51 protein-coding genes and 1 tRNA gene (2 of these 52 only partly in view) are annotated in these 57671 nt (G+C 65.5%); 23 read left to right on the top strand and 29 right to left on the bottom strand.

The annotated features are described in order from the left end of the window. The 18 genes from hslU to gatC all read right to left on the bottom strand — a co-directional run. Window positions 1-780: the 5' portion of an ATP-dependent protease ATPase subunit HslU gene (gene hslU / locus ACN9M1_RS16840; protein ID WP_426396176.1), read on the bottom strand. 552 nt of this gene lie to the left of the window's left edge; only the first 780 of its 1332 coding nucleotides appear in the window; its start codon is at window positions 778-780; its stop codon lies off the left edge, out of view. Between the two features lie 39 nt (window positions 781-819). After that, a complete protein-coding gene (hslV, locus tag ACN9M1_RS16835) occupies window positions 820-1356 on the bottom strand; it encodes an ATP-dependent protease subunit HslV (RefSeq protein ID WP_426396175.1) in 537 nt (178 codons plus the stop codon). A 135-nt stretch (window positions 1357-1491) separates the two neighbouring features. Beyond that, window positions 1492-3081, bottom strand: coding sequence for an ABC transporter substrate-binding protein (locus tag ACN9M1_RS16830; RefSeq protein WP_426396173.1), 1590 nt, complete (start codon window positions 3079-3081; stop codon window positions 1492-1494). Between the two features lie 100 nt (window positions 3082-3181). Next, entirely contained in the window at window positions 3182-4498 is a 1317-nt protein-coding gene (gene zigA / locus ACN9M1_RS16825; protein WP_426396171.1) for a zinc metallochaperone GTPase ZigA, read from the bottom strand. An 86-nt stretch (window positions 4499-4584) separates the two neighbouring features. Continuing rightward, window positions 4585-5004, bottom strand: a complete 420-nt coding sequence (gene dksA / locus ACN9M1_RS16820; protein WP_426398888.1) for an RNA polymerase-binding protein DksA — start codon at window positions 5002-5004, stop codon at window positions 4585-4587. A gap of 421 nt (window positions 5005-5425) precedes the next feature. Then, entirely contained in the window at window positions 5426-6502 is a 1077-nt protein-coding gene (locus ACN9M1_RS16815; protein WP_426396169.1) for a CobW family GTP-binding protein, read from the bottom strand. A 17-nt stretch (window positions 6503-6519) separates the two neighbouring features. After that, window positions 6520-7023, bottom strand: coding sequence for a Fur family transcriptional regulator (locus ACN9M1_RS16810; protein ID WP_426396167.1), 504 nt, complete (start codon window positions 7021-7023; stop codon window positions 6520-6522). 86 nt (window positions 7024-7109) lie between these two features. Further along, window positions 7110-8357, bottom strand: coding sequence for a lactonase family protein (locus ACN9M1_RS16805; RefSeq protein ID WP_426396165.1), 1248 nt, complete (start codon window positions 8355-8357; stop codon window positions 7110-7112). 14 nt (window positions 8358-8371) lie between these two features. Next, window positions 8372-9898 (bottom strand): FAD-dependent oxidoreductase, encoded by a 1527-nt coding sequence (locus tag ACN9M1_RS16800; RefSeq protein ID WP_426396163.1) that lies wholly within the window; start codon window positions 9896-9898, stop codon window positions 8372-8374. A gap of 131 nt (window positions 9899-10029) precedes the next feature. Further along, window positions 10030-10548, bottom strand: a complete 519-nt coding sequence (locus ACN9M1_RS16795) for a metal-dependent hydrolase (protein ID WP_426396161.1) — start codon at window positions 10546-10548, stop codon at window positions 10030-10032. A gap of 79 nt (window positions 10549-10627) precedes the next feature. Next, entirely contained in the window at window positions 10628-11821 is a 1194-nt protein-coding gene (locus tag ACN9M1_RS16790; RefSeq protein WP_426396159.1) for a class I SAM-dependent rRNA methyltransferase, read from the bottom strand. A 39-nt stretch (window positions 11822-11860) separates the two neighbouring features. Next, on the bottom strand, window positions 11861-12850 hold the full coding sequence (gene xerC, locus ACN9M1_RS16785) for a tyrosine recombinase XerC (protein WP_426396157.1): 990 nt from the start codon (window positions 12848-12850) through the stop codon (window positions 11861-11863). A gap of 11 nt (window positions 12851-12861) precedes the next feature. Then, window positions 12862-13560, bottom strand: a complete 699-nt coding sequence (locus tag ACN9M1_RS16780; protein WP_426398887.1) for a DUF484 family protein — start codon at window positions 13558-13560, stop codon at window positions 12862-12864. A 14-nt stretch (window positions 13561-13574) separates the two neighbouring features. Continuing rightward, window positions 13575-15059 carry an Asp-tRNA(Asn)/Glu-tRNA(Gln) amidotransferase subunit GatB gene (gene gatB, locus ACN9M1_RS16775; protein ID WP_426396156.1) on the bottom strand — a complete coding sequence of 495 codons (1485 nt, stop codon included), beginning with the start codon at window positions 15057-15059 and terminating at the stop codon, window positions 13575-13577. 77 nt (window positions 15060-15136) lie between these two features. Further along, a complete protein-coding gene (locus ACN9M1_RS16770) occupies window positions 15137-16102 on the bottom strand; it encodes a dienelactone hydrolase family protein (protein ID WP_426396154.1) in 966 nt (321 codons plus the stop codon). Next, window positions 16102-16587 (bottom strand): hypothetical protein, encoded by a 486-nt coding sequence (locus tag ACN9M1_RS16765; protein WP_426396153.1) that lies wholly within the window; start codon window positions 16585-16587, stop codon window positions 16102-16104. Before ACN9M1_RS16765 ends, ACN9M1_RS16770 begins: the two co-directional genes overlap by 1 nt. A gap of 52 nt (window positions 16588-16639) precedes the next feature. Beyond that, on the bottom strand, window positions 16640-18139 hold the full coding sequence (gatA, locus tag ACN9M1_RS16760) for an Asp-tRNA(Asn)/Glu-tRNA(Gln) amidotransferase subunit GatA (protein ID WP_426396151.1): 1500 nt from the start codon (window positions 18137-18139) through the stop codon (window positions 16640-16642). 107 nt (window positions 18140-18246) lie between these two features. Beyond that, window positions 18247-18546 (bottom strand): Asp-tRNA(Asn)/Glu-tRNA(Gln) amidotransferase subunit GatC, encoded by a 300-nt coding sequence (gene gatC / locus ACN9M1_RS16755; protein ID WP_426396149.1) that lies wholly within the window; start codon window positions 18544-18546, stop codon window positions 18247-18249. Between the two features lie 508 nt (window positions 18547-19054). Between gatC and ACN9M1_RS16750 the strand changes: the two genes are divergently transcribed. The 5 genes from ACN9M1_RS16750 to rodA all read left to right on the top strand — a co-directional run bounded on the left by ACN9M1_RS16750 (window position 19055) and on the right by rodA (window position 25532). Further along, window positions 19055-20098 (top strand): rod shape-determining protein, encoded by a 1044-nt coding sequence (locus tag ACN9M1_RS16750; RefSeq protein WP_045785428.1) that lies wholly within the window; start codon window positions 19055-19057, stop codon window positions 20096-20098. 222 nt (window positions 20099-20320) lie between these two features. After that, window positions 20321-21370 (top strand): rod shape-determining protein MreC, encoded by a 1050-nt coding sequence (gene mreC / locus ACN9M1_RS16745; protein ID WP_426396147.1) that lies wholly within the window; start codon window positions 20321-20323, stop codon window positions 21368-21370. 15 nt (window positions 21371-21385) lie between these two features. Beyond that, window positions 21386-21898, top strand: a complete 513-nt coding sequence (gene mreD / locus ACN9M1_RS16740; RefSeq protein ID WP_426396145.1) for a rod shape-determining protein MreD — start codon at window positions 21386-21388, stop codon at window positions 21896-21898. A gap of 36 nt (window positions 21899-21934) precedes the next feature. Further along, complete coding sequence (gene mrdA, locus ACN9M1_RS16735) at window positions 21935-24358, top strand: penicillin-binding protein 2 (protein WP_426396143.1); 2424 nt, start codon at window positions 21935-21937, stop codon at window positions 24356-24358. 22 nt (window positions 24359-24380) lie between these two features. Beyond that, window positions 24381-25532: a rod shape-determining protein RodA gene (gene rodA, locus ACN9M1_RS16730; protein WP_426396141.1), complete on the top strand. Its 1152-nt coding sequence runs from the start codon at window positions 24381-24383 to the stop codon at window positions 25530-25532. A gap of 46 nt (window positions 25533-25578) precedes the next feature. On the opposite strand, the gene ACN9M1_RS16725 is transcribed toward rodA, so the two are convergent. After that, window positions 25579-27267, bottom strand: coding sequence for an AMP-binding protein (locus ACN9M1_RS16725; RefSeq protein WP_426396139.1), 1689 nt, complete (start codon window positions 27265-27267; stop codon window positions 25579-25581). 452 nt (window positions 27268-27719) lie between these two features. On the opposite strand from ACN9M1_RS16725, the gene ACN9M1_RS16720 reads away from it, so the two are divergent. Further along, a complete protein-coding gene (locus tag ACN9M1_RS16720) occupies window positions 27720-28658 on the top strand; it encodes a LysR family transcriptional regulator (RefSeq protein ID WP_426396137.1) in 939 nt (312 codons plus the stop codon). Window positions 28659-28741: 83 nt separating this feature from the next. On the opposite strand, the gene ACN9M1_RS16715 is transcribed toward ACN9M1_RS16720, so the two are convergent. From ACN9M1_RS16715 to ACN9M1_RS16700, 4 genes are all read right to left on the bottom strand, one after another. Continuing rightward, complete coding sequence (locus ACN9M1_RS16715; protein ID WP_426396135.1) at window positions 28742-31384, bottom strand: DNA topoisomerase III; 2643 nt, start codon at window positions 31382-31384, stop codon at window positions 28742-28744. Window positions 31385-31637: 253 nt separating this feature from the next. Next, the gene (locus ACN9M1_RS16710) at window positions 31638-32018 is read right to left on the bottom strand and encodes a thioredoxin family protein (RefSeq protein ID WP_426398886.1); all 381 of its coding nucleotides are present in this window, start codon (window positions 32016-32018) and stop codon (window positions 31638-31640) included. A gap of 52 nt (window positions 32019-32070) precedes the next feature. Beyond that, window positions 32071-33279 (bottom strand): DNA-processing protein DprA, encoded by a 1209-nt coding sequence (gene dprA, locus ACN9M1_RS16705; RefSeq protein WP_426396133.1) that lies wholly within the window; start codon window positions 33277-33279, stop codon window positions 32071-32073. Window positions 33280-33310: 31 nt separating this feature from the next. Further along, window positions 33311-34495, bottom strand: coding sequence for a LysM peptidoglycan-binding domain-containing protein (locus tag ACN9M1_RS16700; RefSeq protein ID WP_426398885.1), 1185 nt, complete (start codon window positions 34493-34495; stop codon window positions 33311-33313). 252 nt (window positions 34496-34747) lie between these two features. Between ACN9M1_RS16700 and def the strand changes: the two genes are divergently transcribed. The 15 genes from def (at window position 34748) to ACN9M1_RS16625 (ending at window position 50423) form a co-directional block, all read left to right on the top strand. Further along, complete coding sequence (def, locus tag ACN9M1_RS16695; RefSeq protein WP_426396132.1) at window positions 34748-35263, top strand: peptide deformylase; 516 nt, start codon at window positions 34748-34750, stop codon at window positions 35261-35263. A gap of 10 nt (window positions 35264-35273) precedes the next feature. Further along, the gene (locus ACN9M1_RS16690) at window positions 35274-37295 is read left to right on the top strand and encodes an ArnT family glycosyltransferase (protein WP_426396131.1); all 2022 of its coding nucleotides are present in this window, start codon (window positions 35274-35276) and stop codon (window positions 37293-37295) included. 48 nt (window positions 37296-37343) lie between these two features. Further along, the gene (gene fmt, locus ACN9M1_RS16685) at window positions 37344-38327 is read left to right on the top strand and encodes a methionyl-tRNA formyltransferase (protein WP_426396129.1); all 984 of its coding nucleotides are present in this window, start codon (window positions 37344-37346) and stop codon (window positions 38325-38327) included. 37 nt (window positions 38328-38364) lie between these two features. Continuing rightward, window positions 38365-39021, top strand: a complete 657-nt coding sequence (locus ACN9M1_RS16680) for a LysE family translocator (protein ID WP_426396127.1) — start codon at window positions 38365-38367, stop codon at window positions 39019-39021. Window positions 39022-39141: 120 nt separating this feature from the next. Continuing rightward, the gene (htpX, locus tag ACN9M1_RS16675; RefSeq protein ID WP_426396125.1) at window positions 39142-40002 is read left to right on the top strand and encodes a zinc metalloprotease HtpX; all 861 of its coding nucleotides are present in this window, start codon (window positions 39142-39144) and stop codon (window positions 40000-40002) included. Between the two features lie 99 nt (window positions 40003-40101). After that, window positions 40102-41457 (top strand): 16S rRNA (cytosine(967)-C(5))-methyltransferase RsmB, encoded by a 1356-nt coding sequence (gene rsmB / locus ACN9M1_RS16670; RefSeq protein ID WP_426396123.1) that lies wholly within the window; start codon window positions 40102-40104, stop codon window positions 41455-41457. Between the two features lie 13 nt (window positions 41458-41470). Beyond that, on the top strand, window positions 41471-42229 hold the full coding sequence (locus ACN9M1_RS16665; protein WP_426396121.1) for a DUF4390 domain-containing protein: 759 nt from the start codon (window positions 41471-41473) through the stop codon (window positions 42227-42229). Then, complete coding sequence (locus ACN9M1_RS16660; protein ID WP_426396119.1) at window positions 42226-44670, top strand: sensor histidine kinase; 2445 nt, start codon at window positions 42226-42228, stop codon at window positions 44668-44670. Before ACN9M1_RS16665 ends, ACN9M1_RS16660 begins: the two co-directional genes overlap by 4 nt. Before the next feature lie 36 nt (window positions 44671-44706). Further along, window positions 44707-45420, top strand: coding sequence for a response regulator (locus ACN9M1_RS16655; protein WP_426396117.1), 714 nt, complete (start codon window positions 44707-44709; stop codon window positions 45418-45420). Between the two features lie 66 nt (window positions 45421-45486). Then, a tRNA-Phe gene (locus tag ACN9M1_RS16650) sits at window positions 45487-45562 on the top strand. A 285-nt stretch (window positions 45563-45847) separates the two neighbouring features. Further along, window positions 45848-46153 carry a hypothetical protein gene (locus ACN9M1_RS16645; RefSeq protein ID WP_426396116.1) on the top strand — a complete coding sequence of 102 codons (306 nt, stop codon included), beginning with the start codon at window positions 45848-45850 and terminating at the stop codon, window positions 46151-46153. Window positions 46154-46332: 179 nt separating this feature from the next. Beyond that, window positions 46333-47241 (top strand): MurR/RpiR family transcriptional regulator, encoded by a 909-nt coding sequence (locus ACN9M1_RS16640; protein WP_426396114.1) that lies wholly within the window; start codon window positions 46333-46335, stop codon window positions 47239-47241. 16 nt (window positions 47242-47257) lie between these two features. After that, a complete protein-coding gene (locus ACN9M1_RS16635; protein WP_426396112.1) occupies window positions 47258-48613 on the top strand; it encodes an aspartate aminotransferase family protein in 1356 nt (451 codons plus the stop codon). Then, window positions 48607-49443: a 3-keto-5-aminohexanoate cleavage protein gene (locus ACN9M1_RS16630; RefSeq protein ID WP_426396110.1), complete on the top strand. Its 837-nt coding sequence runs from the start codon at window positions 48607-48609 to the stop codon at window positions 49441-49443. Before ACN9M1_RS16635 ends, ACN9M1_RS16630 begins: the two co-directional genes overlap by 7 nt. Window positions 49444-49526: 83 nt before the next feature. Beyond that, window positions 49527-50423 carry a glutamate/aspartate ABC transporter substrate-binding protein gene (locus tag ACN9M1_RS16625; protein WP_426396108.1) on the top strand — a complete coding sequence of 299 codons (897 nt, stop codon included), beginning with the start codon at window positions 49527-49529 and terminating at the stop codon, window positions 50421-50423. A gap of 15 nt (window positions 50424-50438) precedes the next feature. On the opposite strand, the gene ACN9M1_RS16620 is transcribed toward ACN9M1_RS16625, so the two are convergent. The 4 genes from ACN9M1_RS16620 to ACN9M1_RS16605 all read right to left on the bottom strand — a co-directional run bounded on the left by ACN9M1_RS16620 (window position 50439) and on the right by ACN9M1_RS16605 (window position 55766). Beyond that, window positions 50439-51725, bottom strand: coding sequence for a multifunctional CCA addition/repair protein (locus ACN9M1_RS16620; protein WP_426396107.1), 1287 nt, complete (start codon window positions 51723-51725; stop codon window positions 50439-50441). Then, a complete protein-coding gene (locus ACN9M1_RS16615) occupies window positions 51722-52411 on the bottom strand; it encodes a glutathione S-transferase family protein (RefSeq protein ID WP_426396105.1) in 690 nt (229 codons plus the stop codon). Before ACN9M1_RS16615 ends, ACN9M1_RS16620 begins: the two co-directional genes overlap by 4 nt. A 220-nt stretch (window positions 52412-52631) precedes the next feature. Beyond that, window positions 52632-53639 carry a complex I NDUFA9 subunit family protein gene (locus ACN9M1_RS16610; protein ID WP_426396103.1) on the bottom strand — a complete coding sequence of 336 codons (1008 nt, stop codon included), beginning with the start codon at window positions 53637-53639 and terminating at the stop codon, window positions 52632-52634. A 174-nt stretch (window positions 53640-53813) separates the two neighbouring features. Next, the gene (locus tag ACN9M1_RS16605) at window positions 53814-55766 is read right to left on the bottom strand and encodes a transglycosylase SLT domain-containing protein (RefSeq protein ID WP_426396101.1); all 1953 of its coding nucleotides are present in this window, start codon (window positions 55764-55766) and stop codon (window positions 53814-53816) included. Window positions 55767-55807: 41 nt separating this feature from the next. On the opposite strand from ACN9M1_RS16605, the gene ACN9M1_RS16600 reads away from it, so the two are divergent. After that, entirely contained in the window at window positions 55808-56413 is a 606-nt protein-coding gene (locus tag ACN9M1_RS16600) for a 5-formyltetrahydrofolate cyclo-ligase (RefSeq protein WP_426396099.1), read from the top strand. Window positions 56414-56431: 18 nt separating this feature from the next. Beyond that, window positions 56432-57046, top strand: a complete 615-nt coding sequence (locus ACN9M1_RS16595) for a pyridoxamine 5'-phosphate oxidase family protein (protein WP_426396097.1) — start codon at window positions 56432-56434, stop codon at window positions 57044-57046. Window positions 57047-57050: 4 nt separating this feature from the next. On the opposite strand, the gene ACN9M1_RS16590 is transcribed toward ACN9M1_RS16595, so the two are convergent. Further along, window positions 57051-57485 (bottom strand): TfoX/Sxy family protein, encoded by a 435-nt coding sequence (locus tag ACN9M1_RS16590; RefSeq protein WP_426396095.1) that lies wholly within the window; start codon window positions 57483-57485, stop codon window positions 57051-57053. Next, window positions 57486-57671: the end of a methylenetetrahydrofolate reductase [NAD(P)H] gene (metF, locus tag ACN9M1_RS16585; protein ID WP_426396093.1), read on the bottom strand. Its footprint extends 645 nt past the window's final position; only the last 186 of its 831 coding nucleotides appear in the window; the start codon falls outside the window, past its right edge; its stop codon occupies window positions 57486-57488.

Genomic DNA, 57671 nt, shown 5'->3' with positions numbered 1-57671 from the left:
CTTGTCGATCTCGTCCAGGAACACGATGCCGTTCTGCTCAACGTTGGCCACCGCCTTCTGCTTGAGCTCGTCTTCGTTCACGAGCTTGGCGGCCTCTTCGTCGATCAGCAGCTTGAAGGCTTCGGCCACCTTCATCTTGCGGCGGTTCTTCTTGCCCTGGCCCAGGCCCTGGAACATCGAGCGGATCTGCTCGGTCATGTCTTCCATGCCGGGCGGGCCCATGATGTCCATGCTCGGCACACCGGCCGACACTTCCAGCTCGATTTCCTTGTCGTCAAGCTGGCCTTCGCGCAGCTTCTTGCGGAAGGTCTGGCGCGCGGTGGAGTCTTTCTCTTCCGGCTGCGCAAAACCGATGTCGCGCGGCGGCGGGATCAGCACGTCGAGGATGCGATCTTCCGCGGCGTCTTCCGCCTTGGCACGCACCTTCTTCATCTCGGATTCGCGCGTCTGCTTGACGGCCATCTCGGCCAGGTCGCGCACGATGGTGTCGACGTCGCGGCCAACGTAGCCGACTTCAGTGAACTTGGTCGCCTCGATCTTGATGAACGGCGCGTCGGCCAGCTTGGCCAGGCGGCGGGCGATCTCGGTCTTGCCCACGCCGGTCGGGCCGATCATGAGGATGTTCTTGGGCGTGATTTCCTGGCGCAGCGGGTCACCCACCTGCTGGCGGCGCCAGCGGTTGCGCAGCGCCACGGCCACAGCCTTCTTGGCCTTGTGCTGGCCGATGATGTGCTTGTCGAGTTCGGAGACGATCTCCGACGGCGTCATGGTTTCAGACATGGGAATCCTGTCGGTGCGAGTTTGCGAGAGACGGCGCGGTTATTCGAGCGTCTCGATCACGAAATTGGTGTTGGTGTAGATGCACAACTCGCCGGCGATGCGCAGCGACTTTTCCACCACCTCGCGCGGAGCGAGATCGGTGTTCTCCATCAGCGCCTTGGCGGCCGATTGCGCATACGAACCGCCCGAGCCGATCGCGGCAATGCCGCCTTCCGGATCGAGCACATCGCCGTTGCCGGTGATGATGAGGGTGGCTTCGCGGTCGGCAACGATCAGCATGGCTTCCAGGTGGCGCAGTGCGCGGTCGGTGCGCCAATCCTTGGCGAGGTCGACGGCGGAGCGCAGCAGGTTGCCCTGGTGCTTTTGCAGCTTGGCCTCGAAGCGGTCGAGCAGGGAGAAGGCGTCGGCGGTGGCGCCGGCAAAGCCGACCAGCACCTTGCCGTCGTAAATGGCGCGCACCTTGCGGGCGGTGCCCTTCATCACGATGTTGCCCAGCGTGACTTGACCGTCGCCACCGAGCGCGACCTGGTTGCCGCGCCGCACGCTGACGATGGTGGTGCCGTGATACTGTTCCATGCGCTTGTTCCTAGGGTCCGACCGACCCAACGTGGGCCGGCCAAAGAACTTCATACTTGGCGCCAGCCCCCAGGATTTCAAGCGCGATTTCGGCCGGGCGCACTCTTTTTGTGCGTCGGAAATCGCTTGACGGTGTCAGTGCGTGACGTCGAAAGCGTACGTACGCTCGTCCAGACGCGGCGTCACCGTGTACCCCTTGCGCGCCGCCCACACGTTGATGTTGAAGTACAGCGGGATCACCCCGTTGTCGCGCATGCCGATCTCCGTGGCTTCCTGCAGGAGTTTCTCGCGCTTGGCGTCGTCGATGGTCTGCAGCGCTTCGGTCAGCTTGGCGTCCAGCGCCGGGTTGGAATAGCGCCCACGGTTGGATGCACCCCAGCCACGTGCCGGATCATAGGTCGCCAGCAACGCCTTCAGGCTGGAACTGGCTTCACCGGTATCCGCGCCCCAACCTGCCAGCATGAACGAAAACTCCAGCTTGTTGGCACGCGTAAAGAACGTCGCCGACGGCATGGCCTCCACCTTGGTCGCAATGCCCACGCGCGACAGCATGGACGCGACCACCTGCGCAACGCGATCGTCGTTCACATAGCGGTTGTTGGTCGCGTGCAGGGTGATGGCGAAACCGTCGGGATAGCCGGCCTGGGCCAGCAGCTTCTTGGCGGCGGCCGCGTCCGCCACTGGCGCCTTGAGGCCCGGCACGTGGCCGAACAGCGCGTTGTTGACGAGCTGGCCGGTCGGCTCGGCGGCGCCTTCCATGACGCGGTCCACGATGGCCTGGCGTGAAATCGCCAGCGAGATCGCCTGCCGCACGCGCGGGTCCTTCAGCGGGTTCTTCGCCAGCGGCTTACCCGCCTTGTCGGTCACGAACGGCGACACATCGCGGTTCGAATCCAGGTGCAGATACATCAATCGGAACACCGGCATCTTGAATACCGACACCGCCGGGTCACTCGACAGCTTCTTGATGTCGGAGGTCGGCACGTTCTCAATGACCTGCACATCGCCGGCCAGCAATGCCGCCACGCGCGACGGGTCGGCCGTCAGGATGCGCAGCGTCACGCGATCCCACTGCGGCTTCTTGCCCCAGTAGCCATCGAAACGCGCCAGCTCCACCCGGTCGCCCTTGGCGAAAGAGACGAACTTGTACGGCCCCGTGCCGACCAGCGCGCGGCCGTTGTTGAAATCCTCAGGGCCGGCTTTTTCCGCCACTTTTTTCGACACCATGTCGATGGTCGACAGATCGTTCGGCAGCAGCGGATACGGGCCGTTGGTGGTGATGCGCACGGTCAGCTTGTCGACCGCCGTCACCTCCTTGAAGCCGCGCGTGTAGATCGTGAACGGCGATGGACTGTTCTTGATGGTGGCCGGCCGCGCCAGCGAATACACGACATCGGCCGAGGTGAACTCGCTGCCGTCATGGAAATGCACGCCGGGGCGCAGCTTGATCTCCCACGCCGAGTCGCTCACGGCCTTCCACGAGGTGGCAAGGCCGGGCTTCATGCGCATCTTCTCGTCCTTGGCGATCAGCGTTTCGAACATGTGCTCGGCCACATTCGAATTGGGCGTGACGTTATGGAAGTGCGGATCGAGCGAGGTGATATCGCCCGACATCCCCACGACCAGCGTGGTCGGCGCCTGAGCCTGGACGGCAACCGGCACAGTGGCCGTGAAGGACAGCACAGCGGCCACACTCGCGGCGCGCAGCAAACGCAGAACCGGCATGACGACTCCCCGAAGGTTCGTTACGAAAACAAAACGTTCGGGGATTGTCCGGACCGGAGGATGCCGGTGTCAACGCCGGTGAAGCAGGGTGTCGCGATGCTCAGTGGTGGTGCCCACAGTCGCAGTCGTCACCGTGTTGGTGATCGTGGTCGCCGTCCCAGTCTTCGTCATCGTGGTCATCGAAGGCCCAAGCGGGGAAGGGATCGGACAGTGCGGCCCACGCTTCGGGGCCGGCCGCCATTTCGGCGTCGGTCAGCAGGCAGGCGTCGAGCTGCGCGATGAGCGCGGCTTCGTCCAGGTCCGTGCCAATGAAGACGAGTTCCTGACGGCGATCGCCCCAGCGCGCGGGCGCACCGTTGTCGTGCATCTTGTCCGCAATGTCGGCGCGAGCCTCTTCCTCGTCCGGCCATTCGGCCTCATCGACTGCTGCCCACCACGCGCCCGCGCCGCCATGGCGCATCACGCCGCCGGCCTGGCCCCAACTGCCGGCCGTGTCCATGCGCGACGCCAGCCAGAAATAGCCCTTCGAGCGCAGCACGCGGCCGCCCCCGTCCGGATGGCGCAGCCATTCGGTGTGCATCAGATCCCACAGGCGCTGCGGGTGGAACGGCACGCGGCGGCGATAGACGAAGCTGCGGATGCCGAGCGCCTCCGTCTCGGGCACGTGTTCGCCGCGCAGTTCGGCCAGCCATGCGGGTGCCGCCGATGCGGCGTCGAAGTCAAAGCGGTGCGTGTTCAGAATCTCGTCCAGCGGCACCTCGCCGAACGACGCCGGCACGACGTGCGCACGCGGGTTCAGCGAATGCAGAATGCCCGCCAGCCGCGCGCGCTCAGCCTCGCTCACGAGATCGATCTTGTTGAGCACGATCACGTCGCAGAACTCTACCTGCTCGATCAGCAGATCGACCACGGTGCGGTCGTCATCTTCATCGCGAGCCTGGCCGCGGTCGGACAGGAAATCCGCCGCGTCGTAATCGGCCAGGAAGTGCTGGGCGTCGACCACCGTGACCATCGTGTCCAGGCGTGCAAGGTCGGACAGCACGTCGCCTTCGGCATCTTCAAACGTGAAGGTCTCGGCAATCGGCAGCGGCTCGGCCACGCCGGTCGATTCGATCAGCAGGTAGTCGAAGCGGTCTTCACGCGCGAGGCGGGCGATCTCGTCGAGCAGGTCTTCGCGCAGCGTGCAGCAGATGCAGCCATTAGAGAGCTCGACCATGCGCTCGTCGGTACGCGAAAGCTGGGCGCTCGTGGCTGTGCCGTCGCCGACGAGCTGCGCGTCGATGTTGACGTCCGACAGGTCGTTGACGATCACGGCCACGCGCTTGCCCTCGCGGTTGGCGAGCACATGGTTGAGCAGCGTGGTCTTGCCGGCGCCCAGGAAGCCGGACAGCACGGTAACGGGAAGCGGACGGGACATGATCGGTGACCCTGATTTGTGGCCAAACAAAGCAAACAGCCCGGTGGGTAACCGGGCTGCAGATTCAAACAGATGCGACGCGTGCGTCAGTCACCCATCAACTTCTGGCGCTTTTCGCGGCGCTCTTGCGCCTCCAGCGACAGGTTGGCGGTGGGGCGTGCAAGCAAGCGCGGAATGCCGATCGGCTCGCCGGTTTCGTCGCAGTAGCCGTAGTCGTTGGCGTCAATGCGGGCGATCGACTGTTCGACCTTCTTGAGCAGCTTGCGCTCGCGATCGCGCGTCCGCAGCTCCAGCGCGTGCTCTTCCTCGATGGTGGCACGGTCCGCCGGATCCGGCACCACGACGGTCTCGCGCAGGTCGCTGACGGTCTGGTTGGCATTCGCGAGAATTTCGTCGCGCATTTTTACAAGCCGGTCCTTGAAGAAGGCGAGCTGCGCCTCGTTCATGTAATCCTTGTCGCTCATCTTCAGGATTTCGGCTTCGGTGAGTAGTTTCTTGCTGCTCATGGTTGCTGCAGATGATCCTGGTAAATCGCGCGCCGTCTTGGGCATCGCGTCGTCCTTGCGCGGGGATGCGTTGGACTCATTCTGGCCGGCGGCGGACTTGCCGCCTCGCGCGCCTCCTTTTGCCTCTCCCGCAGCGGCGCCCCCTGCCGCTTTTCTACGGGTGGCTGGCGCAGCCTGGGCTGCTGCCGACTCCGTGTTGGACTGCCCGGCACCGCCGTTGGCGCCGCGCCCTTCCTTGGTCTTAGTCACCATCGCCTGCTCTCCTGTCGGACGTGCTTCGGACGACGTGCTTCTGAATCGACCTATTGTAGCTGAACGATATTAACCGAACTATCGGAGAAACACGGACAGAAAAGCCGGCCCGGATTCTGCCTGAAAGCGCCCGGCGAGGCCACCCGAAAGAAGGGGAAAAGCAGCCAAGTCAGGCCAGACAGTTCTCCAATCCTTTCAGAATCGTTTCGCGGGGCAAGTCTACGCCGATGAACACCATCCGGTTGGAAGGGGTCTCGCCGTCCCATTTGCCGCCCACATCGCTGCCCATGAGCTGGTGCACGCCCTGGAAGACGACCTTGCGGTCGACACCTTCCATGTAGAGCACGCCCTTGTAGCGCAGCAGCTTCTCGCCGTAGATGTTCAGCACGCCGGAGAGGAATTCCTCCAGCTTGGTGTAGTTGAACGGCCGGTCGCTGCGGAAGACGAACGAGGCGATGCGGTCGGTATGGTGCGCATGGCCGTGATGGTGGTGATGGCCGTGACCATGGTGGTGGTCATGCTCGTGATCGTGGTCGCAATCGGCCGAGCAGGCATGGTCGTGATCATGATCGTGGTTATGGTCATCTTCGCGCAGGAAGTCGGGGTCGATCTCCAGCTTGGCGTTCAGGTTGAAGCCGCGCAGATCGAAGATGGTGTCGATCGGCGTCTCACCAAAGTTGGCGGTGCGGATCGGGGCACGCGGGTTCATGTGCAGCAGGCGGTGGCGCAGGGCATCCACGTCGTCGGCCGACACCAGATCGCTCTTGGTGATGAAGATGGCATCGGCAAAGCCCACCTGGCGCTGCGCCTCTTCCTGCTTGTCGAGCTGCATGTTGCCGTGCTTGGCATCGACCAGCGTGATGACGGCGTCCAACAGGTAGCGGCTGGCGATCTCGTCGTCCATGAAGAAGGTCTGCGCGACGGGGCCCGGGTTGGCTACGCCGGTGGTCTCAATGACGACGCGGTCGAACTGGATCTGGCCGTTGTCACGGCGCGTGAGCAGGTCTGACAGGCCGGCCACCAGGTCGCCCCGGATGGTGCAGCAGATGCAGCCGTTGCTCATCTGCACGATCTGCTCGTTGCCGTCTTGGACGAGGATGTCGTTGTCGATGTTCTCTTCGCCGAACTCGTTTTCGATCACGGCGATCTTCATGCCGTGCTGCTCGGTCAGGATGCGCTTGAGCAGCGTGGTCTTACCGCTGCCGAGAAAGCCCGTCAGGATGGTGACCGGGATCATTTTGGACATGATGCGTTTCCTAGTTGTTAGCTGGAGCCGGCGGCGCAATCGGCGCAGCAGCCCTTGATGGTGAGTTCAGCGTGATCGGCCGCGAAGCCGGCGGGCAGGGCGGCCTTCGGCATGGCGGGGGGCTCGGCGGCTTCCAGGCAGAAGTCGCGCCCGCATTGCATGCAATGAAAGTGGCTGTGCGAGCGGTGCGCCGCTTCGCGCGCGGCGTCGTGCTCGGCCAGGCTGAAGCGGAAGACGCGATCGGCGCCCGCCGTCTTGTGGACGATGCTGCCGGCCACCAGCCAGTCAAGCACGCGGTAGACCGTCACGCGGTCGATACCGGAGTCGTCGGGCAGCGCGTCGCACACGGCCTGGTGCGAAAGCGGCTCGGCGCCCCGCATCAGCGCGGCCAGCACGCGTACGCGGGGCTCTGTCACACGGCTGCCGAGGCCACGCAGACGCGCGCGGGCGGCCTCTTCAGGCTGACTGGGCGAATCGGATTGCGGAGTGGCGAGATCGTCGCGCGGGGCCGGGGTGCTCATGGGCGGGATTGTCCCACGGGGCGCGGGTTGCTGCAATTGAGTTGCAACTGGGCGGCCTTGCACCGCCCAGGGTTTCTTTCTGCGTGCTACGCCGCAAACACCAGACACACCGGCGTCGGCACCTTCGCCACCACCACGGGCTGATCCAGCTTGCCCGTCTGCGCGTCGATGTGCAGCCGCAGGATCGTGTCGCCCTTCTGGCTGAGCGCGTAGAGGTGGCTGCCGTCGGGTGCCATCGTCATTGCGCGCGGGAAGCGCACGCCTTCGCTCCAGTACTGGATGGATGCAAGCTTGCCAGCGTTGTCGATGCTGAACGCGGCCACGCTGTCGGCCAGCGGGTGATCCGACTTCAGCTTGCGGTTGCTCGCGTAGAGGAAGCGTCCCGACGGGTGCATCAGGATCTCGGCGCCGCTCTTCTGGCCGGTGTAGTCGGCGGGCGTGGTGGAAATGCGCTGGCGCTCCTCCGACACATGGCCGGTGGCCGGGTCGTAACCGTGGCAGGCAACTGAGCCCTCCAGTTCGTTGATGACGTAGAGCAGCGTGCCTTGCGGATGCAGTGCAACGTGGCGCGGACCGCTGCCGGGCTTGAGCTGCGCGCGATCACGCGGGGCGAGCTTGCCGTTCTCAATGGCGAACACGTTGATGCGGTCGGTGCCCAAGTCGGTGCCGATCACGTGCCGGCCAGTGGTGTCGAACAGCATCATGTGCGCATGCGGGGCCTCCTGTTCGGGGCGCGGGCCGGAGCCGGTGTCCTTGAAGATGCCGGACACCTCGCCCAGCTTGCCGTCCGCGCCGATCGGCAGGACGTTGTACGCACCGCCGCTGTAGATCGACACGCACAGGTATCGCCCGTCCGGCGACACCACCACATGCGCCGGGTTCGTGCCCGACAACGACAGCGGCTGCCGGTTGAGCAGCGTCAGCTTGCCGTCGTGCGGGTCGATGGCATACGCCTCGGCGCTGCCGTTCGGGCGGCCTTCATAGACCTCAAGCTCGTTGATGGCGTACAGGAAGCGCTGATTCGGGTGCACGGCCAGATACGACGGATTGGCGCTCGCGACCACCTGCACCTGCGTCCATGCATCGCCGCGCGGCGCGAGCACATAGATGCCGCGTGCGGCCGGCCCCCCGGCGGTGCCGCCGGGCGCGTTGAACGTATAGGTGCCGACGTAGGCGAAGCGTGGTGGGCGTGGGGCGGCGGCGGGCTGCGCGCCCGAAGCAGCAGGCTGTTCGCTGGCTTGCGCCATCGCGGTTTTGGGAAGAGCGCCCAGCAAGGGCAGGCTACCGGTCCACTGCATAAAGGTTCGACGCGTTGGAGATTGGCGGTTGGTCATTGGATGGCTCCTCCTCACACACGCACGGACATCGCGTGGTGGAAGATGTTGTTCGGATCATACCGGCGCTTCACGTCCTGCAGAAACGCGACCAGGTCACCACTGCCGTAGTAGAGCTGCGGCCAGAACGGGTAGGCGAGCATGTCGACGTCGGGGTAGTTGATGTAGCAGCCCTCGTACCGATCACCGGGGAAGGGCGTGCCGCTGTGCGGGGCGGGTACGTCGGGGGCGCCGTAGACATCGCGGTAGAAATCGCTGATCCAGCGCAGGTGGCCGGCATCGTCCGCGGCGGACGTCCAATACGTCTGATACTGCAACTTCATGATGGACGCCCGCTGCGGCACCGCGGTATCGCCAATGCGTTCAGCCTTGTTGACGGCACCGCCGTACGAATCGACCTGCAGCAGCGATTGGCTCAAGTCCACACCGGGCATCGTCCGCGTGAGATGCGTGTAGATGCGCTGCGCCTCGCGCGCCGTGAAGCCGCGCTTCATGTAAGCGGATTTGTACTTGCCGCGCTGGTTGGCGCCCGAGCCGTTCAGGTATTGCGTGGCCGTCAGCCAGTCGTACTGCACGATGGTGTGCGGCTTGGAGCAGAGCAGTTGCCCCATGCCCTGCTTGTGCGCCGGCCCATAGCCGGGCGGGCGGCCCTTGACGGGCGTGGGCGCACAGGCCTGGAAGCGGTTGAGAAAATCGTTGAGGACAGAGAAATCGCGGCACATGCCATCGGGGTTGCAGAACTGCGTGAGCAGCACGATCTGCCCCGACGATTTGTGCGTGAGCTTGAGCAGCGAGAACATGCCCCAGGTGTCGGGCTCCTTGCCGCGCGTTTCCCAGTAGTCGCCATAGATGCGCAGCAATTCGGCAAAGCGCTCGGGCGTCATGGTGGCCCAGTCGAAAGCCACGGTGGCAAGTGCTACTTCCTGCGGCGCCTGCGGCAACTTGGCGAACGTGTAGCCGGTGATGACGCCGAAGTTGCCGCCGCCCGCACCACGGCATGCACGGAAAAGGTCCGGATCGTGCGTGGCATCCACCGTGCGCGCGGCCGCCTTGCCCGCCTTGTCGACGGTGACGATGTCCACAGCCGAAAGCCAATCCACCGTCAGCCCTTGCAGCCGCGAGAGCAGCCCATACCCGCCACCGCAGATATGCCCACCCGCGCCCACCGAGTAGCACGAGCCACCGGGCAGCGTTACATTGTGGCGCTTGTACAGCTCGAGATAGCCGTTCCAGTTTTGCGTGCCGGCGGGAATGCGCACCGAGCCGTCGGCCCGCACCTCGGGCGTGGCGAGCAAGCTCAGATCAACGATCGTGCCATCAGGGTTGTTGGAGACGAAGTCTTCGTAGCAATGCCCGCCGCTGCGCACCGTCGGGCGCTGGCCCGCGTTGATGATGCGTTGCACGGCGGGCGCCACGTCGTCGGCTTTCTCAACGAGGGCGATGCGGCCGGCGGCCTGCGCCTCGGTGGCCGGCCAGCGCAGGTTGAAACCGTGTTTGAGCGTGTTGTAGCGAGGGTCCTGGCGGGTCACATCCAGTGTCATTGGCGACTCCCGGTGAGGGCGTTTGCGCAAGGGTTGCGCAAACCGCGTTGGATTCGGACGCGCGGCGTCCGGCGGTTCCAACTTAGTCGTTCGCGGACCCGGCTTCCATTAGAGGGCCCGCCAATGCCACCTCAGCGCATCAAATGGGTCAGCCACGCCACAACGCGCGCGGCGGTGGTCTCCCACAGCGGACGCACCAGCCAGCAAGCGCCGCCCCACGCAAGGGCCACGACGATCAGGTCGCAACGACCGCTCTTCCACAGGTTCAGCGAATGGCGCCCCCAGATCCAGGGCACGCCGAGCGGATTGGGCCAATCGGCCAGCAGGTGCATCAGGCCGCCGCAGGCAAAGCCGAACAGCGGCGGCGCCCACAGGTGACCATGGCCGAGCGCCTGATACGACAGCACCAGCGCCGCAATCCAGCCAATGCCCCAGTGCGTGGCGGTACGGTGCGTGATCCAGAGCCGTCGCGCGCGGCTCCACCACGCGACCTCCATCCAGTCCGGCGCGGTGCTGCCGGCCACCGCCGCGCAAAATGCGGCGATGGGGCCGAGGTGTTCGAGAGAAGTGTGGGAAGCCTGCGCGACGAAGGTGGCGGCAATCACGCCCGCCGCCCAGCCCGTCGCATGGTGGGCAGCGTTCGAAGCCATTGCCGTGATGCGGAAAACAAAGGGTCCGCATCTTCGCAACTGAGGCTTGCCGGGACAAGCCAAAAATTGCGACAAATTGCTAGTCAATCTGCAGCAGCAGGCCCTTGAGGTATTCGCCTTCCGGAAAGCTCGTCAGCAGCGGGTGGTCCACGCCACCGGCCAGCCGGCGCTGGATGCGCGCCGTCACCTTGGCATCCGCCGCCGCACCGGCCACGATCTTCTGGAACAACTCAGCATCGATCGCGCCCGAGCACGAATACGTGAACAGCAGACCGCCCGGCCGCAGCAGTTGCATGCCGACGAGGTTGATCTCCTTGTACGCCCGTGCCGCGCGATCCACCTGCTGCGCCGACGCCGCAAACTTGGGCGGATCGAGCACGATCAGGTCGAACTGGCGGCCTTCCGCGCGGAAGTTGCGCAGCGACTTGAAGACATCCGCATCCAGCCATTCAGCGCGCGATGCATCAAAACCGTTGAGCGTGACGTTGCGCTCGGCCACTGCCAGCGCTTCGCCGGAGGAGTCGATCGACACGACGGACTTCGCTCCGCCCTTGAGCGCCGCCAGCGAGAAACCGCCGGTGTAGCAGAAGCAGTTGAGCACATCGCGGTCTTTCGCCAGCGCGCCGACGAGTGCGCGGTTGTCGCGCTGGTCAACGTAGAAGCCGGTCTTGTGGCCTTCGCGCACATCGACGTAGTAGCGCACGCCATGTTCGGTGGCGGAGAGGTCATCGGGCGGCTCGGCGCCGGCCAGCACACCGGTCATCTGCTCCAGGCCTTCGCGCTCGCGCACGCTCACGTCGGAGCGCTCGTACACGTTCGGGCAGCCGGTCTCTTTGATGAGCGCGGCAACGATCGCCTCCTTCCAATGTTCCACGCCCGCAGCGCTGAACTGGCAAACCAGTTGGCCGGTTTCCCCGGTGCCGTACTGATCGACGATCAGGCCCGGCAGGCCGTCGGCTTCGCCCATGACGAGGCGCACGGCGTCGGTGTCGTGCACCCACGCGCGGCGGTAGGCCACAGCGGCGGCGATGCGGCGCTTGAAGAAGGCATGATCAACGGGCTCGGCCTCATCGAACGACCACACGCGCGCGCGAATCTGCGAGACCGGGCTGAACGCCGCGCGCGCCAGAAACTGGCCGTTGGCGGCACGCACGACCACCGTCGCGCCGGAGGCGGGTTTGCCTTCCACGCGATCGATGGCGTTGGCGAAAATCCATGGGTGCCGACGCAGCAGCGAGCGCTCCTTGCCGGGCTTAAGAATCAGGGTTTGCATACGACTGGGGTGGGTGCGCCCGAAAGCTCGGGCCGTGCGCTACTTCTTTTTTGCGCGGGGATGCGCCTGATCGTAGATCTTGGCCAGGTGCTGAAAATCGAGCGAAGTATAAACCTGCGTGCTGGCGATGCTGGCGTGCCCAAGCAGTTCCTGCACCGCACGCAGATCGCCGGACGACTGCAGCATGTGCGTGGCAAACGAGTGCCGCAGCACGTGCGGGTGCACATCGGCCGGCACACCGGCGGCGATGGCGTTGCGTTTCATACGCAGATGAATCTGCCGCCGTCCGAGCCGTTTGCCGCGCGGCGAGATGAACAGCGCTTGCGCATCCTCCGTCGCGGCATCGGGCTGCGCGAGTTGGGGCCGCGCCGCCAGCCATGCGGCCAGCGCTTCTGCGGCCTTGCTGCCCACCGGCACGCTACGGCGCTTGTTGCCCTTACCGAGCACCACCACCTCGCGCGCGTCCAGGTCCAGCCAGCTTGCGGATTCGTATTCGCCCGTTCTTACGTGGCGCAGGTCCAGGCTCACCAGCTCGGAAACGCGCAATCCACACGAGTACAGCAGTTCGTTGACGGCACGATCACGAATGGTCTCGGCATCCTCACCAGGCACATGCTCCATCAGCGCGACGGCGTGTTCGACGGACAGGGCTTTAGGCAACCGCTTGGGGCTCTTCGGCGCACGCACGCCATCGACGGGGTTGGCGGTCACCGCCGCGTCGCGCAGCGCCATCCACTTGTACCAGCCGCGCCATGCCGACAGCGCGCGCGCAATGCTGCGGCCCGACAGGCCGTCACCATGCAGCTGCGCCATCATGCGGCGGATGTGATGCGCCTGCAGTTGCGTGAGGTCGATGCCGACGGCGTGCTGCGCCGCCAAGCGCTGCAGCACGGCCAGTTCGTGCGCGTAGCTGCTCAGCGTGTGCGGCGAGAGCTGGCGCTCGAACTTCAGCGCATCGAGGTAGGCCGCAATCTGCGGATGCGGCGGCGCGGGTGCGTCGCGATCCTCGTTGTGAGCAGATTGCGGCATGGGGGCTGCGCTCAGTCGCGCAGGCGGTTGAGCGCAGCAGCCGCGAGTTCGCCGATCTGCGCCAGGTAGGTCGTGCCCATGCCGTCATGGAAGCGGCGGGCATCCGGCGAGCCCAGCACCAGCAGGCCGAAGGCGGGCGCGCTCGCGGCATCAGCATCGCCGCCAGATGTGGAACGAACGGGCACGCGCAGCGTGACGATCGCTACGGACTGGATCGCTTCGCCGGTCTCCGAGGTATCCAGCCAGCCGGCCGCCTCAAAGCCTGCGTTCTCGCCGCAATACGGTGCACGCAGCCCAGACGCAAACACGCGCACGTCTTCGCTCACGCCCTGCGCCACTTCCAGATGCGAGAACTCTTCGCCCACCTGCCAGACGCGTAGCGCCACGGCCGGCACCTCGAAAATCTCGCGCAGACCGTTCTGCACGGCATACGGCAGCGCATGCGTGTCGGCCTCGCCCAGCAGGCGCGTTGTCCATGCGTGCACGCGCTGCTGCGTGCGGTCGTTCTCGTTGCCGTGGCGCACCAGGTCCGACAGCTTGAGTTCGAGGTGCTTGTTCTTGTCGCGCAGGATTTCCATCTGGCGCTCCTGCAGCGACACCGCGCGGTGGCTGTGCGGGCTCGTCAGTTGAATGGCGGCCAGCAGCTCGGCGTGCTCTTCAAAAAAGGCCGGATGCGCCTGCAGGTAGTTGGCGACGTCTTGTGCGTTCATTGTGGAGGTGCTCATCAGGCTGCGCCGAGTTTCTTCTTCAACAGATCGTTCACTTGCGCGGGGTTGGCCTTGCCGCGCGTGGCCTTCATGGCCTGGCCGACCAGTGCGTTGAAGGCCTTTTCCTTGCCCGCGCGGAATTCCTCAACCGACTTGGCGTTGGCCGCCAGCACGTCGTCGATGATCTTCTCCAGCTCGCCGGAATCCGACATCTGCTTCAGGCCCTTCTCGGCGATGATCGCGTCGGCGTCGCCATTGCTCTCACCGGCCCACATGGCGGGGAAGACGTCCTTCTTGGCGGTGTTGTTGCTGATCGTGCCGTCGGCAATGCGCGCGAGCAGCTTGGCGAGTTGCGCAGGCTTGACGGGCGATGCATCAATCGCCAGATCCTCGCGATTCAAGTACGAGGCCAGCTCACCCATGATCCAGTTGGCCGCTCCCTTTGCCTGCATTACACCAGCGTCTTTCACATCGCTGATTTGCGCGACCACGGCTTCAAAGTACGCGGCGGTTGCCTTGGTGGCGGTCAGGATGCTCGCGTCGTACTTCGGCAGGCCGTAGGCCGACTCGAAGCGCGCAGCCATCGCGGCGGGCAGTTCGGGCAGCGTGGCGCGCACGCGCTCTTTCCAGTCGTCGTCGATGACGAGCGGCAGCAGGTCCGGGTCCGGGAAGTAGCGGTAATCCTGCGCGTCTTCCTTGCTGCGCATGGAGCGCGTTTCCTTGCGGTCCGGATCGTACAGGCGGGTTTCCTGCACCACGGTGCCGCCGTCTTCGATCAGTTCGATCTGGCGGCGCACTTCGTAGTTGATCGCTTCTTCCAGGAAGCGGAACGAGTTCAGGTTCTTGATCTCGCAGCGCGTGCCATACGGCGCATCCGGGCCCGGGCGCACCGACACGTTGGCGTCGCAGCGGAAGCTGCCTTCCTGCATGTTGCCGTCGCAGATGCCCAGCCACATCACCAGCGCGTGCAGGGCCTTGGCATACGCCACGGCTTCGGCGGCGCTGCGCATGTCGGGCTCGGTCACGATTTCCAATAGCGGCGTGCCGGCGCGGTTCAGGTCGATGCCGGTCATGCCGGCAAAGTCTTCGTGCAGCGATTTGCCGGCGTCTTCTTCCAGGTGGGCACGCGTCAGTTGCACGGTCTTCTCATAACCGGGCTGACCGTTCTTGCCTTCCACCTGGATGGTCAGCGTGCCGCCCTGCACCACCGGAATCTCAAACTGGCTGATCTGGTAGCCCTTGGGCAGATCGGGGTAGAAGTAATTCTTGCGCGCGAAGATGCTCTTGGGCGCGATCTTGGCGCCAATCGCCAAACCGAACGTAATGGCGCGCTCAACGGCGCCCTTGTTCAGCACCGGCAGCACGCCCGGCAATGCCAGATCGACCGGCGCGGCCTGCGTGTTGGGCTCAGCACCAAATGCGGTGGAGGCACCAGAGAAAATCTTCGAGACCGTCGAGAGCTGTGCGTGCGTTTCGAGGCCGATCACCACTTCCCATTGCATGTTGCGTGTGTCCTGTCGATTGTTGTGGTGTGAATGTCTAGGTACTCAGGTATTCAGATGTTCGTGTCCTGCTGCAATCAGGGGCGCGGCGCTTGCAGCCACGCGGCCAGCTTCGTGAAGGCCGCTTCACGCGCAGCCGGGTCGCCGCCAACGGTCACAACGCCATGGCGGCGGCCATTCGGGATGCCGCTGCGCTCCTTCACCGGCGCGGTGCCATCAAAGCCGTGGTACGCGCCGTCAAACAACTCCAGCGCAAAACGCGCTTGCGGCTGACGTGCCAGCACGGCGGTCTGCAGCGCTTGGCAGTGGTCAACGGGCGTCCAGTCGTCGTTGGCGCCGGCCAGCAGCAGCAACGGCGTGTTCATCCGATAGTCCGGTCGCTGCTGCGCAGAGGCGCAGCCGGGATAGAACGCCACGGCACGGTCTACCGTCGGTGTATCGGCGGGCCAAGGGCGGCTGCCATCCACCGTGTCCAGCACCGCCTGCGCGCCGTTCGACCAGCCCAGCAGCACGATGCGGCGTGCATCCACCCCCGGTCGCGCGGCCACCCAGCGGATCGTCGCCAGCACGTCGGCGCGCCGCACGGCCCCGCTGATGTCGCGCGCGGCGTAGCGCTCGGTGCAGATGCCATGCGGTTTGCCGCGCGGCCCGAAGCTGTCGGGGAACACCACGGCGTAACCGCGTGCGCCCAGCCACTGCGCGTAACCGCGATACCGCGCGCCCAGTGCCTTCGCATCTGCGCCGGCCTGCGTGTACAAACCGCTGCAACCATGCAGGGCGATCACGACCGGCGCACCAGCCGCTGGAGCCTTGGCTGGCGCGGCTACCCAGTAGGCGGTCAGCGTGGGCGGCGCATCTTCGGCGTCTTTCATGGCCGCGCGCGGAATCTCCACCGTCTGCACACCCAGCTCCGCCGACGACGGCGCGCGCGCTGCCGGCATATCTGGCAGGCCACCTTCGGCATCCGGCGTTGGCTGGGCAAACGCGTGCAGCGCCAGCATGGCGCAGGTCACGGCAACCAGCGTGCGAAGCGATGCGCGCATCACCGGGCATTGCGGGCGCACTGGCCCGTTTGCGGATCGAACATCACCGGCCACGCTTCTTCGTAGATACCGGGCGTGCAGTGCGCTTCACAGTTGGCGTGCGCCAGCGTTACGCGGCGCGGGTCCTGCCAGACCATCAACTTGCAGCTGCCATTACGCTCACGCAACTCGATGCTCGGGCGGCGCTTGGTCTGCTCGAAGGTCGACAGGTCAAACCTGCACGAACCGCGCCGGCCGACCCACAGCTGCCATTGCATCGCGTTGACGTTGTTGTCGGCCACCGTGAGCGTCGCCTGCTCGCGGAAGCCGTCTTCCTCGGTCTGGCTGCAATAACCGTTGATATCGATGCCGCGGTCGGAAATCGGCGGCGGCGCAGTGGGGCGGCGGCTGATGCCCGGCAGCGACGGCAGCGGAATGGGGATACACGCCGACAACGTACTGGCGACCAGTGCCAACCCCAGTGCATTGCGAATGCCGTGGTTCATGCGTGCCTCCTGCCGGGCTGCTGGGCGCATCGGTGCTTCGGTCGGGTGAACCTCAGGCGGCCGGCTGGCGGGTGTGCCAGTCGGTGGCCTGCTGGAACGCATGCGCAATCTGCAGCATGCGTGCCTCTTCAAAATAGTTGCCGATGATCTGCAAGCCAACCGGCAGACCGTTTGCGCCAAAACCGGCCGGCACGCTCATGCCCGGCAGGCCGGCCAGGCTGGTCGACAGCGTGAAGATGTCTTCCAGGTACATCTGCACCGGATCGTCGCTCTTCTCACCTAATTTCCAGGCAACGGTGGGCGCCACCGGGCCCATGATCACGTCGCATTGGCGGTTGTCGCCAGCCAGGACGTTCTGGAAATCCTGCGCGATGATGCGGCGGATCTTCTGCGCCTGCAGGTAGTAGGCGTCGTAATAGCCATGCGAGAGCACATACGCGCCCACCAGGATGCGGCGCTTGACCTCCCAGCCGAAGCCTTCAGCACGGCTCTTCTTGTACATGTCCGCCAGATCGCGGTATTCCGCTGCGCGGTGGCCATAGCGCACGCCATCAAAGCGCGACAGGTTGGACGACGCCTCGGCCGGGGCGATCACGTAGTACGTCGGGATCGACAGTTCGGTCTTGGGCAGGCTGATGTCGACCAGCGTGGCACCGAGCTTTTCCAGTTCTGCCAGCGCCGCGCGCACGGTGGCGCGCACATCGTCGGCCAGACCTTCTCCGAAATACTCCTTGGGCAGACCGATGCGCAGACCAGCCAGGGGGCGGGCAGCATCCGCGCCTTGCAGCGGCTGCCCAAGCAGGCGGCTGAAGTCTTCCACGTCGCCGCCGCGGCCCGGTTCCAGGCTGGTGGAATCGCGCGGGTCAAAGCCGGCCATGGCAGACAGCAGCAGCGCGCAATCCTCGGCGGTGCGCGCCATCGGGCCGCCTTGGTCCAGCGACGAGGCGAAGGCGATCATGCCGTAGCGCGACACGCGGCCGTACGTCGGCTTGATCCCGGTGATGCCCGAGAACGATGCCGGCTGGCGAATCGACCCGCCCGTGTCCGTACCCGTTGCAGCGGGGGCCAGATCGCCCGCCACCGCCGCCGCCGAGCCGCCCGACGAGCCGCCCGGCACGTATTCGATGTTCCAGGGGTTCTTGACTGGGCCAAACGCCGAGTTCTCGTTGGACGAGCCCATGGCGAACTCATCCATGTTCGTCTTGCCCAGCGTCACCATGCCGGCGGCACCCAGGCGCTCGACGACGGTGGCGTCGAACGGGCTGGTGTAGTTGCCCAGCATCTTGGAGCCCGCCGTGGCGCGCCAGCCGCGCGTGACAAACACGTCCTTGTGTGCGATCGGCACGCCGGCAAGCGGCCCCGCGTTGCCGGCCGCGATGCGCGCGTCGGCAGCCTGCGCCTGGGCAAGCGTTGCTTCGGCATCGACATGCGTGAAGGCGTTGAGGTGCGCGCCGGCCTCGATGCGCGACAGGTAATGGCGCGCCAGTTCCACCGCCGAAACCTCACGGGCGGCGAGCTGGGCGGACAGGGCTTTGATCGTGGATGCGGTCATCGAATACGTTCGGATAGGCTGCCGGCAGCGGCCGGCGACGTCGAATAGAGTGGGCTCAAGACTGGCGCCAGCGCGCCGTTAATGCAGGTTCGCGCGATTACCGCGGGTTACTCGATCACCTTGGGCACGAGGTAGAGGCCGGCCTCGGTGGCCGGGGCGCATTGCTGGTAGTCGGCGCGGCGGTCGGGCTCGGTCACGGCATCGTCACGCAGGCGCTGGGCCTGCACCTGGACTTGCTCGATCGGGTGAGCCATCGGCTCGATACCGGTGGTGTCCACGGCCTGCATCTGCTCGACCAGCGAAAAGAACTGGTTGAGCTGCGTGAGCGTCTGCGCGGCTTCGCCGTCGGAGACTTCGATGCGGGCCAGGTGGGCGATGCGTTTGACGTCGGAGAGTTCGAGTGCCATCGGAGTGGATCAGTGAGTGCAGCGGCGGGCGGGCAGCATGCTCGAGCGGCCAAGCGACGGGTACTGCGCGCAACGCACGCGCAGGTGGGCCCCGAGTGTGCCGATTGGCTGCAAATTTGGAGGTAAATGCCCCCCGAATACCCGCAGAAAGCACGAATTATAAGGTATGATTGCCGACTAAATTTCTAAGTCAGCAGGCGACTTCGTGCAGCCACGGACCCTCTGATTAAGTGACCGGGAACCTCCCGGCTGCGGCGCCGTCAGCATCTGGCGACACTTAATCAAAGGTTCCTTGGGACCGCCCCCTCCGGGCGGCTCACCGGCAGGATGGCCAGTGCCACGGCACCCCACCGCCGATCCCCACGGAGCCCGCGACACATTCCCGGGAGCGCAGTAGCAGGATCGGACCGCATGGCATAAGCCCACGCGAGGTCCGCGCATCGGTGCAGCCGTTGCACCGTGATCCGGCTGCTGGGCCGCCCATGACTCGAAAACAGGATTCAACTCGATGTTCGGCTTTCTGCGCAGCTATTTCTCCAACGATCTCGCGATCGACCTCGGCACCGCCAACACCCTGATCTACGTCCGCGACAAGGGCATCGTCCTGGATGAGCCGTCGGTGGTGGCCATTCGCCAGGAAGGCGGCCCGAGCGCCAAGAAGACCATCCAGGCTGTCGGCAAGGAAGCCAAGCAGATGCTGGGCAAGGTGCCGGGCAATATCGAAGCCATTCGCCCGATGAAGGACGGCGTGATTGCCGACTTCACTGTCACCGAGCAGATGCTCAAGCAGTTCATCAAGATGGTGCACGACAGCAAGCTGCTGCGTCCGAGCCCGCGCATCATCATCTGCGTGCCGTGCGGTTCGACCCAGGTCGAGCGCCGTGCCATCCGTGAATCGGCGCTGGGCGCCGGTGCCTCGCAGGTCTACCTGATCGAAGAGCCGATGGCCGCCGCAATTGGCGCTGGCCTGCCGGTGTCGGAGCCGTCGGGCTCGATGGTGGTGGACATTGGCGGCGGCACCACCGAGGTGGGCATCATCTCGCTGGGCGGCATGGTCTACAAGGGCAGCGTGCGCGTGGGTGGCGACAAGTTCGACGAAGCCATCGTCAACTACATCCGCCGCAACTACGGCATGCTGATCGGCGAGCAAACCGCTGAAGCCATCAAGAAGGAAATCGGCTCGGCCTTCCCGGGCTCCGAAGTGCGCGAGATGGAAGTGAAGGGCCGCAACCTGTCGGAAGGCATTCCGCGCGCGTTCACGGTGTCGTCCAACGAAATCCTGGAAGCGCTGACGGACCCGCTGAACCAGATCGTGTCGTCGGTGAAGATCGCGCTGGAACAAACCCCGCCGGAACTAGGCGCCGACATTGCCGAGCGCGGCATGATGCTCACCGGCGGCGGCGCGCTGCTGCGCGACCTGGACCGCCTGCTGGCCGAAGAAACCGGCCTGCCGGTGCTGGTGGCCGAAGATCCGCTGACCTGCGTGGTGCGCGGCTCGGGCATGGCGCTGGAGCGCATGGACAAGCTCGGCAGCATCTTCTCGTACGAATAACGGGACCATGCGCCACGCCCGTCTGCCGTTGTTCGCACACGTTACCGCGTACGTTGCCGCATACGCGGCTGTGGCGAGCCGCTGACGATGCGTTCTGCGCCGGTGCGCCGTGCTCTGCCCGCCAAGGGCCTCGGCACCGCACCAGCGACACTCCCAATCTGTTACCGGCAGGCCGATCGCGTCAATCGCGCGCCTGCCGTGTCCACCTGAAGCGTCCGGGTCATGGATTACTCCCCGCCGCCCCTCTTCAAGCAGGGCCCGTCCGCCACCGCGCGGCTGGTCGCCCTGCTTGCGCTTGCGCTCATGCTGCTGGTGGTCGACGCCCGCATGTCGGTGCTGGGCGTCGTCCGGCAGGTTGTGTCGGTGGTGCTGTACCCCGTTGAGCGCGTGGTGCTGATTCCGCGCGACACGGTCCGCGCTGCACTCGACTACACGCAATCCTCCACCAAGCTCGCCACCGACAACCGCACTCTGCGCGAATCGGCGGTCGCCCAGGCGCAGCAGTCGCTGCGCGCCTCGCAGCTCGAGGCCGAAAACCGCAATCTGCGCACGCTGCTCAATCTGAAGCAGCATGCGGCCGTGCCGACCGTGCCGGCGGAAGTCCTCTACGAAGCACGCGACCCGTACACCCAGCGCATCGTGATCGACCGGGGCTCCAAGGATGGCGTGCGCGCCGGCTACCCGGTCATCGATGACCGCGGTGTGGTGGGGCAGGTGACGCGCGTGTCGCTGTTCGAGTCGCAAGTCACGCTGCTGACGGACAAGGATCAGGCGATCCCCGTGGAAGTGGTGCGCAATGGCCTGCGCAGCGTGGCGTTTGGCGGTGCCCGGCCGGGTGCGCTGGATCTGCGCTTCATGGCCGCCTCGGCCGATTTGCAGCAGGGCGACCTGCTGGTGACCTCGGGGCTGGACGGTGTCTATCCGGCGGGCCTGCCGGTAGCGCGCATTTCGCAGATCGAGCGCAAGGCGGACACCGCGTTCTCGCGCGTGATCTGCGAGCCGGTGGCTGGCATCCGCAGCAACCGGCATCTGCTGATCGTGAAGTACGAATCGGGCTTCCCGCCGCCGACGGATCTGGCGCCGCCGCCTGTGGCCAAGGGCAAGAACGCCGCCCGTGATGCCCGCGAAGAGAAGGAACGCGCGGCGCGCGCTGCTGCCGAAGCCAATGTGCCCGCGCCCACGCCGGCCCCCGATGAAAACACCACGCCGCCGCGCCCCACCGATGCCGACGGCAACCCGCTGGATACCGCAGATCCGGCGGCCAAACGCTAAGCGAGGCCATCGATCATGAACTCGCCCCAATACCTGCTGCGCCCGGTCAACCCGGGCTTCATCGCCCTCAGCTTTGTGCTGGCGTTCCTGTTCAACCTGATGCCGTGGGGCCACATGCAGTGGATTCCCGATCTGGTGGCGCTGGTGCTGGTGTTCTGGAATATCCACCAGCCGCGCCGCGTGGGCATGGTGGTGGCCTTCCTGCTGGGCCTGCTGATGGACGTGCACGAGGCACGCCTGCTGGGCGAGCACGCGATGGCCTACACGCTGCTGTCGTACTTTGCGATCACGATCCACCGGCGCGTGCTGTGGTTCTCGGTGCTGTCACAGGCGCTGCACGTGCTGCCGCTGCTGGTGCTCGCACATGCCGTGCCGATCGTCATCCGTCTGCTGATGGGTGCGCACCTGCCGGATTGGCAGGTCATCCTGCCGCCGCTGATCGAAGCTGCCCTGTGGCCGTTCGCCAACGCGATCCTGCTTGCGCCGCAACGGCGCCCGGAAAGCGTCGACGAAACCCGGCCGATTTAAGGCGCCTAATCCGATGCGCCGTCTGAGTCGTTCTGCATGACTGAAATCCGCAACGTCGAACAGGAGCTGTCGCGCTTTCGCCTGCGGCTGGCGGCGGCTGCGCTGTTCGTGGTGGTCTGCTTCGGGCTGCTGTTGGCGCGCTTCTTCTGGCTGCAGCAGGTCAAGCACGAGCAGTACTCGGCCAAGGCGGAAGACAACCGCATCTCGGTGGCGCCCATCGAGCCCAACCGCGGCATCATCATGGACCGCAACGGCGTGGTGCTGGCGCGCAACTACTCCGCGTACACGCTGGAGATCACGCCGTCCAAGCTGCAGGACACGCTGGACAACACCATCGACCAGCTCGCGCAGGTAGTCGACATCCAGCCGCGCGACCGCCGCCGCTTCAAGCGCCTGATGGAAGATGCGCGCAGCTTTGAAAGCCTGCCGATCCGCAGTCAGCTCACCGATCAGGAAGTCGCCCGCTTTTCGGCGCAGCGTTTCCGCTTTCCGGGCGTGGATGTGCACGCGCGGTTGTTCCGCCAGTACCCGCTGGGCGAATCGGCGTCGCACGTGATCGGCTACATCGGCCGCATCTCCGAGCGCGACCTGGACCGCATCGACAACATGAGCGAGGCGAACAGCCAGCCCAATGTCACGTACGACCCGCGCAAGGACGCCAACAATTACAGCGGCACCGAATACATCGGCAAGGTCGGCATCGAGCAGAGCTACGAGACCGAGCTGCATGGCCTGACCGGCTACGAAGAGGTGGAAGTGAGCGCGGGCGGCCGCCCGATCCGGACGCTTTCCACCTCGCAGGCGACGCCGGGCAACAACCTGATCCTGTCGCTCGACATCAATCTGCAGCGCCTGGCCGAGCAGTTGTTCGGCAACCGCCGCGGCGCGCTGGTGGCGATCGAGCCGGAGACGGGCGACATCCTCGCTTTCGTGTCCAAGCCGACGTTCGACCCGAACCTGTTCATCGAAGGCATCGACAGCGCCACCTGGAACGAGCTGAACGGCTCGCCCGACAAGCCGCTGCTGAACCGTCCGCTGCGCGGCACGTATCCGCCGGGTTCGACCTACAAGCCGTTCATGGCGCTCGCCGCGCTGGAGCTGGGCAAGCGCACGCCGCAATGGGGCATGGCCGATCCGGGCTCGTTCACGCTGGGCAACCACACCTTCCGCGATGACGTGCCGGGCGGGCACGGCTGGGTCGACATGTACCGCTCGATCGTGGCGTCGTGCGACACGTACTACTACAAGCTCGCCAACGACATGGGCGTCAATGCCATCCACGATTTCATGAAGCCGCTGGGCTTCGGGCAAGTCACGGGCATCGACATTGAAGGCGAGCGCACCGGCATCCTGCCGTCCACCGACTGGAAGCGCAAAGCCTACAAGCGCCCCGAGCAGCAAAAGTGGTACGACGGCGAAACCATCTCATTGGGCATCGGCCAGGGCTACAACAACTTCACCATCCTGCAGCTCGCGCACGCGGTGTCGACGCTCGCCAACAACGGCGTGGTGATGAAGCCCCACCTGGTGAAGGCGGTGGAGGATTCGCTGTCCAAGGCACGCGCGCTGACGGTGCCGACCGAGAGCTACCGCATTCCGCTCAAGCAATCGAACATCGACGTGATCAAGCACGCGATGGTAGGCGTGAACCAGGCGGGTACGGCTGCCAAGGCGTTCATCGGTGCGCAGTATGTGTCGGCGGGCAAAACGGGGACAGCGCAGGTGTACTCGCTGGGCAAGAACGAGAAATACAGCCACCACGCGCTGCCCGAAAGCAAGCGTGACCATGCGCTGTTCGAGGCGTTTGCCCCGGCCGACCATCCGAAGATCGCCCTGGCGCTGATTGTGGAAAACGCTGGTTTTGGCGCCGCGTCGGCCGCGCCGATCGCACGTGCCGTCATGGATTACTACCTGACCGGCAAGTGGCCCGCAGAACTGGCCGCTACGGCACCCAAGCCGCAGCCACAGCCGCCGGTGAGCACGCCGAGCGTGTTCTCGACCGGCAAGACGGCCACCATTGCCAGCGCCACAGCGACCCCGCAAGCGGCGGCGGAAGCGGCGGCACAGGCAGCGTCGGATGTGGCGGCGGCTTCGACAGTGACGGCGTCCACCCCGAGTGGCGCGACAACCGCTTCGGCGCCCGCTGCATCGTCGACTACGGCCAGCGCACCGCGTGCCGCACCGGCCATGTCACCGGACTTGGTCGCGCCCGCCTTGCGTGAGGCAGGCACCAGCGCCGAAGCCGTCGCCCCGGCCACACTGGATGCCCAGGTGCTGCAGGCGTTGTCGCACGCGCAACCCGCCCCCGAACTGCCGCCGCGTGGACGTGGCAACGCCGCCGCGCCGACGTCGGCGCCGGCCACCACGCCCAAGGGCGCGAAAGAGGCCAAGCCGGGCAACAAACCCGCACCAAAGCCTGCGCAGAAGCCGACGCCCAAGCCGGCGCCGGCCACGCCCTGATTCACGCGCTTGGAGACCCCCCATGAACAAACTGGACAAGCGCCGCATCTTCAACGTCATCAAGTCGCTATTCACCGGCTTTGACGGGCCGTTGGCGCTGATCGTCTTTCTGCTGCTGGGCACGGGGCTGGTCGCGCTGTACTCGGCCGCCATCGACATGCCGGGCCGGGTGGAAGACCAAGTCCGCAACATCCTGCTGTCGTTCGTGCTGATGTGGATCATCGCCAACCTGCCGCAGCAGACGCTGATGCGCTTTGCCGTGCCGCTCTATACCGTGGGCGTGGCGCTACTGATTGGCGTGGCGATGTTCGGGCTGATCCGCAAGGGCGCGCGGCGCTGGCTGAACATCGGCGTGGTGGTGCAGCCGTCGGAGATCATGAAGATCGCCATGCCGCTCATGCTGGCGTGGTACTTCCAGAAGCGCGAGGGTGTGATCCACTGGTACGACTATCTGGCCGCGGCCCTGCTGTTGCTGATTCCCGTCGGCCTGATCGCCAAGCAGCCGGACCTGGGCACGGCATTGCTGGTGCTCGCTGCCGGCATCTACGTGATCTACTTTGCCGGCCTGTCGTGGCGGCTGATCGTGCCGGTGCTGGTGATTGCGGTGACGGCGATCACGCTGGTGGTGTCGTTCGAATCGCGCATCTGCGCGCCGGGCGTGAACTGGCCGATCCTGCACGATTACCAGCAGCACCGCGTGTGCACGCTGCTGGACCCGACCACCGACCCGCTGGGCAAGGGCTTCCACACCATCCAATCGATCATCGCCATCGGCTCGGGCGGGGTCACGGGCAAGGGCTGGCTCAAGGGCACACAAACCCACCTGGAGTTCATCCCCGAGAAGCACACCGACTTCATCTTCGCGGTGTACTCAGAAGAGTTCGGGCTGGTGGGCAACGGCATCCTGCTGTTCCTGTATCTGCTGCTGATCCTGCGCGGGCTGTTTATCGCGGCCAATGCGGGCACGCTGTTCGGGCGCTTGCTGGCCGGCTCGATCACTCTGATCTTCTTCACCTATGCCTTCGTCAACATGGGCATGGTCAGCGGGATTCTGCCAGTGGTGGGGGTGCCCTTGCCGCTGATCAGTTACGGGGGGACGGCGCTGGTCACGCTGGGCATGGGCATCGGGATTCTGATGAGCATTGCCCGACAGAAGCGCTTCGTGCAGACCTAGCCACATACAACAAAGCGGCCGCCAGAACTGGGCGGCCGTTTTATTTTCAGGCGGCGAGCGCCTCTTCGCGCAGCAGCCGCCTGAGGACCTTGCCCGTGGCGGTGGCGGGCAGCGCATCGTGAAACTTCACGCGCCTCGGCACCTTGTAGGGCGCCATGTTGTCGCGCGACCAGGCAATCAGCTCCGCTTCCGAGAGCGTCACGCCGCTCATCGGCACCACGTGCGCGCAGACGACTTCACCCTTGTCCGGATCGGGAATGGGCGTGACGGCCACCTGGCGGATGCCGGGGTGGCGCGACAGCAGCGCCTCCACGTCTTCGGGAAACACGCTGTAGCCGGACACCTTGATCATCTCTTTGATGCGGCCCTGCCATTGCAGGTAGCCGTCGGGCGACACCTGGCCGATGTCGCCAGTGCGCAGAAAGCCGTTGTGGATGGCCGCGCGCGTAGCGTCGTCGCGCTGCCAGTAGCCGCGGAAGACGCCGGGGCTGCGGATCGTGATTTCGCCGGACTGGCCCGGCGGCAGTTCCGCGCCGGTATGCAGGTCCACGATGCGGACCTCGGTCTGCGGCACGATCTTGCCGTGCCAACCCCAGCGCGGTGCGTCAGCAGGGGTGATCGCGTCACAGGTATGCGTCTCCGACAGACCGTAGGCCGCTTCGTAGATGCGGCATTGCGGGCCGGCAAAGGCGCGCCATTGCTCAGCAATCGCCTCGGTCAACGTCACGCCAAAGCTGGTGCACGGGTTGGCGACGAGCGATTCCATGCGGTACTGCGCGGCGTCAGGGTGGGCCATCACCGCTAGGTTCATCGGCGTCATGCTGTACCAGCGCGTAACGCGATAGCGGTCGATGGCCTGCAGCACCGCCAGCGGGTCAAAACGGTAGAGCAGGATGGTGGGCGCGCCGGCGTACAACATCACGTTCATGCCCATCAGCATGCCGGCGATGTGCGACAGCGGCGCCACCGCCAGCATCACATCCGACGCCTGGATGCCGCTCACCTGCACCGTTACGGCGGTCTTGTACAGCGCGTTGCGGTGCGTCAGCATGGCGCCCTTTGCGCGGCCGGTGGTGCCCGATGTGTAAACCATCAGCGCCACCTCGTCGAGGTCGACGGGGATGGCGGTCACGGCATCGCGCTCGGCCACGTCCACGGGCTCGGCCAGCAGTTGCATCAGATCGCGCTGCGGGGCCCCCGGCTTGTTCTTGGGCAGCGGCGCCGACGAGGCATCGGCGGCAATCAACTCCGGCGGCACGGCCAGCGCCTTGCGGCACGCCGGCTGTGCGGGTTGAAGATCGGCATAGCGCGTGGTGATCACGTTGGTGACGGCGGTGCCGGGCCGCGCGGCCTCGACGATCGGCATGAGGTCCGCGGCGGCCACCAGCACTTTCGCACCGCAATCGGCCAGTTGGTCGCGCAGTTCATGTTGCCGCGACAGCGGCCCGCACGGCACAACGATGCCACCCAACTTGGCCGTGGCCAGATGCGCCAGGATGGCCTGCGGGCAGTTGTGCAGAAACAGCGCCACGCGATCGCCGCGCGTCACGCCCAGACGCCGCAACTGCACCGCCAGACGCGTCGAGAGCTGATCCAACTCGCGCCAGCAGATCGTGCGGCCGTACCACAGCAGGGCGATCCGCTCGGGCGTCTGCTGCGCATGGAGGGCGCAATACCGATGCAACGGCATTTCGCCCGCCAAGTAATGGACCGGGTCTCGGTTCTGGACGGTCATATGGTGTCTCCTGGGCGGTCGGCATCGCAGGGCGACGCCTTGGCCGTGATGGCAGCCCTCGTGCCGGGGCGCTCATGCGGGTCGGGTTTCGTGGCATCCATCGTTTGAGTATGGCGGGGGTCCGCTGCGACCGCCGCATCGATTTGCGCAAAACCGTGTTCCACCCGAAATCAAAGCAGAACATGACCTCACGCAAGATGGAATCCACGAAAATCTACCGGTCGGTATAGAGTCTCGGCGCAAATCCGCTGCTGCGTCAATCGGTGAGAAGTCGGATGCCCCCTTGCGCTGACAAAGCTCAAAAAGTGTCGATTTTAAGCACCTCATTAGATAAGCATGTACTCACATCCGGTCACAACAGCGACACAGTACGTTGCTTAGACCACCATTAAATATTTGCCGTGTCCGCAGATTTGTTCTATTTTCGACAACAAATCATGTGAGAGGCTGGAATGGATCGTTTGCAGTCGATGCGGGTGTTTTCCAAGGTGGTGGAGCTGGGCAGCTTCGCCCGGGCGGCGCAGCATCTGTCGATGAGCAATGCCGTGGTCACGCGCTATGTGGCCGATCTGGAGGCGCATCTCGGCACGCGCCTGCTCAACCGCACCACGCGCAGCCTGTCGCTGACGGACGTGGGCGAAACCTACCTGCAGCGCTGCGCGCAGATCCTGCTCGACATCGATGAGGCGGAATCGCTGGCCACCTCGCGCAGCCAGGCGCTGGTGGGGGGCTTGCGCATCGTCGCGCCGGTGATGTTCGGGCTGCACGTGCTGCCCATGCTGCTGGCGCGTTTCCAGCAGCTCTACCCCGAGGTGACGTTTGACGTGGCGCTGTCCGATCGCCCGATCGACATCGTCGAAGACGGCCGCGACGTCGGCATCATGGTGTCGGAACTGGGCCTCGGCTCACACCTGGTGGCGCGCCGCATGATCTCGGCCGAGATGATCATGGCCGCCACGCCGGCCTACCTGCGCCAGCACTCCACGCCGCAGCGCGCCGAAGACATCGCCGAGCACCGCGTGATTGCCATGTGGCACCCGCAACTGCGTCATGAATGGGAAATGTCGACGCCCGATGGCCAGTCGATCGCCGTGCCGGTGCAGCCGTCTCTCGTCACCAGCAATGCGGAACTGATGCACCGTGCGGTACTGGCTGACATGGGCATCGCGATTCTGTCGTCATACATGGCGCGGCCGGATCTGGAATCGGGGCGCCTCGTGCGCGTGCTGCCTAACTACAAGTTGCCGCACCGGTCGCTGTCGCTGGTGTATCCGAGCCGCAAGTTTCTGCCGACGAAAGTGCGCACGTTCATCGACTACATGCTGGCCCAGGCGATGGAAGTGAAGCAAAGCGAGGCCCGCGCCGGCCGAGGCCTGAGCGAAGCCGCGTAAGCCGCGATCACCGATACCGCAACGCCAAAACAAAACGGGAGGACAGTGTCCTCCCGTTTGCGTTGCTGACGGCGAAACCGTGATCAGGTTTCGCTGGTGCTTTCCTCGTCGGTCTCGGCTTCGGCGGCCTTCTTGCGTGCCGGGGCTTTCTTGGCCGCAGTCTTCGTGGCCGTTTTAGCCGCCGTCTTGGCCGGCGCCTTCTTGGCGGCAGGCGTCTTTGCCGCGGCCGTCGTCTTCTTCGCTGCAGTCTTGGCGCCGGGCTTACCCTTGCCCTCACCGCGCGGCTCGAATTCGAAGCCGATCTTGCCGTCCGGCTGCTTCACCAAAAACGCCTTGAAATTGCGGCCCGTGCGTGCGGACTTGAAGCCGGTCAGCAGATCCGTCTTGCCCTCGGTCAGCAGCTTGCCCAACTGCTCGCGGCTGATCTCCTGCTGCAGGATGATCTTGCCGGTGGTGAAGTCGCAGGTCTTGGGCTGCGCCACGGCGTTCTCGCACACGTACTTCAAGCCGTGTTCGTAGACGTTGCCATTGCACTTCGGGCAGTGGCCGACGCTTTCCTGGCCAGAGAAATCGACCGGTTCACCATCGTCTTCATCGTTCTGGCCGAAGTCGAATTCCATCTTCCAGTGGCCGTCTTCCTGCGCCAGCTTGAGAATGGCCGCGAACGGCCGGCCCATCTTGCTGCGGAAGCCCTGCAGCGGGCCGATCGTCTTGTTGATCAGCAGCTCTTCCACCTCGTCCAGCTCGAACTGGCGGCCGCCCGGGATCTTGCTGATCGAGAAATCGCAGTGGCTGCACGCGAAGCGGCGGTAGTTCTCCTTGACCACGTGACCACATTGCGGGCACGGCGTGGCCAGCGTCGCGTAGTCGCCGGGGATGGTGTCGCTGTCGTATTCCTTGGCACGCTTGACGATCTGTTGCGTCATCTGCGCGATCTCGCGCATGAACTCGTCGCGCTCCAACTGGCCGCGCTCGATGAGGGAGAGCTTGTGCTCCCAGCCACCGGTCAGCTCGGCCTGCGTCAGCTCTTCCACGCCCAGGCCACGCAGCAGCGTCATCAGCTGGAAGGCCTTGGCGGTCGGAATCAGCTCGCGGCCTTCGCGCACGAGGTACTTTTCCGTCAGCAGCCCTTCGATGATGGCCGCGCGCGTGGCTGGCGTGCCCAGGCCCTTGCCGGCCATGGCTTCGCGCAGCGCATCGTCGTCGACCAGCTTGCCGGCGCCTTCCATGGCCGAGAGCAGCGTCGCTTCGTTGTAGCGTGCGGGCGGCTTGGTGGTCAGGCCCACCGGCTCGACCTTGTCGGTCTTGACCTTTTCGTCCTTGGCGACCGGTACGAGGTTGGCATCCTCACCCTGCGCTTCACGGCCGTACACGACCAGCCAGCCCGGGTTCACCAGCACCTTGCCTTCAGTCTTGAAGTGATGGCCGGCCACCTCGGTCACGCGCGTGGTGACCTGGTATTCCGCCGCCGGGAAGAACACCGCCAAGAAGCGGCGCACCACCAGGTCGTACAGCTTCTGCTCGGGCTCCGACAGGTTCTTCGGCGCCTGCAGCGTCGGGATGATGGCGAAGTGATCGCTGATCTTGCTGTTGTCGAAGATCCGCTTGTTCGGCTTGACCCACTGGTTGGCGAGGATCTTCTTCGCGTGCGTCAGATAATTAGGCGAACTCTCGCCCAACATGTCCAGCGTCTGCTTGACCGTGCCCATGTAGTCTTCGGGCAGCGCGCGCGAATCGGTACGCGGGTAGGTCAGCACCTTGTGCTTTTCATACAGCGCCTGCGCCAGACCCAGCGTGTTCTTGGCCGAGAAGCCGAAGCGGCCGTTGGCTTCGCGCTGCAGGCTGGTCAGGTCGAACAGCGCCGGCGACATCTGCGTCGACGGCTTCGACTCTTCGGTGACGACGCCCGGCTTTTCACGGCACGCGGCGACGATGCTCTTGGCCTCGGCCTCGCTCCACAGGCGCGAGTCGCGTCGTTCGGGGTCGAACTCGTCTTTCTTGAACTTGGGGTCGAACCAGCGGCCTTCGTACAGGCCCGCGGCGGCGATGAACTCAGCGCGCACTTCCCAGTAATCGCGCGGCACGAAGCGTTTGATCTTCTCTTCGCGCTCGACCACGATCGACAGCGTCGGCGTCTGCACGCGGCCCACGGTGGTCAGGAAGAAGCCGCCGCCCTTGCTGTTGAAGGCGGTCATGGCGCGCGTACCGTTGATGCCGACCAGCCAGTCGGCCTCGGAACGGCAGCGGGCGGCGTCGGCCAGCGGCATCATGTCTTTGTCGCTGCGCAGCTTGCCGAAGCCATCGCGGATGGACTGCGGCGTCATCGACTGCAGCCACAGGCGCTGGATCGGCAGCTTGGTGTTCGCGTGTTGCGCGATCAGGCGGAAGATCAATTCACCTTCGCGCCCCGCGTCACATGCGTTGATCAGGCTGGTCACGTCCTTGCGTTTGATCAGGCGCGTGAGCACCTTCAGGCGCGATTCCGACTTGGCGATCGGGCGCAAGTCAAAGTGCGGCGGGATCACCGGCAGATGGGCGAAGCTCCATTTGCCGCGCTTGACCTCGTATTCATCGGGGGCAGCGATTTCGACCAGGTGGCCAACCGCCGAGGAGAGGACGTAGTCGTCGCTCTCAAAGTACTCGTCGTGCTTGGTGAAGCCACCCAGCGCGCGCGCGATATCAGCGGCGACCGACGGTTTTTCGGCAATGATGAGGGCCTTGGACATGTGAGCGGATCCTGGCGATCGCAAGTAATCAGGTAAAGAAGAAGTCGCTTTCTATAGCGACCATTCGCGCGGTTTTTGTAGAGTCTTATGGCAACGCCCGCCGACTTCAAGTCCCGCGGACGCTATTCAAAACACGCGCCGAAGCGGTCGTGCAACGCGCCTGCCCCAAATTTGGCCGCCAATCATAAGCGCGGTTCCTTTTCAGGCGCAATAGAGTGGCGCATGCATCGCACGGCGCTGTCAAGGCCCGCCATCACGCCAATTCCAACAGCCAGCTTCGCAAGTCTGGCGCCGCCGTTACGGGCCCAGCGTCGTGCAAGTCACGTGAAAGCAATCCCTCAACAATGCCCGCATGCGGCAAGACCGGGCCGAAAAACAACACATCGCTCCCGCGTTGCACCAGCAGGGTCGGGAAATTTTCGACATCGAAATCGCCCAGGGCGTCTGCATGGTCTTCCACGTCCACCCACACGAAGCAGCATTCCGGATGCCGCGCCGCCAGTTCGGTGAATGTCGCGCGGTAGCTGCGGCAGGTGCCGCACCACTCGGCGCACAAGCATGCCACCAGCAGTTGACCGTCGCGCATGCGCGCATGCAGCGTGACAGCGTCGGTATCAGGAGAAAGCAGCGGCATGAGTGAAGCGGGCATAGGCGACGGATAGGTCGCGCCTATTGTAGGCACGCTTTCACGGAAGCCGCAGGAAGCGTCCGCCGGGCTGTCGCTCGATACGGCCGTCCAGCTCCAGCGCCAGAAGCTGGGCTGAGAGCGCGGCGGCTGCCTGGCCGGTGCGCTCGCACAAGGTGTCCAGATCGACGGGGTCGAAGCCGAGCGCATCCAGCAACGTGGTTTCAGCGGCACTCGGCACGGAACGAGGGACTGGTGCAGAAGCTGCGGATGGCGCCCCGGCTGGCGCAACGCGCGCGGCACGTTTAGCCGGCGTGGCTGCACGCCCCCAGCCCAGCTCGTCAAGGATATCGGCCGCGGTTTCCACCAGCTTGGCGCCCTGCTTGATCAGCAGGTGGCAGCCCTTGGCCAGCGGCGAATGGATCGACCCCGGAATCGCAAACACATCGCGCCCTTGCTCGGCGGCCAGCCGCGCAGTGATGAGCGAACCGGATTGCGCCGCCGCTTCCACCACTAGCAGCCCGCGCGCAAGCCCAGAAATCAGTCGATTGCGGCGCGGGAAGTTCTCCGCACGCGCCCCCATGCCCAGCGGGTATTCGGAGATGATGACGCCGGCTTCGGCAATGCGATGCGCCAACGCGCGGTTGCGTGCAGGGTAAACAATATCGAGCCCCGTGCCGACGACAGCGATGGTGTTGCCCGGCCCGGCCAAGCCGCCCTCGTGTGCGGCCGCATCGATGCCAAGCGCCAGACCAGAAACCACCGTCACGCTGGCGGCGGACAGGGCCTGTGCAAACGCCCGCGCATTGTCGATACCGGCCGCCGTAGCGCTGCGCGCGCCCACCACACCCACTGCCGCAGCCCGCAGCAACGACGCATCGCCCTTCACGTAGAGCAGCGTCGGCGGATCCGGCAGTTCGAGCAGCCGGGGTGGATAACCGCGATCAGCCAGCGTGAAGATGGCATTGCCGGGTTCGTTCACCCACGCCACAGTGCGGGCGATGAGGTCGACCAGCGTCTCGTCGGGCTCAGCAAGCAGCGCACGCGCCTGCCGCTCGGGCAGCACCTTGGCGAGCGCCGCATACGGCTGGGCAAAGATGTCTTGCGGTAACCCGAAGGCCGCCAGCAACTGCCGCGCGGCCACCGGGCCAACACCTGGGGTTTCAGTCAGACGCAGCCACGCGGCCAGCTCGGCCGGATCGCGCGTGCAAGAGAGGGAATCGGCGGAATCGGTCGCGGCGTGCGCCGCGACCTGTGAAGCATCGGTCAAATCAGGACTGCAGGATGAACGATCTGGGCGATCAGGGTTGCGTCATGGGGTTGTTGACGGCATCGCCAACTTCCACGGTGTTCGAGGCGTCCGTCACCAGCGCATAGGCCACGTGCGGGAACACGCGGAACACGAACGCCAGGCCATAGCGTTCTTCCGGCAATTGCACGCGCTCGTTGCCGGCAGTCGGGTCCTTGACCACGCCGCCCGCACGCGAAAGCGCCAGCACATGCCCCGGCTCCAGCCCCTGTTGGCTGCCGATGTTCAGTACGACCACCTGATCAGCACCGCCAAAGCGCACGCCGCCCGTTACCTTGGCGACCACGCCGTGCATGTTGCCTTCCGGCGCGTGTGGCACATAACGCACCGGCACGCGCGGCGGCAACGGCATCAGTTGCGTGCCGACGCCCATCTCTTCCTTGGAGGAGAGCACCTCCATTTTGGTCACAGCTTGCGGGCCCGTGGCAGCGCGCACCACGCGCAGCGTGCCGAGGAAGTCCGCTTCGTAGCCCAGCACGCGGCCGGTGACCGGGTCCTTCAGCGGTTTGACCGGACGATAGGCTTGCCACTCGGCACCTGGCGCGCCGCTGTCATCACCCGGCAAGCCACGTGCGTAGGCGGTTTCGCCCTTGCCCAGATAAACGCGGCTCTCGGGCAACTCGAAGATACGCGCCGGGGTGGCCAGCGTTTTCTCATCGACGACGATGGGCTGCGTGAGGAAGGGCTCGATCGCGGCGGCGGGGATGCTGGAGATGGCGTCGCCATCCTGCCCTGCCACACGGGTATGCGGCGATAAGCGCACCGTGCTGCCGTCCGCCGAAGCCGGCGAACTCGACAGCCAGGCGCGGCCGTTCGCGTGGTGTAGATACAGAATCTGCCCCGGATAGATCAGGTGCGGGTTGCGGATCTGCTCGCGGTTCATGCCCCACAGCTCGGGCCAGCGGTACGGCCGCTTGAGGTACTTGCCGGAGATCGCCCACAGCGTGTCGCCACGGCGCACGGTGTATTGGGCGGGCGCGCTGGCAGCGAGCTCCGACTCGGGGATCCCCGCCTGCGCAGCCGCGCTTGCCTGCGCCTGTTGTTCCGGAGACACAGTCCGCTCGGCGGCGTGTGCGGCGCCCGCACAGAACAGCGCTGCCGCGGCAACTGCCGACAGGGCGCAAACGTAAGGCTGGCGCGCTTTCGTGGCAGATTGCGTGGCGAACTTGAAGAGCATCGGTGTGTTACGATGGCGCATTATTCTTTGAAGAATCGGCGAGTGGTCCGCGTGCCTGTCCGACGCCTGGCCGCCGCTGCCGCGACGCGTTCTGCGTCGTAGCGGGAGGGGTAAGGCATCAAACATTCGTCAGGCTTTGTCCTAAGCCATGTGGCGGATAGCGCCCCCGATTCTGCATGACATTCCAAACGACCGCAATTGAAGGCAACCCCTCCTTGGCGTGGCCTTCCGCAACCGTTGTTGCCAAGCATCATGGCCCTACTGAATATCCTGCAATACCCTGATCCGCGACTGCATAAAGTGGCCAAACCGGTGGCTGTCGTGGACGACCGCATCCGCAAACTGGTGGCCGACATGGCCGAGACCATGTACGAGGCACCGGGCGTGGGCTTGGCCGCCACGCAGGTCGACGTGCATGAGCGCGTGATCACCATTGACGTCTCGGAGTCGCGCGACGCGCTGCTCGTGTTCATCAACCCGGAGATTGTCTGGGCAAGTGATGAGCACAAGGTGTGGGACGAGGGCTGCCTGTCGGTGCCCGACATCTACGACAAGGTGGAGCGCCCGGACCGGGTGCGCGTGCGTGCACTGAATGAGAAGGGCGAAACCTTTGAACTCGACGCAGACGGCCTACTGGCCGTGTGCATCCAGCACGAGATGGACCACCTGATGGGCAAGGTGTTTGTCGAATACCTCTCGCCGCTCAAGCAGACGCGCATCCGCTCCAAGCTCAAGAAGCATCAGCGGGACGTGGCGCATCAACGTTGACTCGCCCTCCATGTCCGCCGACGCCGACGCGCAAGCCGGCCCCATCCTGCTGATGCCAACCGCTCCCGCCGACGCCAGCGTGAATACCCGCACGCGCCGCCTGCCGGCACTGCTGGTAAAACATTGGCGCAGTGTCGTCGTGCTGATGCTGTGCGCGTACTTCGTGGCGGGCGCGTTCTGGCGCGCGCCGTGGAAGGCGGATGAGCCGTATTCGTTCGGCGTGGTGCTCAACATCATCGAGCGCGGCGACTGGGTCATTCCGAACGTCGCCTTCGAGCCATTCGTCGAAAAGCCGCCATTGATGTACTGGACCGGCGCGCTGGCCGCTCTGGCCCTACCGGATATGCCGCCGCACGAAGCCGTGCGCGTGGCCGTGTTGTTCTGGATGGCACTGACATGCTGGGCGGTCTGGCGCACGGGGCGCCTGCTGCGCATGGAAGCGCGCGACTGGCGCCTGCGCATTGGCGCGGATCTGGCACGTGGACGGCCCGGCCTGACGCTCGCCGCACGCCGCGAAGCCGGTCTGGATGCCGGCGGCGCCGCACTGCGCGACTACGCCCTGGGCGCACTGCTGCTGTTTGCGGGCTGCATCGGGCTGGTCGAGCACGTACACAAATTCATTGCCGATGTGCCGCAACTGGCAGGCACGGCGATGGCGCTGTATGGCCTCGTACGCTTTGTGAAAGAGAGCGAAACTGGCGGCGCAGGCGGCGTGAACGTGCTGCGCCCGGCGCTGTGGTTCGGCACCGGCATCGGCGTGGCATTTCTAGGCAAAGGGGTGCTCGTGCCGGGGCTGTTCGCCCTGAGCTTGTTGGCGGCGATTGCGCTGCTGCCAGACTTCCGCGGCCGCCAGGCGTGGCGCTTCTATGGCCTCTCGCTACTGGTAGCGCTGCCTTGGCTGCTGATCTGGCCGGTCATTTTCTGGCACGAATCGCCGGACTTGTTCATCGAATGGTTCTGGGTCAATAACCTGGGCCGCTTCTTTGGTTTCTCGCACCTGGGCGGCGAAAAGGGCTCGATCACGACGACGATCCGCTCGATCTTCCTGACCGGTACGCCCGCGGTGTGGCCGGCGCTGGCGGTGCTGAGCGTGTCGCTCTACAAGCTCGCGCAGCAACGCGGACGTGGTGCGCGCCTGGCGTGGCTGCTGCCGTATCAGGGGCACTTGGTCGTGGCGCTGTTCGTGCTGGTGACGACTGCCGTGGTGCTGCGGTCCGCCGTCTTGCGCGATGTGTATCTGATGCCGCTGCAGCCCGCCCTGGCGCTGTTGGGCGCGCCGATGCTGTTGCTGGTGCCGCCGGCGTGGCGTGCACGCGCGTGGGGCGCCTCGGTGGCACTCTTCAGCGTGCTTGGGCTGGTGGTTTGGGCCGTCTGGGCCGCGCTGGTCTCAGATGGCGGCGCTTTGCTGCCGGGCTGGCTGGCCAAGATGCTGGGCCGCGTGCTGCCGCTGCCCTATGACATGCTGATCCACCCCATCGCGGTGCTGTCGGCCCTGGGCATCACGATGCTGTGGGCCGTCTGCGTCTGGCTGCGGCCCGCGCGCTCTGGCGTCGTGGCGTGGGCGGCGGGACTCGGCATGGTGTGGGGCCTGCTCGGCACCCTGCTGATGCCGTGGGTGGACGATGCACGCAGCTACCGCCCGCTGTTCCAGGCGATCAAGCCGGTGCTCCAATCCGCGCAGATCTGCGTGGCCACGCGCGGCATGGGCGAAAGCGAACGCGCGCTGATGCACTACGAAACTGGCGTGCGCCCTGTGAAGTGGCTGCTGGGCCACAGCGGCGCCGGTGAAGCGCATCGCCCAAACCCGGCCGCGCGCACCTGCGACCTGATGCTGGTGCTGGACAAATCCGCCGAACACCGCCGCAGCCCCAAGGGCCCGGACTGGGAGATGGTGTGGCGCGGCAGCCGCCCTGGCGATACCAACGAAACCTTCTCGCTGTTCCAGCGGCGCGGCAGCAGCATGACGGAGGCGCTCCCCACACCCGAGCCCATCGTCCCGCTGACCGACACCCCCCAACGCGGCCACCGTTAAGCCCGATGCGCTACGCTTGTCCGTGGCGCTTTTCTGCTTCTCCACTCCATGACGTCCACCCTTCGTGTAGCGTTTGCCGGCACGCCTGAATTCGCGCAGATCGCCCTGGCGGCGATCCACCAGGCCGGTTTTCCCATCGTTGCCGTGCTCAGCCAGCCGGATCGCCCGGCCGGGCGCGGCATGCAGTTGCAAGCGAGCCCGGTCAAGCAATACGCCTTGTCGCATGACCTTGGCCCGATCCTGCAGCCGCCGTCGCTGCGGCGCGCCGGCAAGTACCCACAGGAAGCCGCCCAAGCCATCGACGCGCTGGCCGCGCAACGCCCCGACGTGATGGTCGTGGCTGCTTACGGCCTGATCCTTCCGCAGGAAGTGCTGGACCTGCCGCGCTTTGGCTGCATCAACATCCACGCCTCGCTGCTGCCGCGCTGGCGTGGCGCCGCGCCCATCCACCGCGCCATTGAAGCCGGCGATGCCGAATCGGGCATCACGCTCATGCAGATGGATGCCGGCCTGGATACCGGCGACATGATTTCCATGGAGCGCGTGCCCATCGGCCTGACCGACACCACCGGCACGCTGCACGACACGCTGGCCGCGCTGGGCGGCCGCATGGTGGTGGATGCGCTGACCACGCTGGCACAGGACGGCCAGCTCGCCGCCACGCCGCAGCCGGCCGATGGCGTCACCTACGCCGAGAAGATCGCCAAGGACGAAGCCGCGCTCGATTGGTCGCGCCAGTCCGCCGCGCTGCTGCGCCAGGTGCATGCGTTCAATCCGTTCCCGGGCGCATCAGCCGTGCTCGATGGCGTGACGATCAAGTTCTGGCAGGCGGAAGCCCTGGCTGATCGGCCGGCCGACGCTGAACCCGGTACGGTGCTCGCCGCCAATGCCGACGGCGTCACCATCGCCTGCGGGGCCGGCGCGCTGCGTGTGACGCAACTGCAGAAGCCGGGCGGCAAGCGCCTGCCCGCACGGGAGTTCCTGCAAGGGCTGGCGATCCTGCCTGGCCAGCGCTTCGACTCGCGCGCATAACCCTCGCTCCGCCGAGCTATATAGAGAGGACTTCGCCATGACTACGCTGGGCATCGTCAATCTGCCGCTCTTCATGTTGGCGGTGTTTCTGCTGAATGTGACACCGGGGCCAGACACGGCATACATCGTCGGGCGCAGCGTTTCGCAGGGGCGGGCGGCGGGGTTGCTGTCTGCGTTGGGCGTGTCGGCCGGGTGCTGCGTGCACGTCCTGGCCGTGGCGTTCGGGCTGACGGCGCTGCTGGCGGCATCCACGGTGGCGTTCACCGTCATCAAAGTGGTGGGCGCGGCGTATCTGATCTACCTCGGCGGACGCATGCTGCTCGCGCCGCCCGAGCGCGACGACGCGCCCGTTGGCGAAGCGGAAACCTCCATCGCCAAGCGCCCGCGGCCGCTCAAGTCGTTGTTTATGCAGGGATTTCTCACCAATGTGCTGAACCCGAAGGTCGTGCTGTTCTTTCTGTCGTTCTTCCCGCAGTTCGTCGATCCGCACTCCAGCCACAAGGCCGCGGCGTTCCTGGCGCTGGGCGCGGTGTTCATCCTGATGTCGACGGCGTGGAACAGCCTGGTGGCGTGGGCGGCGGCCAGCGTAACGCGCCGCGTGGCAGGCAAACCCGGCATCAAGCGCTCGCTGGACCGCGTGGTCGGCACCGCTTTCATTGGGCTGGGCGCGCGGCTGGCGTTCACCACCCGCTAAGGACTCAAGCGTCAACTGCGGCGAAATATCGCGCAAGCATCGCCAACATGCTTGAATTTTCAGCGATTATCGCGATCTAAGAGACTCACCAACCCCAAGACCCACAGGAGCCACGCCCCCATGTTCAACTGGATCAAGACCTTCATGCTGATGGCAGCGATCACCGCGCTGTTCATCGTCATCGGCGGCATGATCGGCGGACGCAGCGGGATGATGCTGGCGCTGCTGTTCGCGCTGGGCATGAATTTCTTCTCGTACTGGTTCTCCGACAAGATGGTCCTGCGCATGTACAACGCGCAGGAAGTCAACGAGACCAGCGCGCCGCAGTTCTTTCGGCTGGTGCAGGAGCTGGCGGGCCGCGCCGGCCTGCCGATGCCACGCGTCTACCTCATCCAAGAGGACCAGCCCAACGCCTTTGCTACCGGCCGCAACCCGGAGCACGCTGCCGTGGCGGCCACCACCGGCATCCTCAACATCCTGAGCGAGCGCGAACTGCGCGGCGTGATGGCGCACGAACTCGCCCACGTGCAGCACCGCGACATCCTGATCTCCACCATCTCGGCCACCATGGCCGGTGCGATTTCGGCACTGGCCAACTTTGCGGTGTTCTTTGGTGGGCGCGACAGCGAAGGCCGCCCGGCCAACCCGATCGCCGGGATTGCGGTGGCGATCCTTGCCCCGCTGGCCGCAGCGATGATCCAGATGGCGATTTCCCGCGCGCGTGAATTTGAAGCCGACCGCGGTGGTGCCACCATCAGCGGCGACCCGCAGGCGCTGGCCTCGGCGCTGGACAAGATCCACCGCTATGCCGCCGGCATCCCGTTCGCCGCCGCCGAGGCACACCCGGCCACCGCGCAGATGATGATCATGAACCCGCTGCACGGCGGTGGCCTGGCGAACCTGTTCAGCACGCACCCAGCCACCGAAGAGCGTATCGCACGCCTGATGCAGATGGCGCAGACCGGGCAATACCCCGCCTGACTGCGGGGCGCCGGAGCGCTTCCTTTATACTTCCGCAGTCCGCACGAGCCCGCCCATCGCGGGCTCGTTGCTTTTCCACTGCCCATTTTTTACGCACCGATGCGCCTGCCGTCCGACTCTCTCGCCCATGCCTTGTCGCTTGCAGCCATTGCGATGGGCAAGTTGCGGCAAGGTACGGCGCTGCCGCAAGCCATCGATGCCGTGTGCCAAGGCCAACCCGCACCGGTGCGTGGCGCCGTGCAAGATCTCGCCTACCGCGCCACCCGCTGGCTCGGCAGCACCGATTGGCTCATCCGCACACTGATCCCGCGCCCGCCCGCCGAAGGCGCCGCCAATCTGCTGCGCGTCGCGCTCGCCCAACTGCTCGACAGCCCGCCGCCGTACGCGCCCTTCACCGTGGTCGACCAGACCGTACGCGCGGCCTCGGCCGACCCAAAGCTCGCGCACGGCAAGGGCATGATCAACGGCGTGCTGCGGCGTTTCCTGCGTGAGCAGAGCGAACTCGTCGCGGCCATGCAAGCGGACCCGGTCGCCGCCACCAATTACCCGCAATGGTGGATCGACGCCGTGCGCAGCGCCTATCCCGACGCGTGGCAAGGCATCCTCGCCGCCGGCAACCGTCGCCCGCCAATGGTGTTGCGCGTGAATCCACGTCGCGTTGCAGTCGACGCCTACCTCGCCCGCCTGGCCGACGCCGGTATCGACGCACAGCGCATCGGCGAACAGGCCGTGCGCCTTGCGCGCGCCGTCCCCGTGAGCGAACTGCCTGGCTTTGCCGAAGGCGATGTCTCCGTGCAGGATGCCGGCGCCCAGCTGGCGGCGTCCTTGCTCGACGTAGCGCCGGGCCAGCGCGTGCTGGACGCCTGCGCCGCGCCCGGCGGCAAGACCGGCCACCTGTTGGAACTCGCCGACAACCTGGACGTGGTTGCACTCGAATCCGACCCTGCGCGCGCGGTCCGCATCAACGAAAACCTCGCCCGCCTAGGTCAAACCGCTACCGTTTGCGTGGGCGATGCGGCCCAGCCGGACACGTGGTGGGATGGCCGCCCGTTCGACCGCATCCTGGCCGACGTACCGTGCTCCGCCGCCGGCATCGTGCGCCGCCATCCGGACATCCGCTGGCTGCGCCGCCCGGCTGATCTGAAGGCACTGGCGGCCCTGCAACGCGACATCGTGCGCGCGCTATGGGCATGCCTGGCGCCCGGTGGCAAGTTGGTTTATGTCACCTGTTCGATTTTCCCGACGGAAGGCGAACAGCAGGCCGGATGGTTTGAACGCCATCTGGAAGATGCGATACGATTGCACGCGCCCGGCCAGTTGCTGCCAGCCTCGCCCGCGGCCTTGTCCGCAGTGTTGTCCGATGGGGCGCCGGTTGATGGTTTCGTCCCTGGCACCTCATCCTTGCCGCTCGATCACGACGGCTTCTTTTACGCAGTGTTCCAGAAACGGCCTTGATGCACCGACCGTTGTGACAGCCACTCTCCGCCCATCGCTCCGGCTGATGCCCGCCCGGTTCCGGCAGATGCTGCATCGGCTGATCACACTCAGCGCGCTGGGCGCACTGTGCCTGCTGTGGCCGCTGGCGTCCTCCGCTCAGACCATCGAAGTCAACCGCGCCCAGCTGGAATACGCCGAGGGTGGCTGGAACCTCTCCGCCGATTTCGACTTCGATCTGCCCAGCAACCTCGAAGATGCCGTCAACAAGGGCATCGCACTCTACTTCCTGGTGGAGTTCGAGCTGATCCGCCCGCGCTGGTACTGGTTTGACGAACAGGCTGTGAGTGCCACGCGGGTGGTGCGCCTGTCGTACCACCCGCTCACGCGGCAGTACCGCGTGTCGACCGGCGGCCTGCAGGTGCCGTTCTCGCGCCTGAAAGACGCCGTCGATTTCATGCAGCACGTGCGCGGCTGGCGCGTGTTCGAGCAACGCGCCGTCAAGACCGGTGAAACCGTGCAGGCCGAAGTGCGCATGCGCCTGGACGTGACGCAGTTGCCCAAGCCATTCCAGATCAACGCCGTCAACACGCGCGACTGGAACCTCGCCTCCGACTGGAAGCGCTTCAGCCTGCTGGTGCCGAACGAACCGCCGCCCGCACCTGCACCGGCCGCGCCGCCGGCCAGCGCACCGGCGTCCGCGCCCCCCTCTTCGGGAACGTCATCCAATTCCGGCTGGGGCATGAGTGCCGGCCCCGGCAACGCAGCCTCGCTGCTGGCCCCCGCCAAATGATCTTCGATCGCAGCTACAAGCGGCTGCTCTATCAGGTGGTGGCTGGCACCATCGTTTTTCTGGCGATCGTGCTGGTAGGCCTGCTGGCTGCGGCATCGGCCAACACCGAGTTCTTCGACCGGTATTTCACGCTGCTCTACAAGGTCAACCTCGTCATCGGGGTGCTGCTGGTGGTCATCATCGGCGGGCTGATGCTGGCGCTGGTGCTGCGCGCGCGGCGCGGCAAATTCGGCACCCGGCTGATGACCAAGCTGGCGGTGTTCTTTGGCGTGGTGGGCGTGCTGCCGGGCGTGCTGATCTACCTCGTGTCGCTGCAATTCGTGTCGCGCAGTATCGAGTCGTGGTTCGACATCAAGGTGGAATCGGCGCTGGAAGCCGGCCTGAATCTCGGCCGCTCGACGATGGATGCCGCGCTGGCCGATCTGCAGAACAAGGGGCGTTTGATTGCCGATCAGCTGGGCGATAGCTCCACGTCGGCCACGGCCATCACCCTCAACCGCCTGCGCGAGCAGTTTGGCGTGCAGGAGGCCACCGTCTTCACAGCCAGCGGGCGCGTGGTCGCCACCGCATCCAACACCTACGACACGCTCGTGCCGACCCTGCCGGACCAAGCAGTGCTGGAGCAAGCCCGCACGCCCGGCGGCTACGCCAGCCTGGAGGGCGGCGGTGACATCGAAGGCGACAGTGGCCCGGCATCCGGCGCACGCACGAACAACCGCCACCACGACCTCTATCAATTGCGCGTAGTGGTGGCGCTTGGCACAGCCGCGCGCGATCTGCCGGGGTTGCGCCTGAGTACGCCCACCCACAAGTGGGCCGGCACCGGCCTGCTCGATCGCCCCAGCGACGGCACCGACGGCGCCTCGCGCGGCTTCGGCCTGACCGGCGACTCCGGCCGCGAAGAGCGCTTCCTGCAGCTCGTCCAACCCGTGCCGCAGACCCTGGCCCGCAATGCCGACGCCGTCCAGCGCGCGTATCAGGAGTACCAGGAAAAAGCGCTCGGCCGCACCGGCTTGCGCAAGATGTACATCGGCACGCTCACGCTCACGCTGTTCCTGGCGGTGTTCATCGCCGTGATGCTGGCGCTGCTGCTCGGCGCCCAGCTGGCACGCCCGCTGCTAATGCTGCTGCAGGGCACGCGGGAGGTGGCCGAGGGCGATCTCTCACCCAAGCGCGAACTGCATACGCGGGACGAACTCGGCGTGCTCACCCAGCAGTTCAACCAGATGACGCGTCAACTGGCCGACGCCCGCCGCGCGGTGGAACAGAATCGCGCGGCACTCGAGCAGTCCAAGGCCTATCTTGAGAGCGTGCTGACCAACCTGACCGCAGGCGTCTTCGTGTTCGACCATCGCTTCGTACTGCTGACCGCCAACCCCGGCGCCGAACGCATCTTCAAGCAACCGTTTGGGGCGTGGGTCGGGCAGGCGCTGACCAGCATCGGGCCGGTGGCCGCCTTCGCCCCGGTTGTCGAGCAGGCATTCGCGGAACAGGACGCAAGCACCGCCGCCGGCGGTGTCACGGCGCACTGGCAAAAGCAGGTCGAGATCCCGCTCGAAGACGAAGACGAGCCGCTCACGCTGCTCGTGCGCGGCACGCGCCTGCCGGGGCCATCGGTCGGCGCGCACGGCACGGAACGCGGCTACGTGGTGGTGTTCGACGACATTTCCGACGTGATCTCCGCGCAGCGCTCGGTGGCGTGGGGCGAAGTCGCGCGGCGACTGGCGCATGAGATCAAGAACCCGCTCACGCCGATCCAGCTCTCCGCCGAACGCCTGGAGATGAAGCTCTCGCCCAAGCTGACCGATGCCGATGCCGAAGTACTGCGCCGCGGTGCCACCACCATCGTCAACCAGGTCGCCGCCATGAAACGCATGGTGGATGACTTCCGCGACTACGCCCGCACGCCGCCGGCCCTGCTCCAGGAGCTGGATCTCAACGCGCTCGCCGCTGAGGTGCTGCACCTGTACGGCATCGATCACCCCGGCAGGCACGACCACCCGGTCATCGAGGTCAAGTTGGGCGAAGGACTGCCGTTGATCAAGGGCGACCCGACGCAGTTGCGCCAGGTCATCCACAACCTGCTGCAGAACGCGCAGGACGCGGTGGCCGAGAACGAAAGTGCCGGGCGGCCCGCGCCGCGTGTCATGTTGCAAACTGACACGGTAGAATACGACGACGCCTCGGGCGCGCGGCGGCAGGCCGTGCGGCTTGTAATCGCGGACAACGGCGGCGGGTTTTCTTCCCGCATCCTCAACCGCGCCTTCGAGCCGTACGTCACCACCAAAGCCAAGGGCACGGGTTTGGGCTTGGCCATGGTGAAAAAGATCATGGACGAGCACGGCGCGCGCATTGAATTGCGCAACCGCCAATCCGATACAACATCAGGCGCCGACACCATCGGCGCGCAGGTTTCCATCCTGTTCGTAAAACTCGCGTAGCTTGGTGGGCAATCCCGCCGCACATAGAGGAAAAGCATGGCCACCATCCTCGTTGTCGACGACGAAATGGGTATCCGGGAGTTGCTCTCCGAAATCCTCGGAGACGAAGGGCACGTTGTCGAAGTCGCCGAGAACGCGCAGCGTGCGCGTGAATACCGCGCGAGCGCAACGCCCGACCTCGTCCTGCTCGATATCTGGATGCCCGACACCGACGGCGTGACGCTGCTCAAGGAATGGGCATCGCAAGGTCTGCTGACCATGCCGGTCATCATGATGTCGGGCCACGCCACCATCGACACTGCCGTCGAGGCAACCAAGATTGGCGCACTCAACTTCCTTGAGAAACCCATCGCGCTGCAAAAGCTGCTGGCTGCCGTGGAGCAGGGCTTGTCGCGCGGCAAGGAAAAGCCGCGTGCGGCCGCACCGGCCGCCGTACCGGCAACCGGTATCGCCGGCGTGGCACCCAATGCCGCGATACCGGGTGCAGCCGTCGCCGCCGATCGCGCTGAACTCAATGGCGCGCCCGCCCGTGCCGCAGAGGGTGGCGGTATGCAATTTTCGTTCGACATGCCGCTGCGCGAAGCCCGTGATTTGTTCGAGCGCGCTTACTTCGAATACCACCTGCAGCGCGAAGGCGGCAGCATGACACGTGTTGCCGAGAAAACCGGCCTGGAGCGCACGCACCTGTATCGCAAGCTCAAACAACTGGGCGTCGAGCTGTCGCGCAACAAGGGCGAACCGGCCGCATGATCATCAAAGTACGCAAAGACACTTGACGACAGGGGACCAACCCTGCCATACTCGCCTTTCTGTTCTGGCCCGGTAGCTCAGTTGGTAGAGCAGCGGATTGAAAATCCGCGTGTCGGTGGTTCGATTCCGCCCCAGGCCACCAAAATTCTTCGTTCCGCAAGGTCAATCAATTTTGCGGAGCAACAAAAAGACCTCCTCGCGAGGTCTTTTTTCATTTCTGCGCGCCCGCTCGGACGCACGCTCCTTTCCCTCTTTGCCGCGTCCGCCGCTAATCTGTGGCGAAGTGTCGCGGAGACAAAAAATATACCCAAGCCTCTTGACGCGCCGCAGCTCAGGGTATACCTAGCGGCGCAAAGTGCGCCAAACTGTCGCAGGTCTCGGTATAGTGACTCAACGCTATCAAGCGGCACGCACAAGGAGACTCTCCATGGCACTCGTTGGCACCGGTCACCACCACTTCCATTTCCACGCTTTCGACGGCATCAGCCGCAAGACGCGGTTGACGTGGTTGCGCAATGCTGCGGGGCTAACGTGCCTGATGGCGCTGATCGCCGCCATGTGGGTCGGCGGCAACCTGTCGGCGCTGATGCATACACCGCTGATGAGCGGCGTGTCGCCACTGGGCGCGGTGATGATCCTGGCGTGCACCTGCATGGCGCTGAGCCTGCTGGGCTTGATCGCCGCCGGATTCTTCCAGTTCCGGATGGAACAGCTCGACGCACCCGCCGCCTGAGGCGTACGCGTCACACGTACACAACGGAGGCTTCGGCCTCCGTTTTTTGTTTGCCGCAACGGTCGCGTTCCCTGGGGACGCGGCCGTTTTGCTTTGGCGAGCCGGGCCGCTAACTCCATATTGACTCGATCGTTTCAGTTTAGTAGTTTACGAAACAGTTGAATCATCGCGATCACCTCATGACGTTTGACGGGCTCATCCAGACGCTGCGCGACCGCGCTGGCGATCTGTCTCCGCAATTGCAGCGCGCGGCGGTGTTGCTGGAAACGCACCAGCACGACATCGCCTTGCTTTCGATGCGCGATCTGGCGCGCCGCTGCGATCTGCCGCCGGCCACGTTCTCGCGCTTGGCGCGGGCATTGGGCTTCGAAGACTTTGCCGCGCTGCGCGAGGTGTGTGTGAACCAGTTGCGCCAACAGGCCGATGGTTTCGCCGGCCGGGCCAGCGCGTTACAAGGCGACGACGCTGCGGGGGCATCCGACGCACAGCGCATTGGCATGGCCATCGGCATGCATGTGCAGGCAGCGTTTTCACCCGCCAACCTCGCAGCGCTGGATACGGTGGCCGCCGCTCTATGCAAGGCACGCCGCGTCTACTTGCTGGGCGCGCGCAGTTGCCTCGCGCTCACGCATGCGTTCGGCTATGCGGCGCAACTGTTCGACGACAAGGTCACGCTGTGCACCGGCAGCGGCAATACGCTGGCGGACCCGCTGCGCTTCTGCGGAACAGACGACATCGTCATCGCCGTGACATTCGACCCGTACACGCGCGAGGTCATCGAGGCGATGCAGTACGCGCACACGCGCGGCGCGCGCCTAGTCTACGTGACCGACAGCGCCATCGCTCCGGGTGCTGACCTGGCGTGGCAGCAGCTCATCGCGCCCGTCGCCATTCCGTCGTTCTTCCATTCGCTGGCCGCGCCGCTGGCGCTGCTCGATGCGCTGCTGATGACGTGGTTCCGCCACGCCGGCCCCAACGCGCTCGCGCACCTGGCCGACAGCGACGCCCAGCTCAAGCAACAACACGCCTACGTGCGCAGCGCCCGTCGCAGTGAAGCGGCGGTCGCGGTGCCACCCACTCAACGCTGAACCCGCTGGATTGACCATGACACCGTCCACCACCGCCGTCTTCCATCGTGACCCGCGCAAGACGCTGCCTACCGCTGTCGGCGGCGAGGGCATGACCCTCATCGACTCCGACGGCAAGCGCTACCTGGATGCCTGCGGCGGTGCTGCCGTCTCATGCCTCGGGCACGGCCACCCGCGCGTGGTGGACGCAATCTGCAAGCAAGTGCGCGCGCTGGCGTATGCGCACACCTCGTTCTTCACGACCGACGTGGCGGAGGAGCTGGCCGCACGCCTGACCGCTGCCGCGCCGGGCGATCTCGATCACGTGTACTTCGTCTCCGGTGGTTCGGAGGCGATTGAGGCCGCGCTGAAACTCGCGCGTCAGTACTTCGTCGAGATCGGCCAGCCGCAGCGGCAGTACTTCATTGCGCGTCGCCAGAGCTATCACGGCAACACGCTGGGCGCGCTGGCGATCGGCGGCAACGCATGGCGCCGGAAGCCGTTCCTACCGCTGCTGGTGCCCGCGCATCACGTGTCGCCGTGCTTTGCGTACCGGGAACGGCACGATGGCGAAACCGATGCGCAGTACGTGCAGCGTCTGGCCGACGAACTGGACGCCAAGATCGTTGAACTCGGCGCGGACAACGTGGCCGCCTTCGTTGCCGAAACGGTGGTGGGCGCCACGGCCGGCGCGGTGCCGCCGGTGGGCGACTACTTTCGCAAGATCCGCGCGGTGTGCGACCGCCACGGCGTGCTGCTGTTGCTGGATGAGGTGATGTCCGGCATGGGCCGCACCGGCTATCTGTTTGCCTGCGAGGAAGACGGCGTGGTGCCTGACCTCGTCGCCATCGCCAAGGGCCTGGGCGGTGGGTATCAGCCGATCGGCGCGACGCTGGTGAGCCATCGCATCTACGACGCCATCACGCGCGGCAGCGGCTTCTTCCAGCACGGCCACACGTACATCGGCCATGCCACAGCATGCGCGGCGGCGCTGGAAGTGCAGAAGGTGATTGCCGAAGAGAATCTGCTCGCCAATGTGCAGGCGCGCGGCGAGCAACTGCGCGCGGCGCTACGTGCTCGCTTTGCTGACCACGCACACGTGGGCGACGTGCGCGGCCGCGGGCTGTTCGTCGGCGTGGAGCTGGTGGCCGACCGTGCCACCAAGGCGCCGCTGCCGCCGGCGCGCAAGACACATGCACGCGTGAAGGCTGAAGCCATGCAGCGCGGCCTGATGGTCTATCCGATGGGCGGCACGATCGACGGCCAGCGCGGCGACCACATCCTGCTCGCCCCGCCGTTTATCGCCACCGCGCAGGACATCGATGCCATCGTCGAGCGCCTGGGCGATGCCGTGGACGCCGCCACCGCCCACGCAGTGGAGGCCGCGTGGTAACTCAGCCCATCGCCATTGCCGTTGCACCGAACGGCGCGCGCAAGACGCACATCGACCACCCTGCGCTGCCCATCACACCCAACGAACTGGCCGCCTGCGCGGGGCAATGCGTCGATGCGGGTGCCGCGATGCTGCATCTGCATGTGCGCCGGCCCGACGGCACGCACAGCCTGGAGCCCGACGATTACCGCCCGGCCATCGCCGCCGTGCAGCAAGCCGTGGGCGATGCGCTGGTGATCCAGATCACCACCGAAGCCGTCGGCATCTATACGCCCGAGCAGCAGATGGCCTCGGTGCGTGCGCTGCAGCCGGAGGCGATTTCCGCCGCGCTGCGCGAGTTGGTGCCCGATGCCCAGCACGAAGTCGAAGCCGCGCGTTTCTTCGGCGAACTCGCTGCGGTGCGCACGGCCATCCAATACATCCTCTATTCCGCCGACGACGTGGTGCGCTACCGCGACCTGCGTGCGCGCGGCGTGCTGCCCGACACCCCGCACTGGGTGCTGTTCGTGCTCGGCCGCTATTCGGCGGGTCAGCGCTCTGACCCGACCGACCTGCTGCCGTTCCTGCAGGCGTGGGCAGACGGCGGCGATACCACCGCCAACGTGCCGTGGGCGATGTGCGCATTCGGCCCGCGCGAGGCGGAATGCGCGCTCAGCGCGGCGCTGCTCGGTGGTCATGCGCGACTGGGCTTCGAGAACAACATGGCGCTGCCCGACGGCAGCACTGCGCCCGACAACGCAGCGCTCGTCACCAACCTGCGCCGGCATCTCGATGCACTGCATCGGCCGCTGGCCAGCGCTGCCGACTTGCGCAAATGGTTCCACCGCTAGGACGCTCCGCATTCATCACCACGAAGCCAAAACACAGACGGCCGCAACACAACAGGCCGCGTACCACAACCCTTGGAGGAAGTATGCGTTTCACCCTGCGTTGCATCCCGCTGGCGCTGGCCGGCTTGTTCGCCACCACCACCCATGCCGAGGCACTCGACGGCACGCTCAAAAAGATTCAGGACAGCAATACGATCCTGATCGGCGTGCGCGAATCGTCGATCCCGTTCTCGTACCGCGACAGCAAGAACCAGATCATCGGCTTCTCGGCCGACCTGTGTTCGCGCGTGATCGACGCGGTGAAGAAGAAGACCGGCAAGCCCGATCTACAGGTCCAGCAAATTCCGGTGACGTCGCAGAACCGGACGTCGCTGGTGCAGAACGGCTCGGTGGATTTGGAATGCGGCGTGACCACGCACCTGAAGTCGCGCGAGCAGCAGACGGCGTTTTCGACCACGTTCTTCATCGCCGGCACGCGGCTGCTGACCAACGTGAAATCGGGCGTGAAGGATTTCCCGGACCTGGCCGGCAAGTCCGTCATCACTAACGCGGGCACCACGTCGGAGCGCATCCTGCGCAAGATGAACGACGAGAAGAAGATGAACATGAACGTGGTCAGCGGCAAGGACTACGGGGAATCGTTCCTCACGCTGCAAAGCGGCCGCGTGGCGGCGTTCATGATGGATGACGTGCTGCTGGCCGGCGCGCGCACGCTGGCACAGAAGCCCGACGACTGGGTCGTGACCGGCACGCCGCAATCGTTCGAAGCGTACGGCTTCATGCTGCGCAAGGACGATCCGCAGTTCAAGAAGCTGGTGGACGACACGATGGTCGGCGTGATGAAGAGCGGCGAGATCAAGACGCTCTACGCCAAGTGGTTCGAGAAACCCGTGCCGCCCAAGAACCTGAACTTCAACTTCCCGATGAACGATCAGTTGAAGGCGCTGTACGCCAACCCAAACGATACGCCGTTCGAGTAAGTGCCCTAGGCCGGCTTAGATGCCGGCCTGCGCGACGGCCTCGATGCGGGCCTGGTGTACAGCCTGTTTGATATGCGCCGGGTTGTCGGCATAGCGCTTGGCGACGGCACCCGCGTCAATCGATGACGCAGCTTGCAATGCACGCAGCAGGCGTTCCGCTTGCGGATACGCGCGGTCTTCAAACCCCTGGCGTCCGCGTGCATCGGCCTCGCAAGCCTGCAGCGCCTGGTGGAAGCGGTCGGGCTTGCGCAGCGCGTCGCAGCGCTCCAGCAGGCGCACGAGTGCTGCGGCATCAAAGCTCTCACTGCGATGGATGTTGCCGTGCTCGCGCGCAACCACGAGCGCCAGTTCGCGGCAGTCGGTCGGCACGCGCAGGCGCTGGCAGACGTCTTCGATCATCGGCACGCTGCGTTCTTCGTGGCCGATGTGGCGCGGCAGGACGTCATCCGGCGTGGTGCCTTTGCCCAGGTCGTGCACCAGCGCGGCAAAACGCACCGGCAGCGACGTCCGCATCGCGGCGGCCGTTTCAATGACCATCATGGTGTGCACACCGGTATCGACTTCGGGGTGGTAATCCGCACGCTGCGGCACGCCCCACAGGCGATCAAGCTCGGGCACCAGACGCGCCAGTGCACCGCACTCGCGCAGCACAGCAAACATGCGCTGCGGATGCGCCTCCATCAGCCCGCGGGCGATCTCCTGCCATACGCGCTCTGGCACCAGTGCATCCACCTCGCCGGCCTGCACCATGCGCTGCATCAGCGCGTTGGTTTCCGGTGCGACATGGAAATCGGCAAAGCGCGCGGCGAAACGCGCGAGCCGAAGGATGCGCACCGGGTCTTCCATGAACGCATCGGACACATGGCGGAACGTACGCGACGCCACGTCGGCCTGGCCACCGTACGGATCCATGACGGGGCCGACCAGCGCGCCGTCTTCCGCCACGCGCTGTGCCATCGCGTTGATGGTCAGGTCACGGCGGATGAGGTCGTCTTCGAGCGTGACATCGGGCGCGTAATAGACCGAGAAGCCCTTGTAGCCGGCAGCCGTCTTGCGCTCGGTACGGGCGAGCGCGTATTCGGCCTGTGTGACCGGGTGCAGGAAGACCGGGAAGTCCTTGCCAACGGCGCGAAAGCCACGGGCCTCCATGGCTTCCGGCGTGGCACCGACAACGACGTAGTCCTGATCCTGCACGGGCAGCCCGAGCAGCGCGTCACGAATGGCGCCGCCCACGGCATACACAGCCAGCCCGTGCGTGGCTGGGTCAACGACGGTTTCCGCCTGTGTTGCGCGTTCCGTCATTGATTGGCAGCGACCAACGTGTCTTCGTCCGGCGCGGTGCGATAGGGCTCGTCGTCGGCGAGGAAGTCATGCTCGGCACGCGCACCGTCAATCCATTCCTGCATCGCGGGCAGATTGAGGATGTGGTCCGCATAAGCCTTCGCGGCTTCAGGCAGGCGCACGCCGTAGGTGGCGAAGCGGCTGACCACCGGCGCATAGAACGCATCCGCCACCGTGAAGTGGCCGAACAGGAACGGGCCTTCTGCCGCGTACTTCTGGCGCAGTTCGGTCCAGATCGTGGCAATGCGGTCGATGTCGCGCTGCACGGCCACGTTCCAGCCCATGCCCGGCAGCACGGCGGTCACGTTCATCGGCATGTTGTTGCGCAGGTTGGTAAAGCCGGAGTGCATCTCGGCGCAGATGGAGCGCGCGTGCGCGCGAGCTTTCGGGTCCGCCGGCCACAGTTGGGCGCGCGGAAAGCGCTCGGCCAGCGTCTCGCAGATGGCGAGCGAATCCCATACCGTCATGTCGCCGTCCACCAGAACAGGCACACGGCCGGCGGGCGAATAGCGGCGAATCTCGGTGCAAAACCCTTCGACAAAGAGGCGCACGCGAATCTCTTCGAACGGAATGCCGGCCTGCTTGGCCAGCAGCCACGGGCGTAGCGACCACGACGAATAGTTCTTGTTGCCGATGACCAGTTTCATGATTCCCGTCCTTGGAGAGTGCACAGCATTGTTGTGTGGGAGCTCGCCTGCTTCGCGCGGGAATGCCGGGGCGCTCTAGTTGTTGTATCGGGGGCAGCAGACGGCAAGCGGCAGCGCGGGGCGAACGAATCATTCTAGCCTTGCGCTGCACCGCGACAAAATGAAACCCATTCGCCACCGTTGCTAAGGCGGCTCACAAGCACAAGCAAGGTGCGTTCCGCTAGCGGTGCATGCGCATGCGCGCAGCGCGCATGCCGCGGTCGGGGCCGAAGCCGGCCAGCGCGGGCAGCATGACCGCTTCCATGCCGAGAGGGTGGATGCCGAGTTCCGGAGCCACCGGCTCCATGCTGACGTTGTCCACACGCATGGAATCGAGGTTGTCGCGCGAAATGGGCGCGCCCGGCAGATGCTCGAACAACGCCGCCTGCATACGCCCCAGCCCCTCAGGCAGCGGGACGATCCAGCGCGGATGACCGCTGGCGCGGCCGGCAAAGCGCATCAACTCCGCGAGCGTGTACACCCGTGGTCCAACCAGCGGATACGCGTGCCGGATGGTGGCCGGGTTATCGAGCGCATTGATGAACGCGGCGGCCACGTCGTCGACATAGACGGGCTGGAAGCGGGCATCCGCACACGCCAGCGGCACGAAGAATGGCGCCATGCGCTGGATGCGCGCAAAGAGGTTCAGGAAATGATCTTGCGGGCCGAACACCACCGACGGGCGAAACACCGTCCAGTCCAACTCGCTGTTCATGACCACGCGCTCGCCATCGCCTTTGCTGCGCTGGTACATCGACGGGCCCGCCGGGTCCGCACCGAGTGCGCTCATGTGCAGCAGCCGGTTCACGCCATGGCGGCGGCATGCGGCCACAATGCGACGCGGCAGGTCGACATGGACGCGCTGGAAGTTCGGGCCATACGGCATCTCGCGCGCATCGTGCAGCGTGCCGACGAGGTTGATGACCGCGCAGTGCTGGCCGCCGCGCTCGGTGAGCGCCATGAACAGCGCGTCGAGCGCATCGTCGGCGTAGATGTCGGCGTCCATCACGTCGACACGTGGCAGCAGCGTGAGATTGTGCGCGCGGGCGGATTCAGCGTCGCGCGTGGGCACGATCACCCGACCCTCGGGTAAGCCGGGCGCGGCAAAGGTTTCCGTCACCAGCCGCGACAGCAACTGTGTGCCGATGAAACCAGTACCGCCAAAGACGAGCAGATTGGAGGATTGCATGATGCATCTCCAGACGGGGTAGGGGGCTCCACCACAATAGAACCCGAATGCGTTTGCCCCCAAGGCCAGGCCCGATTGGCGTGCGCCCGGCACCACCACTGTGACGCGGGCGACGCCCCCAACAATGCAAAACGCCCGCGTTGCAGCGGGCGTCTTGTATGACCGTGTGATCGCTTACGGCAAGTCGTCTGGCGTCACGGCCTCCGGCGCCACCTTGCCAAGGCGATCCTTCAACGACTGCGGGCGGCCGGTCAGCAGTGCGCCGTAGTACGTCGCATTCGACAGCACGTTCTTCACATACGTGCGCGTCTCGTTAAAGGGAATCGTCTCGGCGAAGATCGCGCCTTCCACCGGGCGCGTCAGCGTGGAACGCCAGCGCTTCGGGCGCCCCGGACCAGCGTTATAACCGGCTGTAGCCAGCGTCATCGAGCTTTCCAGGTTGGTCAGGATCATCGACAGGTAAGCCGTGCCCAGCAGCACATTGGTGTCGATGTTGCTCATCTGCGAAACGCGGAACCCCGGCAGGCCGATCTTCTTGGCGATGTGCTTGGCGGTTTCCGGCATCACCTGCATCAACCCGGAGGCCCCCACCGATGAACGCGCATCCATGATGAAGCGCGACTCCTGCCGGATCAGGCCATACGTCCAGGCAATGTCCAGGCCCACGGCATCGGCATTGCGCTGCACAACGTTCAGGAACGGCGTCGGGAAGCGCAGCGAGAAGTCGTGCTCGCTCTTGGTCTTGTCGGCCGAGTTGACTGTGCGATCGAGCAGGCCCAGCTTGCGGCCGTATTCCGCGGCTGCCAGCAGCTCGCGGTCGCTCATGTTGCGCAGCTCCCAGTTCCACTCGCGGTTGCCCTCGAAGCGCAGGTTCAGGTCGTACAACTGCTTGGCACGGCCGAAGCCCGGATGGTTGCGGCCCATGACGTCGATCTCGGCGTCGGCCACCGTGGTCTTGGGCGGCACGGTGATGCGCTGGCCGAGCTCTTCCTGCGCAAGCTGGCCGTAGAAGTTGAACTGCCCGGCGATTGCCTGGAACTGCTGCTTGGCCTCGTCGTTGCGGTTGTCCGCCTTCAGCGCGCGGCCATACCAGTACGCCCAGGCCGGATCGCGATCACGCAGGGTGGAGCGCATTTTTTCGATGGACTGGCGCACCATCTTCCAATCCCCCGCACGCAGCGCAGTGCGCACGCGCCATTCCTGCGACTCGTCGGATAACAACGCATCGCCACCGAGGCTGATCTGGCGGCGGTACGCATCCAGCGCATCGGGCGTCTGCTTCTTGGCGGCGTACTGGCCGATCACACCCCAGCCCGCCCCTTGCTCTTCACGCGACAAGCCACCGCTCTGCGACAGCAGATAGGCCGTGGCCTGCGAGGGGTCATTGCGCGCCATGCGGGTCACGTTGGCCAGCGTGTCGTTGTCCACGCGGTCGCCCTCGGGCAGCACGGCCGCAATACGCGACGCCTGCGTGACGAGGTTCTGCTCCAGCGACAGCCGCGCCGCAAACGCCACGTCGGCCCGCGTGAACTGCTTCGATTGCGCCAGATAGCCGATCAGGTCGACGCAGCCTTCGCCATAGCCCTTCGGATCGACCAACGTGTTGCGCGCGTCGGCGGCTACGTTCTGCCCCTTCATCGCACGGGAGAGCAGGGCATAGCACTCGACCTGCGTATCGTCCTTCAGCACGAAGTTGGGGTACTCGACATCGAAGGTTGCCCAGTCGCGCTTCTTGCCGAGCACGAGCAGCCAGTCGTTGCGCAAACGATCGGCAATCGCCTCGCCCTTGTAGCGCTGCAGGAACGAGCGGATTTCATCCTCCGGCGCATCGGTGCGCGCGTAGCCGCTGGCGTCAAACAGCTGCGGCTTGATGCGGAAATACTGCACGTACGATTGGAGCGGGTAATCGGACAGGCTGTCAGCCAGCTCCCAGCTACGCGACACATCGTTGCGGCGTGCGGCGTTGCGCAGTTCGACAAACGCATCGTCCGGATTGGCCGGAATGCCTTGCGGCGCCTGCCGCTTGGCGGCCACCGCCAGGGGCGTCGAGCCGGCCACGCCCATGCCGATCACCCCTGCAAAAGCCAGCGCGACCGCGCGATATACTGCCTTGGCCTTCAATGTCATCTCCTGCCCCATCCAATCATCACTGTTCCCTGAATTATCCCATGTCAGCCTCAGGCAACCCGCACGATCCGGCCAACCCCACGACGCCGATCGAGTCGCGCCGCACGCTGCGCGCCATGCTGCTCGACGCGCGCGCCACGTTGCCGGAGCGTGTTGCCCATGACGCCGCACTCGCGCGCCACTTGGCTGATCTGCTGCACACGCTACCCGCACAACGCCTGGCGGCCTACTGGCCAACGCAGGGCGAGTTCGATGCGTTGACCGTACTTGCCCATTGGCTGGCCGCCGATGCCAATCGCCATGCGCTGCTGCCCGTGGTGACAGACAAGTTTTCACCCTTGCAGTTTCGGCGATGGACGCCCGAATGTGAAATGACGCCGGGCGCCTACAACATTCCCATCCCCCGCACGGGTGAGATGGAAACGCCCGACGCGCTGCTGATTCCTTGCGTGGGCTTTGATGCGCAGCGCTATCGCATCGGCTACGGCGGCGGGTTCTATGACCGCACGCTCGCTGCGCTGCATGCTGCCGGCCATCGCCCGCGCACCATCGGCATCGCCTACGAAGTGAACCGGCTGGAATCCATCGCCCCGCAATCGCACGACATCGCGCTTGACTGCATCGTCACCGAGCGCGGCATCGTCTAACCCGCCTCAGGAACGTTCATGCCCCATACGCTGAAGACCGCTGCCGACCTGGAAGCCGTGTACGGCGCGCCGAACCCGCGCTCGCTACTCAAGGAGATCGACCACCTGAACGCCGACTACCGCGCATTCGTGGAGGCGTCGCCGTTCATCGTGCTGTCATCGGTGGGTGCGCAGGGCACGGATGCTTCGCCGAAAGGGGACGCACCGGGTTTCGTGCGCATTGTTGATGAACGCACACTGATGATTCCCGACCGCCCCGGCAACAACCGCATCGACAACCTGCGCAACATCGTAGAAGACGGGCGCGTGTCGGTGCTCTTCATCGTGCCGGGCGTGGGTGAGACGCTGCGCGTGAACGGCACGGCCACGATCTCGGCTGATCCGGCGCTGCTCGCGTCCTTTGCGGTGCAGGACAAGCTACCGCGCAGCGTGATCATCGTGCATGTGCAGACGGTGTACTTCCACTGCTCGAAGGCGCTGGTGCGCTCCAAACTATGGGAACGCGGCGCGCAGGAGGTAAAGCCCGCCGTGCCCAGCGCAGGCAAGATTCTGCAGCGCATCAGCGGCGGCGCGTTTGACGGCGATACCTACGATCGCGAATTGCCCGAGCGGCTGAAGACAACGCTGTACTGAGCGTTCAGCGCTTGGCGGTAACTTTCTTCGCGGCGGCCTTCTTGGTCGCCGTTGGCTTTGTGGCGGCGCGCTTGGGCTTGGCAGCCTTCGCGTTCGCATCACGCAGCGCGGCTTCAATTGCCAGACGCGCCCAGTCACGCAGCGGCTGGCCGCCGTCGAGCGCCTCGGCCGGCGTGCTCAGGTAGCCCTTCGTGCTGATGGTACGGCCGCCGCGGTCGTAACTGAACGGCGTGGATTTTTCGGCGAGAAAGCGCTCGCGCGTGAGATCGTCCACGCGCAGATAACACGTGCTGCGGAATACCAACGCGAAGACGATGTCGTCGTAATACAGCGCCGCGCCGCCAAACATCCGGCCGGCACGAATCTCGCCAATCTGCGCGGCGAGCGGCCTGAGTTCATCCAGCAACCAAGTAGCCAGCGGATCCAGTGCGGCAGCCATTTACAAGCCCAGACGCTGCCAGATAGCGCGCGTGGCGCCGGCCGCGTTGAGCGTGTAGAAATGCAAGCCCGGTGCACCGCCTTGCAGCAGGCGATCGCACAGCGCCGTCACCACATCCAGCCCGAAGGCGCGAATCGATTCGCGATCGTCGCCAAAGCTCTCCAGACGCTTGGCCACCCAGCGCGG

Source organism: Ralstonia sp. R-29 (assembly GCF_049913345.1).
In the GTDB taxonomy this organism is placed as follows: Bacteria; Pseudomonadota; Gammaproteobacteria; order Burkholderiales; family Burkholderiaceae; genus Ralstonia.
Note: the sequence above shows the minus strand (reverse complement) of the source record. Positions and strands in the feature narration are given on the sequence as shown.

Bases quoted from the DNA above. Each gene is read 5' to 3' on its own strand.
- ACN9M1_RS16615 (WP_426396105.1), bottom strand. From the start codon at position 52,411: ATGAAACTGGTCATCGGCAACAAGAACTATTCGTCGTGGTCGCTACGC.
- ACN9M1_RS16690 (WP_426396131.1), top strand. From the start codon at position 35,274: ATGTCCGCCGACGCCGACGCGCAAGCCGGCCCCATCCTGCTGATGCCA.
- gatC (WP_426396149.1), bottom strand. From the start codon at position 18,546: ATGGCACTCGAACTCTCCGACGTCAAACGCATCGCCCACCTGGCCCGC.
- ACN9M1_RS16765 (WP_426396153.1), bottom strand. From the start codon at position 16,587: ATGAACCACGGCATTCGCAATGCACTGGGGTTGGCACTGGTCGCCAGT.
- def (WP_426396132.1), top strand. From the start codon at position 34,748: ATGGCCCTACTGAATATCCTGCAATACCCTGATCCGCGACTGCATAAA.
- ACN9M1_RS16625 (WP_426396108.1), top strand. From the start codon at position 49,527: ATGCGTTTCACCCTGCGTTGCATCCCGCTGGCGCTGGCCGGCTTGTTC.
- ACN9M1_RS16595 (WP_426396097.1), top strand. From the start codon at position 56,432: ATGCCCCATACGCTGAAGACCGCTGCCGACCTGGAAGCCGTGTACGGC.
- ACN9M1_RS16720 (WP_426396137.1), top strand. From the start codon at position 27,720: ATGGATCGTTTGCAGTCGATGCGGGTGTTTTCCAAGGTGGTGGAGCTG.
- ACN9M1_RS16770 (WP_426396154.1), bottom strand. From the start codon at position 16,102: ATGCGCGCATCGCTTCGCACGCTGGTTGCCGTGACCTGCGCCATGCTG.
- ACN9M1_RS16660 (WP_426396119.1), top strand. From the start codon at position 42,226: ATGATCTTCGATCGCAGCTACAAGCGGCTGCTCTATCAGGTGGTGGCT.
- ACN9M1_RS16680 (WP_426396127.1), top strand. From the start codon at position 38,365: ATGACTACGCTGGGCATCGTCAATCTGCCGCTCTTCATGTTGGCGGTG.
- gatB (WP_426396156.1), bottom strand. From the start codon at position 15,059: ATGCAATGGGAAGTGGTGATCGGCCTCGAAACGCACGCACAGCTCTCG.
- ACN9M1_RS16780 (WP_426398887.1), bottom strand. From the start codon at position 13,560: ATGAACGCACAAGACGTCGCCAACTACCTGCAGGCGCATCCGGCCTTT.
- dksA (WP_426398888.1), bottom strand. From the start codon at position 5,004: ATGAGCAGCAAGAAACTACTCACCGAAGCCGAAATCCTGAAGATGAGC.
- ACN9M1_RS16605 (WP_426396101.1), bottom strand. From the start codon at position 55,766: ATGACATTGAAGGCCAAGGCAGTATATCGCGCGGTCGCGCTGGCTTTT.
- ACN9M1_RS16645 (WP_426396116.1), top strand. From the start codon at position 45,848: ATGGCACTCGTTGGCACCGGTCACCACCACTTCCATTTCCACGCTTTC.
- hslV (WP_426396175.1), bottom strand. From the start codon at position 1,356: ATGGAACAGTATCACGGCACCACCATCGTCAGCGTGCGGCGCGGCAAC.
- ACN9M1_RS16750 (WP_045785428.1), top strand. From the start codon at position 19,055: ATGTTCGGCTTTCTGCGCAGCTATTTCTCCAACGATCTCGCGATCGAC.
- ACN9M1_RS16795 (WP_426396161.1), bottom strand. From the start codon at position 10,548: ATGGCTTCGAACGCTGCCCACCATGCGACGGGCTGGGCGGCGGGCGTG.
- zigA (WP_426396171.1), bottom strand. From the start codon at position 4,498: ATGTCCCGTCCGCTTCCCGTTACCGTGCTGTCCGGCTTCCTGGGCGCC.
- mreC (WP_426396147.1), top strand. From the start codon at position 20,321: ATGGATTACTCCCCGCCGCCCCTCTTCAAGCAGGGCCCGTCCGCCACC.
- xerC (WP_426396157.1), bottom strand. From the start codon at position 12,850: ATGCCGCAATCTGCTCACAACGAGGATCGCGACGCACCCGCGCCGCCG.
- mreD (WP_426396145.1), top strand. From the start codon at position 21,386: ATGAACTCGCCCCAATACCTGCTGCGCCCGGTCAACCCGGGCTTCATC.
- ACN9M1_RS16700 (WP_426398885.1), bottom strand. From the start codon at position 34,495: ATGCTCTTCAAGTTCGCCACGCAATCTGCCACGAAAGCGCGCCAGCCT.
- ACN9M1_RS16815 (WP_426396169.1), bottom strand. From the start codon at position 6,502: ATGTCCAAAATGATCCCGGTCACCATCCTGACGGGCTTTCTCGGCAGC.
- ACN9M1_RS16640 (WP_426396114.1), top strand. From the start codon at position 46,333: ATGACGTTTGACGGGCTCATCCAGACGCTGCGCGACCGCGCTGGCGAT.
- ACN9M1_RS16805 (WP_426396165.1), bottom strand. From the start codon at position 8,357: ATGACCAACCGCCAATCTCCAACGCGTCGAACCTTTATGCAGTGGACC.
- fmt (WP_426396129.1), top strand. From the start codon at position 37,344: ATGACGTCCACCCTTCGTGTAGCGTTTGCCGGCACGCCTGAATTCGCG.
- gatA (WP_426396151.1), bottom strand. From the start codon at position 18,139: ATGACCGCATCCACGATCAAAGCCCTGTCCGCCCAGCTCGCCGCCCGT.
- rsmB (WP_426396123.1), top strand. From the start codon at position 40,102: ATGCGCCTGCCGTCCGACTCTCTCGCCCATGCCTTGTCGCTTGCAGCC.
- ACN9M1_RS16620 (WP_426396107.1), bottom strand. From the start codon at position 51,725: ATGACGGAACGCGCAACACAGGCGGAAACCGTCGTTGACCCAGCCACG.
- mrdA (WP_426396143.1), top strand. From the start codon at position 21,935: ATGACTGAAATCCGCAACGTCGAACAGGAGCTGTCGCGCTTTCGCCTG.
- ACN9M1_RS16725 (WP_426396139.1), bottom strand. From the start codon at position 27,267: ATGACCGTCCAGAACCGAGACCCGGTCCATTACTTGGCGGGCGAAATG.
- rodA (WP_426396141.1), top strand. From the start codon at position 24,381: ATGAACAAACTGGACAAGCGCCGCATCTTCAACGTCATCAAGTCGCTA.
- ACN9M1_RS16635 (WP_426396112.1), top strand. From the start codon at position 47,258: ATGACACCGTCCACCACCGCCGTCTTCCATCGTGACCCGCGCAAGACG.
- ACN9M1_RS16710 (WP_426398886.1), bottom strand. From the start codon at position 32,018: ATGCCGCTGCTTTCTCCTGATACCGACGCTGTCACGCTGCATGCGCGC.
- ACN9M1_RS16800 (WP_426396163.1), bottom strand. From the start codon at position 9,898: ATGACACTGGATGTGACCCGCCAGGACCCTCGCTACAACACGCTCAAA.
- ACN9M1_RS16715 (WP_426396135.1), bottom strand. From the start codon at position 31,384: ATGTCCAAGGCCCTCATCATTGCCGAAAAACCGTCGGTCGCCGCTGAT.
- ACN9M1_RS16810 (WP_426396167.1), bottom strand. From the start codon at position 7,023: ATGAGCACCCCGGCCCCGCGCGACGATCTCGCCACTCCGCAATCCGAT.
- ACN9M1_RS16610 (WP_426396103.1), bottom strand. From the start codon at position 53,639: ATGCAATCCTCCAATCTGCTCGTCTTTGGCGGTACTGGTTTCATCGGC.
- ACN9M1_RS16600 (WP_426396099.1), top strand. From the start codon at position 55,808: ATGTCAGCCTCAGGCAACCCGCACGATCCGGCCAACCCCACGACGCCG.
- ACN9M1_RS16830 (WP_426396173.1), bottom strand. From the start codon at position 3,081: ATGCCGGTTCTGCGTTTGCTGCGCGCCGCGAGTGTGGCCGCTGTGCTG.
- ACN9M1_RS16590 (WP_426396095.1), bottom strand. From the start codon at position 57,485: ATGGCTGCCGCACTGGATCCGCTGGCTACTTGGTTGCTGGATGAACTC.
- ACN9M1_RS16655 (WP_426396117.1), top strand. From the start codon at position 44,707: ATGGCCACCATCCTCGTTGTCGACGACGAAATGGGTATCCGGGAGTTG.
- ACN9M1_RS16790 (WP_426396159.1), bottom strand. From the start codon at position 11,821: ATGCAAACCCTGATTCTTAAGCCCGGCAAGGAGCGCTCGCTGCTGCGT.
- htpX (WP_426396125.1), top strand. From the start codon at position 39,142: ATGTTCAACTGGATCAAGACCTTCATGCTGATGGCAGCGATCACCGCG.